The organism is Micromonospora sp. NPDC005252, assembly GCF_042872475.1.
Classification (GTDB): Bacteria; Actinomycetota; Actinomycetes; order Mycobacteriales; family Micromonosporaceae; genus Micromonospora.
The window spans coordinates 629,068-684,649 of sequence record NZ_JBIAKN010000002.1 but is presented as its reverse complement, the minus strand read 5'-3'; the positions used below and the strand labels follow the sequence as shown (position 1 = coordinate 684,649).

Genomic DNA, 55,582 nt, shown 5'->3' with positions numbered 1-55,582 from the left:
TGTTGCGCGATCTTGTGGCGCGTTGCGTGCCGGGCTCGCGGCGGCGGAGGTATGGCGTGCGCCGGTGGGTCGGGCGGGTCGGCGGCCCCAGGGCTTGTACGTGGAGAGCACGGTCGCGATGATCATGAGGCTGGTCGACACCGCGGGCGCGATCACCAGGTCGGCGCGATCCCGGGCGGGGAGGGCGGCGCCCAGCGCGCTCGCGTGCCGCAGGTTCGGGGTGAGCAGGAACAGCACCAGCCCGACCATCACCGTGGTGATCACGAGCTTGACCAGCACCCACCGGTGGCGCACCAGGCCCCAGGGGGTGAGCAGCGCGCTGGCGACGCCGACGAGCCAGACGAGCACGCTCAGCGGCGCGAACAGCACCGTGCCGACGAGCCCGGCGACCGGATAGACCACGGCCGGGTCGGCGCCGCGCTGTGCCGCGATGCCGAGGGTGAGCAGCACCAGGTCGGCCCCGAGCCAACCGAGCGAGGTGATGAGGTGCAGGGTGAGCAGCGCCTTGCGGGTGGCGGGTGGGATTCGCGGCATACCCGACATGCTGCCGGCCCGGCCCGGCCGGGTCGTCCGATCACCGGCGGCGTCCGGGGTACGTCCGCTGACGTACCCGGGGCCGGCGCACCCGCTCGACGGTGCGCCGGCCACCGGTGGGGTCAGTACACCGACAGGTGTACGTGGTTGGTGTGTTCGCTGGAGGGGTCGCCGTTCCCCCCGCTGTACGACTTCCACCCGCTGCTGGGCAGCCAGATCTGCCTGTACCAGATCACGTAGAGCACGGCGAGCCGGTCGGAGTTGCGGATGAAGTACGCGGCCAGGTTGTTGCCGTACGTCTTGTCGCCGCCGGTGGCGTCCCCGCCGAAGCCGCCCTTCTGGGCGGCGAAGTCGCAGGCCCGGCCCTTCGGGTGTTCGCCGGAGCCGCCCGAGCGGTGACAGGAGACGTACCGGGTGAAGCCGGCGGCCTTCGCCTGGTTGAGGGCGTGCAGGGTGCGGGGGGTGATGCAGCCGCTGGCCGGGGTGGGGTCGTTGACGCTGCACGACTCGGACGGCCAGGAGCCGTCGGAGTTGCGCGGCGCGGGCTGGGCGTTGGCGGTGGAGGTGCCCCGGTTGGAACTGGTGTCGGCAGCGGTGGTGCGCGGCTTGCTGGTGGCGACCGCCAGGGCCCGTTCGGCCTGTTCCTTGCGCTTGGCCATCACCTCGACCTGCTTGCGCTGCTCGCGGATCTCGCCGTCCAGGGCGGTGCGGGTGCGGTTGGCCTCGTCCCGGGTGGCGTGCAGGTCGCGCAGCACCCGGTCCTCGTTGGCGGCCACCACGTCCAGCGCGGCCGCACGGTCCATGAAGCCCTCGGGGGTGTTGGTGTTGAGCAACGCCGAGACGGTGCTGAGCCGGCCGGTGCGGTACGCCACGCCGGCGATCTCGCCGACCTTGCCGTTGCGCACGGTCATCTCGGCCTCGGTGGTCTTCAGCTTGGCCGCGAGTTGCTGCTGGCGCTGGACGGAGGTGTCCAGGGCGCGCTTCGCGTCCAGGTAGCCCTTGCTGGCGGCCTCCAGTTGGGCCCGCAGCGCGGGGGTGCCGCCCTCCTCGTCGCCGTCGGGCGCCGCGGCGGCCCGCAGGCCGCCGGGGGGAGCGGCGGTGGCGGCGCCCACCGGTAGGGCGACGCCGAGGGTGACCATCATGACGATCAGTGCCGCGAGTCGGGCGGCGGGTGGTCGTGCTGGTGCCACTACGCATGTCCTTCCGTCAGCCGCCGACCGGGTTAGCTGACGGGTTCGGGACGGAAGATCCCTACCGCTGACGCGGATGCACCCCAGGAACGTGGTTCCCCGGTTCGCCCTCTCGGGTGATTAGGCGGCGGCCGCCACCGGCGCCGGGAGGGCGCCGCCGGGTGGTGGCCGGGGACGAGCCTACCGGGGCAGGTGGGACGTGTGCAGTCGATGTGACGGAAGGTGTCTACGCCGCCACCGAAGATGACCGCAAAACGGTCTTTTCGTCAGATAGGTGCTCACCACTCGATCGAACCGCAGGCGCCCGTGGCGGACCCGGGCTCGATCTGCAGCGTGGCGTGCTCGATGCGGAAGTCCTCCCGCAGGGCGGTACGCGCCGCGGTGAGCACCGTGCCGACCTCCCCGCCGGGCGCCATGATCAGGTGTGCGGAGGCCACCTCCATGCCCGAGGTGAGCGTCCAGACGTGCAGGTCGTGTACCTCCACCACGCCGGGCACCGCGGCCAGTCGGTCGTGCACGGCGGTGACCTGGAGGTGTTCCGGGGCGGCCTGCACCAGGATGCGGACGGCCGCGCGCCCCAGCCGCCAGGTGCGCGGCAGGATGAACACGCCGATGGCGACCGCGACCAACGGGTCGGCCCACCACCACTCGGTGACCGCGATGAGCAGCGCCGCGCCGATCACGCCGAGCGAGCCGAGCAGGTCGCCGAGCACCTCCAGGTAGGCGCCCTGGAGGTTGATGCTCTCCCGGGCGCCGGCGCGCAGCAGCGCGAACGCGATCACGTTCGCGAGCAGGCCGAGGACGGCCACCGCGAGCATCGGGCCGGTCAGCACCTCATGCGGGTCGCCGAACCGGCCGATCGCCTCGATCACCACGTAGACCGCCACGCCGGAGAGCAGGACGGCGTTGGCCAGGGCGGCGAGCACCTCGAGGCGGTAGAGCCCGAAGGTGCGCTGCGGGTCGCCGGTGGCCCGCCGGGTGGCGGTGATCGCGGCGAGCGCCATCCCGATGCCCAGCACGTCGGTGAACATGTGCCCGGCGTCGGAGAGCAGGGCGAGCGAGCCGGTGTGGAAGGCGGCCACACCCTCGACCACCATCAGGGTCGCGAGCAGCCCGAACGCGGCCCAGAGTCGGCCCCGGTGCTGGTGGGCGGCGTTGGTGACCGACCCGTGGTGGTGGTCATGACCTGCTCCCACGAAATCCACCCTCCGTCGCCACCCGGGACCCGGTCAAATGTATGCTCACATCGCTATGTATGCAAGTGTACGGACCGGCCCACCCTTCGACACGGCAACCCGCAGGTCAGCCGGTCGGGTCGATGGTGGTGAGCCGCTGGGTGGCCCGGGAGAGCGCCACGTAGAGCGTTCGTACGCCGGAGCCCGGATCGGCCCGGATCTCGCTCGGGGCGACCAGCACCACCCCGTCGTACTCCATGCCCTTCGCCTCCAGGCTGGTCACCACCTGCAGCCGCGCCGCGCCGAGTGAGCCGAGCCAACCGGCGACCTCGTCGCGGCGGGTGACCGGCGTGATCACCCCGACCGTGCCGTCCACCTCGGCCAGCAGGCCGGTGGCCGCCTCCACGACCGCGGTCTCCAGCCCGGCGGGCGGCACCACCAGCTCGACGGGGTCGATCCCGGTGGAGCGGACGGCGGTCGGCAGCGACAGGTCTGGGTAGAGCCGGCGGATCTCCGCCGCCGCCACCGCGAAGATCTCCGCCGAGTTGCGGTAGTTGGTGGTGAGCGTGAAATCGTGCCGCTTGCGACGGCCCAGCGCCTGGTCCCGGGCGTGGGTCAGCTCCTGGGGATCACCGGTCCACGCGGTCTGCGCCGGGTCGCCCACGACGGTCCAGGAGGCCAGGCGGCCGCGCCGCCCGACCATCCGCCACTGCATCGGCGAGACGTCCTGCGCCTCGTCCACCACCACATGCGCGTACTCCCGGTAGTCCTCCGGACGCTCCCGGGCCGCCGCGCGGGCGGCCCGCTGCCGGTCGCTGGCGGTGCTCAGCTCGCGCACGCCGCCGGCGAGTTGGAACGGGTCACGGCGGGCCCGCGCCGGCTGCATGGGCTTGCCGAGCAGCGCGTCCAACTCGTCCAATAACGCCACGTCCGCGATGGTCAGGCCCGCGGTGTCCAGATTCTGGTACGCGGCGGTGAGCAGCCTGATCTCCGCGCCGGAGAGGATGCCGCCGGCGTACCGACGCAGCCGATCCGGGCGAGCCAGCCAGCCGAGCACGTGTCGGGGGTGCAGGCGCGGCCACCACGCCTTGAGGAACTCCCGGAACTCCGGCCGCTCGGCGATCTCGCCCTCGAAGGCCCGGTGCTCGGGCAGCCGGGTGATGCCCACCGCCCGGGCCTGCGCCCAGAGCGCGGCGAACACCCCGTCGAAGCCGGCCCGGCGTGCCTCGTTGCGCCGGGCGCCACGGTGCAGCGCGCGGTCCCGGATCCGGTCCAGCTCGGCCCGGTCCAGCCGCAGCAGCGTGCCCCGGTAGAGCAGCCGCAGCTCACCCGGGCCGCCCGGCACCGCGTCGCGGGCTGCGCGCTCCAGCACCCGGCGCATCCGCAGCGAGCCCTTCACCGCCGCCACCTCGGGCGGGTCGGCGCGGGTGGCGGTCATTCCCGGAAAGAGGCTGCCCAGCGAGTGCAGGGTCGCCGTGTCTTCACCGAGCGAGGGCAGCACCGAGGCGATGTACTCGACGAAGACGGTGGACGGCCCGACCACCAGGATGCCCCCGCCGGCGTACCGGCTGCGGTCGGAGTAGAGCAGGAAGGCCGCCCGGTGCAGGGCGACCGCCGTCTTGCCGGTGCCCGGACCGCCCGCCACGATCGTCACCCCGGAACCGGGCGACCGGATGGCCTCGTCCTGCTCCCGCTGGATCGTCGCCACGATGTCGCGCATGCCCCGACCGGTGGCGCGGGACAGGGTGGCCAGCAACGCGCCGTCACCGACCACAGTCATCCCCTCCGGCGCGGCGGTCGGGTCCAGCAGGTCGTCCTCGATCCGGGTGACCCGCTCGGCGCGCGAGGAGATGGTGCGGCGACGCACCACGCCCAGCGGCTGCGCCGGGGTGGCCTGGTAGAACGCGGAGGCGGCCGGCGCGCGCCAGTCGACGACCAGCGTGGTGGCGTCCTCGTCGCGGATGCCGAGCCGCCCGACGTGCAGCACCTGCCGGTCGCGCAGGTCCAGACGGCCGAAGACCAGCCCCTCGTGCTCGGCGTCGAGGGTGTGCCGTCGCTGCGCGGCGTGGAAGACCATCGCGTCGCGCTCGACCAGCGCGCCGAACGTGCCGACCCGGGCCATCCGGTAGCCGTCCCGTTCGGCCCGAACCGCGGACTGGCGCAGCTCGGCCAGTCGGGCGTACACCCGGTCGAGGTGCCGTTGCTCGACGGCGATCTCCTGCTCCAGGGCGGTCTGGTCGGTCAACGCACGCTCCTTCGATGTCGCCGGCAGACGGCGCGAACCGCGCGGGCCAACCGCAGAAGGGTACGGCCCCGGGCCCGGGGCTTCGCGCCCGAGGTGCGGGAACGTGCTCAGCGACCCGTCCCGGTCGCGCTCGCGTCGTGCCCGTCGCGCGCCGGCGCGGCGAGCACCCGACGCAGTACGCCGGTCAGCGCGGCGTTCACCTCGTCCGGGCGCTCCATCATCAGCATGTGTCCGGCACCCGGACAGACGGTCAGCTCGGTGGCCGGCAGGGCGGCGGCGATCGACTCGGCGCACGGCGGTGGGGTCAGCCGGTCCCGGTCACCGACCAGGGCGGCGGCCGGCAGGTGGGCCAGCGCGGTGAGGGTGTCCAGCCGGCGCTGGGCGCCGATCGAGGCGCGGAAGCCGCCGATCGAGCGCAGCGAGGCGCGGGCCACCGCCGAGGTCACCAGCCGAATGTCGGAGGGATCACAGCGGTCGCCGAAGAGCATCCACCGGATGCTCGGTTGCAACGCGTTCAGCAGCGCCCGGGGCGCGCGCCACGAACCGCACCGGGCCAGGACACCGGCGCCCGTCGTCTCGGCGAGCCGGATCAGCCGGGCGATGCGCGGCGAGAGCCCGTAGACGGTGTGCGTGTGCCCCTCGGCGGTGGTCGAGACGAAGACCAGGCCGGCCGTACGGGCGGCGAAGTGGCCGGGGTGGCGGTGCGCGTACTCCATGATCGTCATTCCGCCCATCGAGTGCCCGACCAGGACCACCCGACCGGTCGGCGCGACCGCGTCGAGGACGGCGGCCAGATCGTCGCCGAGCTGGGCCAGGGTGGCCGTGGGCAACGCCATGCAGCTGGACCGACCGTGGCCGCGCGCGTCGTAGGTGACCACCCGCACCGCGTCGCCGGCCGAGGCGGTCAGCGCGTCCACCTGCCGGTGCCAGCTGCGCCCGTCCAGCGTCCAGCCGTGCAGCAGGACGGCCGTGACCGGGGCGTCCGCAGGCCCCGTGACCTCCACGTGCAGTCGTACGTCGTCGGGCATCCCGACCTCGAACCGCTCCGGCATCGCCACCTCCCCGGGCCGCCCCGGCCTCATCAGCACCGGGATACCCGGCGGTAACACCGGCTACCCGCCGGGACGCCACGCCAATCGCGCCGGGCGAACATTCCCGACCCCGCCCGTGACCGTCGGCGGCGAGCCAAGCTGAACGGCATGGAGGTAGCGGGACAGGGGCGGCAGGCCGGGGGTACGCCCCGCGCCGCGCTCGCCGAGCTGCTCGCCGGCAACCGGCGGTTCGTCAGCGGCCAACCCGTGCACGGCCACGACGTCACCGCCGCGGCGGCGGCCGCCTCCGGGGACCAGCAGCCGTACGCGGTGGTGCTCGGCTGCATCGACTCGCGGGTGCCGCTGGAGGCGATCTTCGACCAGACCTTCGGTGCGATCTGCGTGATCCGTACCGGTGGGCACGTGCTCGACCGCGCCGTGTGCGGCTCCATCGAGTACGTGGTCGGTCAGCTCGGCGTGCCGCTGGTGCTGGTGCTCGGACACGAGCGGTGCGGGGCGGTGGGAGCGACGGTGGACGCGCTGCGATCGGGGGAGCGGCCGGGCGGCTCGCTCGCTTACCTGATCGACGAGATCGCCCCGGCGGTCACCGAGGCCGGGCTCGACGACCCGGCGGTGCATCCCCAGGCGATCCGCCGGCACGTCCGGCGTACGGTCCACGCGCTGCGCGCGGACGACCTGCTGGCCGGGCCGGTCGCGGCTGGTCGGGTGGCGGTGGTGGGCGGCCTCTACGACCTGAGCACCGGCGAGGTCGCCCTGCTCGACCCGACCTGAACACGCCGGACGCGAAACCGCCCGCCGGGAACTCCCGGCGGGCGGTCTGCTGGTGCTGCGGTGGGGGAGGGCTCAGCCCTCGAAGACGCCGGCCGCGACCAGGCGCTTCTCGGTGGCCTCCCAGCCGTCGTTCGGGTGAACGGCAGCCAGGTTGTTGATCTCCGCCCGGATCTTGGCGGCGTGGCCGGCGGCGGCCAGCACCCGGATCTCCTCGACGAAGGCGTCGGAGTCGGTGCGCAGGTGCGCGGTCTTGCCGTTGGTCAGGTTGCGCACGTAGGCGTGCTTGCCGCCGTTGAGCGGGATGAGGTACTTGAACTCGCCCAGCACGCTGAGGGCGCCACCCTGGCCAGCCTGGCCGGCCCGGACGGACGCGCGCGCGGTCTTAGAGGTGTTGCTCGCCACGGAGGTACTCCTTGCAAGACGTACGGGAGGACTGGACGTCCGGGGGCTGTGTGCGGGTGACACTGAGTCGGCCCGCGAAGGTGTAACGCGGCAGAAGCCGCCGATGGAACTGTACAGGACCACGACATCAGGCTGGTCGTCGCGGTGTCCTGAGAGGCAACGGAGACCACCCGTCCGGCTATTCCGGCAGGCGTTTTTTCCGATTCCCTGGCGCACCATCCGTCACAGGAGTCATCATGTGTTGCAGCAACCACTCCGGTGGACGAGGTCGTAGGGGAAGACGCACCTCGCTCTCCGGGAGGTCACCGTGCCAACGCGTGGCGTCGTATACGTCCACTCGACCCCGCTCGCCGTGTGCTCGCACGTCGAGTGGGCGATCGCGCGCGTCCTAGCCGCGCCGGTCAACCTGCAGTGGACGGCTCAGCCCGTCGATCCCGGCGCCCGCCGGGCCGAGTGCGGGTGGACCGGCCGTCCGGGGACGGGCGCCGAGCTGGCTGCTGCCCTCCGGCAGTGGCCCATGATCCGTTTCGAGGTCACCGAGGAGCCGAGTCCCGGCGCCGACGGTGAGCGCTTCATGTACGTGCCCGCCCGAGGCCTCTTCCGGGCCACGGTCGGGGCGGCCGGCGACATCCAACTCGGCGAGGACCGGCTGCGGGCGCTGATGGCCTCCGCCCGGGCCCCCGAGGCGCTGTCGCACGCCCTCGACAAGGCGCTCGGCACCGCGTGGGACGCTGACCTGGAGCCCTACCGGTACGCCGGGGACGGGGCGCCGGTGACGTTGCTCACCCGGGTCGGCTGACCTCCGCCACCGCCCCGCTGGCCAGACGCTCCCGGGCGCTGCGACCGGTAAGGTCAAGTTGCCCCGATAAAGGGGAACCTGGTGGGATGGGCGGGTGCCGATTCGCCCGCGACACGCCGGTGTCGCCGTCGCCGCCCTGACCGCCCTGCTCGTCTCCGGCTGCTCCGGCGCCCCGGACCGGCCCGACCCGACGCCCGGTCCGACCGGCGTCTCGGCGGCCCCGAGCGCTCCCGCCGCGACCCCGGCCGACGACCCGGCCGCGCGGGCCGCCGCCCTCGTCGCGACGCTCTCCGACGAGGACCTGGTCGGGCAGGTGCTGATGCCGTACGCGTACGGCGACTCGGCCACGAAGGTCTCGCCCGGCTCCGCGGCCGGCAACCAGGCCCTCGCCGGCGTCGACACCCCCGCCGAGATGATCGCCAAGTACCGGCTCGGCGGGCTGATCCTGGTCGGCTTCAGCGCCGACGACCCGACCAAGGGCAACCAGGAGACCACCAACGTCGACAACCCCAAGCAGGTCCACGAGCTGACCACCGGGCTGCGGGGCGCCGCCGGACGGCTGGCCGCCGGCCCGGCGCCCTTCCTGATCGGCACCGACCAGGAGTACGGCGTCGTCACCCGGGTCACCGACGGGGTCACCATCCTGCCCACCGCGCTCGCCGCCGGTGCGGCCGGCGACCCGAAGCTGACCGAGGCCGCCTGGCGGGCCGCCGGCGCCGAACTCGCCGCGCTGGGCATCAACGTCGACTTCGCCCCGGTGGCCGACGTGCTGGCCACCCGCAGCACGGTCATCGGCTCGCGGTCGTTCGGCGCCGACCCCCAGCAGGCCGCCGCGCAGGTCGGCGGCGCGGTCCGGGGCCTGCAGGCCAGCGGCGTCGCGGCCACCCTGAAGCACTTCCCGGGGCACGGCCACACCGCTGACGACTCGCACAAGGACCTGCCGGTGCTCACCCAGTCCGCGGCGGAGCTGCAGAGCGGCGCGTGGCCGCCGTTCACCGCCGGGTTCGAGGCCGGCGCGATGGCCGTGATGTCCGGCCACCTGGACGCGCAGGCCATCGACCCGGGCACCCCGGCGACCTTCTCCCACAAGCTGCTCACCGACGTACTGCGCGGCCAGCTCGGCTTCCAGGGCGTGGTGATCACCGACGGGATGAACATGCCGCCGGCGAAGCGCTGGGCGCCCGGCGAGGCCGCCGTCCGGGCGCTGAACGCCGGCAACGACCTGATCCTCATGACCCCGAACGTCGGCCAGGCGTACGACGGGCTGCTCGCCGCCCTGCGCGGAGGCTCGCTGCCCCGGGCCCGGCTGGTCGACGCGGTCACCCGGGTGCTGACCATGAAGTTCCGGCTGGCGACGGCCCCCACCGAGCCGATGTCCACGCTCAACAGCCCGGCGCACCGGGCGGCGGCGGACGCGCTGGCCGCCGGCGCGGTCACCGTGCTGCGGGGCGCCTGCGGCAAAGCGGTGCACGGGCCCGTCACCGTCACCTCCTCCGACGGCCGCGACGGCACCCGGGCGGCGCTCACCGCCGCGTTGACCAAGGCCGGCGTGACCGTGAAGCCGAGCGGCGGGACCGTGGTGCACCTGGTCGGCTACGGCGACGGCGACAGCGACCTGCGCGCCGACGCGGCGGTCACCGTCGCCATGGACACCCCGTACGTGCTGGCCAAGGCCACGTCGCCGACGCTGCTGGCGACGTACTCCTCCAGTCGGTCGTCGATGACCGCCCTGGCCGCCGTGCTGGCCGGCAAGGCCCGCCCGGGTGGTCGGTCCCCGGTGGCTGTGCCCGGCCTGCCCGCCACCACCTGCGGCGCCTGATTCCGCCGGGGCCCGCAGGTCGGAAATCGCGTCGCCGGCGAGGGCGTCGACCTGGCAGCCTCGCTGTCATGGCAACCGCACAGGGCTTCCGCTACGACCAGCGCGCCGACGGCACGGTGGTGATCACGCATCACGGCCGGGTGGCGGGCACGCTGCGCGGCGCCCGGGCGGCGGAGTTCCTCGCCGAGGTCGACGACGACCCGCAACTGGTGATGGCCCGCTGGACCGGCAACTACCGCCACGGCAACGAACGCACCGCCAAGCAGCATCCCCGCAACCGGGGCTGAACGTGCCGAAGGGCCCCCTTGCTCAGGGGGCCCTTCGGTAAACCCGCAGATCGGCCGTCGTACGGCCGCTGTCTCACGGTCGTGCGAAGACCAGCGCCACGTTGTGGCCGCCGAAGCCGAACGCGTTGTTCAGCGCGGCGGGGATCTCCATGTGGCGTGCCTTGTGCGCGGCGACCTCCAGGCTGAGGCCCGGCTCCGGGTCGTCGAGGTTGATCGTCGGAGGGACGACGCCGTCGCGGATGGCCAGGATCGTGGCGATCGACTCCAGCGCTCCGGCCGCACCGAGCAGGTGACCGGTCATCGACTTCGTCGCGGCCAGCACCGGGTGGTCGCCGAGCGCCTTGTGCAGCGCGCCGATCTCCAGCATGTCGCCGACCGGGGTCGACGTGGCGTGCGCGTTGACGTGCACGATGTCCCGCTTGGCGATGTCCGCGTCCGCGATCGCCCGGGCGATGGCCCGGATGGCGCCCTCACCCTCGGCGTGCGGCTGCACGATGTCGTACGCGTCGGAGGTGATGCCGGCGCCGGCGAGGCGCGCGTACACCCGAGCGCCGCGGGCTGCGGCGTGGTCGGCGCGCTCCAGCACCACGATGCCCGCGCCCTCACCGAGGACGAAGCCGTCGCGGCCGGTGTCCCACGGGCGGGAGGCCCGCTCCGGGTCGTCGTTGCGGGTCGACATGGCCCGCATCGAGCTGAAGCCGGCGATCGGCAGCGGGTGGATGACCGCCTCGGTGCCGCCGGCCACCACCACGTCGGCCCGGCCGGCGCGAATGATGTCCAGACCGAGCGCGATCGCCTCCGCGCCGGTGGCGCAGGCGCTGGCCACGGTGTGCACGCCGGCCTTGGCGCCCAGCTCCAACCCGACCCAGGCGGCCGGACCGTTCGGCATCAGCATCGGGATCGTGTGTGGGGAAACCCGCCGCGGCCCGGACGCCTCCAGGATGTCGTCCTGGGCGAGCAGGGTGGTGGCACCGCCGATGCCGGAGCCGACGCTGACGGCCAGCCGCTCTCCGTCGAGGCCGGAGTCGGCGAGGCCGGCGTCCGCCCAGGCCTGCTGCGCCGCGATGATCGCGATCGCCTCGGAGCGGTCGAGCCGGCGCAGTCGGACCCGGTCCAGCACCTCGGACGGCTCAACGGCCAGCTGGGCGGCGATCCGGACCGGCAGTTGCGCGGCCCACTCCTGGGTGAGGGCACTCACCCCGGAGCGGCCGGCGAGCATGGCGTCCCAGGTCGACGCGACGTCCCCGCCAAGCGGGGTCGTCGCGCCGAGCCCGGTGACGACGACGTCAGGACGACTCATGATCAGGACTGCGCCTCGATGAAGCTGACGGCGTCCCCGACGGTCTTGAGGTTCTGCACCTCGTTGTCCGGGATCTTGACGCCGAACTTCTCCTCGGCGGCCACCACGACCTCCACCATGGAGAGCGAGTCGACATCGAGGTCGTCGGTGAAGGACTTCCCCTCGGCCACGTCGTCCGGGTTCACCCCGGCAACCTCTTCGAGGATCTCGGCGAGGCCGGTGGTGATCTCGTCACGGGTCATTGCGGTTGGTTCCTCTCATAGGGGGTCTCCGGCGGCCGGCGTCGCCGACCGCCACTCCTCGACGCGTATGCGCCCGAGGGGGTTTCAGGGGCAGCGGACGACCTGACCGGCGTAGGTCAGGCCACCGCCGAAGCCGAACAGCAGCACCGGGGCGCCCGACGGCACCTCCCGGCGCTCGACCAGCTTCGACAGGGCCAGCGGCACGCTCGCCGCCGAGGTGTTGCCGGACTCGACGATGTCCTTCGCGATGATCGCGTTGGGGATGTTGAGCCGCTTGGCGATGCCGTCGATGATCCGGGCGTTGGCCTGGTGCGGCACGAAGGCGGCCAGCTCCGACGGGTCGACCCCGGCACGCTCGCACGCCTGCAGGGCCAGCGGCGCGAGCGCGGTGGTGGCCCAGCGGAACACCGCCTGCCCCTCCTGCTGGATGTACGGGCGCCAGCCCTCGATGCGGACCGCGTCGCTCTTCTCCGGCACGGAGCCCCAGACGACCGGGCCGATGCCGGCCGGCTCGTCCTCGGCCGTGGCGGTGACCACCGCGGCGCCCGCGCCGTCACCGAAGATGATGCAGGTGGAGCGGTCGGTCCAGTCGGTGAAGTCGGACAGCTTCTCGGCGCCGATGACTATCGCGTTGCGCGACGCCCCGGCCCGGATGGCGTGATCCACGGTGCCCAGGGCGTACGCGAAGCCCGAGCAGGCGGTGTTGACGTCGAACGCGCCCGGCGCGGCGATGCCCAGCTTGGCGGCGACCCGGCAGGCCACGTTGGGGCTGCGGTCGATCGAGGAGCAGGTGGCGACCACGACCAGGTCGATGTCGGCGGCGGTGAGCCCCGAGTTGGCCAGCGCCTTGCCGGCGGCCGCGGCGGCCATGTCGGCCACCGTCTCACCGTCGGCGATCCGCCGGGTGACGATGCCCACCCGGTCGCGGATCCACTCGTCGTTGGTGTCCACGAGCTGGGCGATGTCGTCGTTGGTCACCACCCGGGAGGGCTGGTAGTGCCCCATCGAGACGATGCGACTGCCGGTCATGAGTGTCCTCCGATGGGGGCGAGCGGTTGGCCCGGCGTGCCGTGGCGGGCGATCAGGTCCCGTGCGGCCGGCAGGTCGTCCGGGGTGTTCAGGGTGACGATCTCCGGGGCGCCCGCGCCCTTGAGCTCCCGCTTGACCAGACCGGCGAGGGTGCCGGCCGGGGGCAGCTCGATCACGCCGGTCACCCCGCGCTCGGCCAGCGTGCGCATGCACAGGTCCCAGCGCACCGGGGCGGTGACCTGGCGGACCAGCCGGCGCACCAGCTCCTGGCCGTCGGTGACGGCGGTGCCGTCGAGGTTCGACAACAGGATCCGGGCCGGGTCGGCGGGGGCGATCCCGGCGGCGACCGCGGCCAGCGCGGTCTCGGCCGGGGCCATGTACGGGGTGTGGAACGCGCCGGCCACCTGGAGTCGGATGACGCGGGTCTTCGCCGGCGGGTCGGCGGCGAACTTGTCCAGCCCGTCCAGCGCGCCGGCGGCGACGATCTGGCCGGCGCCGTTGCGGTTGGCCGGGTGCAGCCCGTGCGCGGCGATCGCGGCGAGCACCTCGTCCGGGTCGCCACCGAGCACGGCCGCCATTCCGGTCGGCTCCAGCGCGCACGCGGCCGCCATCTCCCGGCCCCGGATCCCGGCGAGGGTGAGCGCGGCTTCGGCCGAGAGCACCCCGGCCACCGCCGCGGCGCCCAGCTCGCCGACGCTGTGGCCGGCGGTGAGCGTCACGCCGTCCAGCGGCAGGTGCTCGGCGGCGAGCAGCGCCGCCGCGACGAGCAGCGGCTGGGTGCGGGCGGTGTCCTTGATCTCGTCGGCGTCCGCGGCGGTGCCCAGATGCACCAGGTCCACCCCGGCCAGCGCCGACCACCAGCGCAGTCGCGCCTCGGTGCCGGTCAGGTCGAGCCAGGGGGTCAGGAAGCCGGGTTTCTGGGAACCCTGGCCGGGACTAAGTACGGCGAGCACGCCTATGACTCTCCCGGATACGCGTGGGTAGCGCTGTGCCGAGGCCCACCAAACCGCACTAGAACCTTTGGAGGTTTCTCACAAAGATCGGCGAGGATCATCACTGCTTTGGGCGGATTTCCGGGCGGCCGGGGTCAATGTCTGGGTCGGGACCGCCGTGACCACCGGGACCACCGGATCCAGTCGACCGACGGTCAACGCCACCTGGAGGGCGAACGCGTCCCGGGGCGACAGCGGCGAGAAGCCGGTCACCTCGGCGATGCGGCGCAACCGGTAGCGCACCGTGTTCGGGTGCACGAACAGCGCCCGCGCCGCGCTCTCCAGCGTGCCACCGGCGGCCAGGAAGGCGTCCAGGGTCTCCAGCAGCTCGCCACCGGCGCGCACCAGCGTCGCGTACACGTCGTGGCGCAACCGGCGACGCGCCTCCGCGTCGCCGGCGAGGGCCCGCTCCGGCAACAGGTCCGCGGCCGGCACCGGCCGGGGGGCGGTCGGCCATGCCGGCGCCGCCCGGAAACCGGACAGCGCGGCCCGCGCCGACTCCGTCGCCTCATCCAGACTGGGTACGGCCGGACCGACCACCACCGGGCCGTCACCGAACGCGTCCAGCAGCTTGCCGGTGGCGCTCAGCGGATCCGCCGCGCCGCCCAGGACGATCACCAACCGGTCGCCGTGCACTCCGCCGATCACCTCGACGCCGATCCGCCGCGCCTGCCGGTACACCACGTGCAGCACGGCGGAGACCTCGCCGCCGGGGGAGCGGCCGACCGCCACCGCGACCGGCGGCGCGTCCGCCCAGCCCAGCGCGGCGGCCCGGCTCGCCAGGACGTCCGGCGAGTCACCGCGCAGCAGCGCGTCGACCAGCAGGGCCTGCAACCGGGCGTCCCACGCGCCGCGCGACTCGGCGGCCCGCGCGTACACCCGGGCGGCGGCGAACGCGATCTCCCGGGAGAAGCGCAGCACCGCCTCGCGCAGCAGCTGCTCCTCACCCTCGGCGGCCAGCTGCGACACCTGCTCCTCGACGACGTCGATGGTCACCTTGATCAGTGCCACCGTCTGCTGGAGGGTGATCGACCGGGCCAGCGCCTGCGGTGCCGCGGCGAACACCTCGTCGGAGACCTCCTGGGTGCTGTCCGCCGTGCCGCCGCCGTCGCGCAGCCACTGCACCAGCGACCGGGCGCCCGCCTGAGCCACCAGCATCACCCAGGAGCGCTGGTCGGCCGGCAGGGCGCGGAACCACGGCAGCGTCTCGTCCATCCGGGCCACGCTGGCGGTGGCCAGCGCTCCCGCCGATCGCTCGATCCGGCGCAGCGTGGCCGCCAACTCCCCACCGTCGGGCGTACTCACCGCCCTAGCCTGACACGTCGTGAGCAGGCCATCCACGCCGGCACCGGTCAGCGGGCCCGGGTCGGCCGGCCCCGGCGCAGGGTCACGGTGGCGCGAGCAGGCCCAGCTCCTGGGCCAGGATCGCGGCCTGCACCCGGCTGCGCAGGTCCAGCTTCGCCAGAATCCGGCTCACGTGTGTCTTGGTGGTGCTCTCCGCCAGCGCCAGCCGGTCGGCGATCTGCTGGTTGGACAGGCCCAGGCCGAGGCAGGCCAGCACGTCGCGTTCGCGCGGGGTCAGGGTGTCCAGCGCGGCCCGGGCGGCCGCCGACGCGCCGGGCGCGGTGGCCGCGAAGGCGGCGATCAGACGACGGGTCACCGTGGGGGCGATGAACCCCTCACCGCGCGCCACGGTGTGCACCGCCGCGACCAGTCCCGCCGCGTCGGTGTCCTTGAGCAGGAACCCGGACGCACCGGCGCGCAGCGCGCCGAAGACGTACTCGTCCAGGTCGAAGGTCGTCAGCACCAGCACGTCGGCGAGCCGGTCGGCGACGATCGCCCTGGTCGCGGCGATCCCGTCGAGGCGTGGCATCCGCACGTCCAGCACCGCCACATCGGGGCGCACCTGCCGGCACAGCCGGACCGCCTCGTCGCCGTCGGCCGCCTCGCCGACCACCTCGATGCCCGGCGAGCCGTTCAGGATCAGGGCCAGACCCGCCCGTACCGCCGGCTGGTCGTCCGCGAGCACCACCCGTACCGGCGCGGCGCCGGCGTCGCCCGAGCGCGGCGCGGTCACCCGCCCTCCCCGGTGGGCAGGGCGGCCCGGACCTGCCAGCGGCCGTCGTGCGGCCCGGCGGTGAACCGGCCGGCCAGCAGCGCGGCCCGCTCCCGCATCCCGATCAGCCCGGCCCCGGCGCCCGGCAGCCCCGACCCGTCCGGGCGCACCGGATTCTCCACCGTCAGCACCACCTCCGCCGGCCGGTACGTGATGGTCAGCTCCGCCTCGCCCGTGCCGTGCTTGAGCGCGTTGGTCAGCGACTCCTGCACGATCCGGTACGCGGCGAGGTCGACCCCCACCGGCAGCGGGCCCGGGGTGCCGTCGGTGTGCACCCGTACCGCGAGGCCGGCCGCCCGGATCCGCTCGACCAACCCGTCCGCCTCGGCGAGCCGCGCCGTGACCGCCTCCGGCACCGCGCCGACCACGCCCGCCGTGCCCCGCTCACCCGCGTCCGGCTCGCGCAGCAGCTCGATCATCTGCCGCATCTCGGCCAGGCCCTGCACGCTGCTCTCCCGGATCACCCGCAACGCCGACTCCACCTGGCCCCGCTCCAGCCCCGGTACGGACAGCACGGCGGTAGCGTGGATGGCCACCGCGCTCAGGTGGTTGGCGACCACGTCGTGCAGTTCCCGGGCCATCCGCGCCCGTTCGGCGCTGACCGCCTGCCGGCGGTCCAGCTCGACCAGCCGGGCGGTCTGCTCGGCCCGGGCCCGCTCGGCGGCGGCCTGGTCCCGGTACTGCCGCACGCTGATCCCGGTCAGCACCGGCAGCAGCCCGGCGAGCACCACCGGCACCCCGACGGCGGCCCCGCGCCACTGCCCGAAGCCGAGCACGCCGGCCACCACCGCGATCGCGCTCAACGTCGCGGTGATCCCGAGCAGCCACCGCCACAGCCGGGGCGGGCCGTACACGCAGGCGTCGTAGAGCACCTGCGTGTAGATCACGACGGTGCCCAGCGAGTTGCCCAGCGCCGTGTCCACCACGAGCGCCCCGGTCCCCACCGCCAGGCTGGCGCGTGGCGCGACCCGACGCAGACCGACGGCCACGCACACCGCCAGCAGCGGCGCCAGGAACAGCTCGGGCGGCACGTCCGGGTGCGGGACGATCTGCGGCTGCATGCCCAGGCCGTACAGCACCAGGCCACCGATCAGCGACGCGCCGGCCAGCGTGAGATCCCGGCCGGCCGTGCCGGAGCCGAGCCACGGTGGCGGTCGCATGCCCCGATCCCACCACAACCGTCGACCCTCCGACTCCGACCAGGGAAGGAGCCCGCCGGCTCCGACATGCGCCGAAAGGGGTACGTCGAGCGCGTCCCGGACGGTTGGTCCGTCGAAGGGAGGACCCCGATCTCGTCTCCGGCGTCGAGGCCCGGGCCCCGCCGATCGGCGACGCTGGGTGCCGACGACGGGGGGAGGTCGCCATGGTGGTCGCGGTGATCATCGGTTGTGAGATCGCGTTCTGGGTCCTGCTCGGCGCCGGGCTGGTGGCCCGCTATCCGCTGCGCCGGCCACGACTCGGCGCGGCGCTGCTGGTCTGCGTACCGCTGGTCGATCTGGCACTGCTCGCCGCGTCGGTGATCGACCTGCGCCGCGGCGCGACCGCAGGCGTCAGTCACGGTCTCGCCGCCGCCTACCTCGGCTTCTCGGTGGCCTTCGGGCACTCGATGGTGCGCTGGGCGGACCAGCGCTTCGCCCACCGGTTCGCCGGTGGTCCGCCGCCGGTGCGGCCTCCCCGCCACGGCTGGGCCCGCACCCGCCACGAGTGGCGGGAGTGGGCCAAGGCGCTCCTCGGCTGGGCTGTCGCGTGCGCCCTGCTCGGTGCGGCGATCCTCTGGGTCAACGACGCGGAACGAACCCGTGAACTGGGCAACTGGATCCGCAGCCTCACCGTCGTGATCCTGATCTGGCTGGTCGCCTTCCCGGTCTGGGAGACCCTGTTCCCTCGCCGCCCGAAGCGCTGACCCCGGGGTACGCCGTGCACAGGCCGTCGGTCCCGGCCAGTACGGTGACAGGGCACGTCGGGGGGAGCGCCCCCGCGCGTGAGTGCGAGCGTGAGGAGACCGGGGATGGCGCACGGGGAGGCCGAGCACGGCTGCGCCCAGGGCGAGCCCTGCCGGCTGGGGCACCACGACCCGCAGGCGGCCGGCAAGCCGCGCCGGCCGGTCGGCGGGGCGTCGGCGCACCCGGCGGAGTCGACCGGCGGCCGTCCGTCCGAGCGGGCCGACGACGACGTGGCCGTGCCACGCCAGCGGGCCACCGAGCCGGTGCCGGCCGAGCCGGACGACGTCACCGGCTGCCGCAGCGAACTGCCCGGGTGGGCGGGGGCGCACCGGCACGGCCCGGTCCGGCCGCGTCAGCGGGCCACCCGACGGGAGCGCCCGCCGCGCCGCTGGTGCTGACCGCGCGACGGCTGGTCTGACCCGCCGCCCGAGGTCAGCGGGTCCGGCGGCGGATCAGCAGGGCGATTCCGGCGAGACCGACCGTGATGGTCAGCATCACCGCGACGTTGAGCAGCAGCAGTCGCTGCAACTCGCCGAGCGCTTCGTCGATGTCCCGCGCCGGGTCCATCGTGTCCTCCGGGAGGACCCGCTCGCCGCCGCCCACGCCGCCGCTGACCGTGTCGAACTGCCGCTCCAGCGGCACCCCGGCCGTGCGCAGCGTCTCGGACATGCTGAGCCGGCCGAGGAACCAGCCGGCGCTGGTCTTGCGGCCGTCCGGCTGCTTGGCCGGTCGGTACACGCGCGGGCCGCCGGCCGCCTTGGGGTAGAGGTCGAACGTCTGCTTCGGCGTCTCACCGGCGAGCACCACGACCGTGTACTTCGGACCGAGGTTGGCTGCCTTCGGCCCGGTCGGCATGCCGGTACGACCGAAGAAGTTGACCTGGTCGATGACCGCCACCACGTGCGTGGGCTGGGTGTCCGACCGGAGCCGCAGCGGCTCGGTGAGCCCTTCGCCGGTGATGTCCACACCGGCGGGTGCCGGTTTGGGCGCCGCGCTGGCCGGGCCGGCGGTGCCGAGCGCCAGCAGTGCCGCCGCCAGCGTGCCCGCCAGCACGGCGACCCAGCGCCTCATCTGTCGGACCATCCCGCCTCCTCGCCCCGTTCGATGGATGGCTTCGTCATGACGTCCGGGTCGGTCGGTCGGTGACAACACCGACCGAGCGGTCGGGCCCACTCTCACAGACTCCGCAGAACGTCGATGAATTGCAGCTTGTGGAACAGTAATTGGAACTATCTGCGATCTCTGCTCGACTAATGAGGAGCTGTTTTGATCAGCGGGCGGATCGTACCCTTACGGAGGGGTTCATGGGGGGCAGGGTTACACGAATGGCGCGGGTCGTGCCAGTGGTGTTCGGCGTGGCGTTCGGTGTGTCGTTGCTGGCCCCGGCGACACCGGCCGCCGCGCACAACTCGCTGACCGGCAGCGATCCGCGCGACGGCGCCCGGGTGGCCACCGCGCCCGCCCGGGTCGAGCTTCGGTTCCTGGCCAAGCCGGCCCCCGCTACGACGAAGATCACAATAACCGGACCGGACAATGTGGTCGCCGGCGGGCAGCCGACCTTCGACGGCAGTCGGGTACGCGTGCCGTTCAAGCCCGGCGCGGCGGGGCTCTACATCGTCGGGTACCAGCTCGCGTCCAGCGACGGCCACCCGATCAAGGGCGAGGTGCGGTTCACCCTCACCACCGGCACGGCCGCCGACCCGTCCGCCAGCCCCTCGGCCGCCGGCACCGGCCCGGCGGCAGCGCCGACCGGCTCGCCCTCGGCCGGGCCCTCGGGAGTCAACCCGTCCTCGGGCGGGCCGCCATCGGCGCCGGCGGGCAGCTCAACGGCGTCCGCTGTGCCAGCGGCCTCGGAGCGGTCCGACTCTGGTGGCCGCTGGTGGCTCTGGGCGCTCGGCGGCCTGGTGTTGCTCGCTGCTCTCGCCGCCGGCCTGGTGTTCCGTCGCAGGAACCGGGCGCACTGATCACACGATCGCCGCAGGCCTGGTGAACGGGGTGTCCGCGTCCCCCTTTGCTCTGCTTCAGCGGAGGCAACACTTCGCGTCCGATATTCGGACACCGGGTGTTGCGTGGGTTGAAGCAGAGCAAAGGGGGCGACGCGTAGGTACGACGCCGGCCCGCTGCCGGTCGGACTGTCAGGGCAGGCGGAGCCGGGCGGCGCGCATCCGGGTCAGGGTGCGCTCGCGACCGAGCACCTCCAGCGACTCGAACAGCGGCAGGCCGACGGTGCGGCCGGTGACCGCGACCCGGACGGGCGCCTGCGTCTTGCCGAGCTTGAGGCCGCGCTCGGCGCCGACCGCCTCCAGCGTCGACTTCAGCGACTCGGCGTCCCAGGACTCCAGCGCCTCGAAGGCCGCGACGGCGGCGTCCAGCAGGTCACCCGAGCCGTCCTTCATGGTCTTGGTCCAGGCCGCCTCGTCGATCAGCGGCGAGGCCAGGAAGAGGAAGTCGACATTCGGCACGATCTCGCTGAGCACGGCGATCCGGGTCTGTGCCAGCGGTGCGACGGCGGCGAAGGCGTCGGCGTCGAACTCCTCCGGCTGCCACGGCGGCGGCGCGATGGTCCCGGTGCCGGTCAGCCACGGCTGGCAGGCGTCGATGAACTCGGGCACCGGCAGCGCGCGAATGTACTCGCCGTTGAAGGCGCGCAGCTTCTTCTCGTCGAAGAACGCGGGGGAGGGGTTGACCTCCTCCAGCCGGAACTCGTCCTCGATGACCGACCAGGGCACGATCTCCCGGTCGCCCGACGGCGCCCAGCCGAGCAGCATCAGGTAGTTGCGCATCGCGCCGGCGAGGTAGCCCTCGTCGCGGTACGCCTCCAGGGCGACCTTGTCGCGGCGCTTGGAGAGCTTCTGCCGCTTCTCGTTGACCACCACCGGCACGTGCGCCCAGACCGGCGGCTTGACTCCGAGGGCGTCCCAGAGCAGCTGCTGCTTGGGGGTGTTGGGCAGGTGCTCCTCGGCCCGGATCACGTGGGTGATCCCCATGGTCATGTCGTCGACGACGTTGGCGAGCAGGAAGACCGGCGAGCCGTCGCCGCGGGCGATGACGAAGTCCTCGATGAGCTTGTTCTCGAAGGTGGGCTCACCACGGATCAGGTCGACGACCACTGTCGTGCCCTCGTCCGGCGTACGGAAGCGCAGCGCGTGCCCAGGCCCCGGGCCGAGGCCGAGGTCGCGGTGGTAGCCGTCGTAGCCCTGGTACTGCGAGCCGGTACGGGCCTGCACGTCCTCGCGGGTGCAGTCGCAGTAGTAGGCCCGACCCGACTCGTAGAGCCGGGTGGCGGCGGCCCGGTGCTCGCCGGCGTTCGCCGACTGGAAGTAGGGCCCCTCGTAGCTGCCCCGGGAGATGCCGATCCAGTCCAGCGCGGAGAGGATGCCCTCGGTCCACTCGGGCTTGTTGCGGGCCGCGTCGGTGTCCTCGATGCGCAGCACGAACACCCCGCCCTGCTGCTTGGCGTAGATCCAGTTCTGCAGCGCAGAGCGGGCGCCGCCGACGTGGAACATACCGGTCGGGGAGGGGGCGAAGCGCACACGTACCGTCACGTCCTCCAGCCTACGGCGGCCGGCCACCGCTTTTGGCCACGGCCCCCCGACTCAGGGGACTGAGCGGATCTTGACGACCAGGGCGCTGCCCACCAGGGTGACCGCGGCGGTGACCGCGTAGAGCGTCGGGTACCCGCCCAGGTGGACGACGAGCGGGGCGGAGAGCGCCGGGCCGAGCACCTGCGGCGCGGAGTTGGCAATGTTGATCACGCCCAGGTCCTTGGCGCGGTCGGTGGCCCGGGGCAGCACCTGGGTGATCAGGGCGGCGTCCACCGAGAGGTAGACGCCGTAGCCGGCGCCGAGCAGCAGGGCGGCGACGATCGCCATCGGCCAGACCGGCGCGATGGCGAGCAGCAGCGCCGCGACCGCCATGATCAGGCCGGAGACGATCACGTAGACCTTGCGCCGCCCGGAGCGGTCCGACAGCCGGCCGGCGACCACCGCGGTCAGCATCATGCCGAGCGTGTAGAGCAGGATCAGCACCAACAGACCGCCCTCGGGGTCGGGGTAACGCACCCCGTCGGTGAGGAAGTACAGCAGGTAGAGGGTGCCCAGCGCGTTGCCGAGCTGGACCAGGAACCGGGTGATCCACGCCCAGGCGAAGTCCGGGTGCCGGCGCGGGCTGATCCACATCGAGGCGAACAGCGCCCGGGCCCGCAGCGCCGGGCGGTGCGCGCGGGGCAGCCGGTCGTCGGGAGTGAGCAGCGCGAACGGCAGCGACAGCACCAGGATGGCCACCGCGATGGCCAGGTAGCCGGCGGCGTTGCCGGTGACGACTGCGGTGACCAGCACCGCGCCGAGCACCAACCCGAGCGCCTGCGGGATACCCACCCAGCCGGAGACCGCGCCGCGCTGCGCCACCGGAACCCGGTCCGGGATGGCGGCCGTGAGGCTGGCCAGCATCGCGTTGAAGCAGACCTGGGCGGCGACCCAACCGACGGCGACCCCGAGGATGGTCCGCTGCTGGGCCAGCAGCACCAGCGCCGCCGCGCCGAGCACCGCGCCGCCGGCGGTCCAGACGTGCCGACGACCGAACTCCCGGCCGAGGATCCGCAGGCAGGTCCGGTCGGACAGCGCGCCCGCCAGGGGGTTGGCCAGCACCGCGGCCAACGCGCCCAGGCCGGTGACCACGGCCAGCATGGTCTCCTTGTCGGCGGGCGCGATCCGCTCGATCTGCTGCGGCAGCAGCACCTGGATCGGGGTGAAGAACGCCATCCACACGCCGAGGTTGGCCGCGAAGACCAGACCGATCCAGCCGCGTCGCACCGGCACGGTCGGTTCGGCGAGCGCCGCCGGCAGCGCCGCCGGTGCGGGGTCGAGGGTGGTCACCGCGCCGAACCGTCCCGGGAGGCCGCGATCACGTCCCGCAACCAGGCGTACGACGACTTCGGTGTACGCCTCTGGTCGGCGTAGTCGACGTGCACCAGCCCGAAGCGCTTGGTGAACCCCTCGGCCCACTCCCAGTTGTCCAGCAGCGACCAGACGAAGTACCCGCGTACGTCCACCCCGTCGTCGATGGCGGCCCGGACCGCCCGCAGGTGCCCGTCGAGGTACGCGATGCGCTCCGGGTCCGCCACCTGCCCGTCCGCGTCGGGTGCGTCGTCGTACGCGCAGCCGCTTTCGGTGATCTCGATGGGTGGCAGCGCGTCGCCGTACGTGTCACGCAGCCAGCCGAGCAGCTCGCGCAGCCCGTCGGGGGCGACCGGCCAGTCGAAGGCGGTACGCGGGTAGCCGTCCAGCGGCACCAGGTCGAACGGCAGCGGCGAGCCCTCCTCGGCGGCCCGTACGCCGGTGGGGTTGTAGTAGTTCACCCCCAGCACGTCGATGGGCGCGGCGATGATGTCCAGGTCGCCGGGGCGGACGACGCCCGGGTCGAAGCCGGGCAGCTCCGGGTAGCCGCGGCCGAGCAGCGGGTCGGTGAAGAGCCGGTTGTGCAGCGCCTCGTACGCGGCCCCGGCGGCCCGGTCGGCGTCGCGGTCGCCGAGCACCCGCACCGGGGAGTAGTTGTTGGCGATCGCCACCGGGCTGGCGCTGCTGGCGCGCAGCGCGGCGACCGCGAGCCCGTGCCCGAGCAGTTGGTGGTGGGCGACGGGGAAGGCGTCGAAGAGCAGCATCTCGCCGGGGGCGTGCACGCCCATGCCGTAGCCGAGGCTCATGTGGATGAACGGCTCGTTGAGGGTGATCCAGAGCCGGACGCGGTCGCCGAGACGGGCGGCGGTCCGCTCGGCGTAGTCGGCGAAGCGGGCGGCGGTGTCGCGGTTGAGCCAGCCACCGGCGTCCTGCAGGGGTTGGGGCAGGTCCCAGTGGTACAGGGTGGCCACCGGGTCGACGCCAGCGGCCAGCAACTCGTCGACCAGGCGGTCGTAGAAGTCCAGGCCGGCGGCGTTGGCCGCGCCGCTGCCGCTGGGCTGCACCCGGGGCCAGGCGATCGAGAACCGGTACGCGGAGACGCCCAGACCGGCCAGCAGCGCCACGTCCTCGGCGTACCGGTGGTAGTGGTCGCAGGCGATCTCGCCGCTGCTGCCGTCGCTGATCCGGCCGGGGGAGCGCGCGAAGGTGTCCCAGATGGACGCTCCGCGTCCGCCGGCCGTGGTGGCGCCCTCGATCTGGTGGGCGGACGTGGAGACGCCCCAGCGGAAGCCGGCGGGGAACTTGGGCATCGGTGCGGTCGACATGCGCCCTCCCGGTCAACGTGAAACGTGTTCGGGACTCTAGGGCGCTGTCGATGAATGCGCCATAGGCCGGGTTGGCGCAATCCGCAATGGTTGATCGGCGTGTCTTTTTCCTAACCCGTCCACGTAAGTCCGATTTAGCGCATAGAGTGCCGATATCGTGGGATGTCCTCACTGGAGGAAAGACGGAAATGATCCTCGTGGAACGCAGTGCGCACGTGGCGGCGCCGGTGGAAGTGGTCTGGGACGTCGTACAGCGGGCCGAGCAGTTGCCGGCCTGGCTGGCGGGGGTCCGCGCGGCCGAAGTGCTCTCTGGAGAGGGTTTCGGGCGGCGGCAGCTGGTCCAGGCGGGGCGCGGTTCGGCGCATGAGGCCGAGGTGATCGCCTATCAGGAGCCGACGCTGATCGGCTGGCGGGAACGGGCCAAGGGTGCCGGTGCTCGTGCGGAGGCGCGCACCGAGATCTACGTCCAGCTCACCGAGGACGAGGAGGAGGAGGGCGGGACGATCGTGCGACTCATCGTCGTCCGCTGGCCGGCCGGCCCGGTCAAGGCGGCCCTGCTGCGCCTGGGCCTGCGCCGGGTCGGCGCCGACCTGGAGGACTCGCTCGCCCGGCTCACCGACCTGGCCGCCGTCGGCTGACGGGCGCGTCTGCTCCCGGCGTCACCCGCCCCTGGCGGTGGCCCCGGGCCCCCGCCAGGGGCCCCCGGACCGCCGCCGCTCCCCACTCACCCGCCGTCCGCCCGGTCGGTCGGGGCCGGGAGCGAGGGTGCGGGTGCACCAAGAAGGGCCCGGCGCGGGTGCGCCGGGCCCTTTCTCGATCGTGCTGGATCAGCTGTCGCCGCCGGTCTCCCCGACCGGGGCGGCGTTGACGTCGTCGATCGCGTACTTCTTGGCGGCCTCGGCCGGCACGGTGGCCGGCACCGCGCCGCTGCGGGCGAGCTGCCGCAGCGTGGCGACCACGATCGACTCGGCGTCGACGTGGAAGTGCCGGCGCAGCGCGTGCCGGGTGTCCGACATCCCGAAGCCGTCGGTGCCCAGCGACGTGTAGTCACCGGGTACCCAGCGGGCGATCAGGTCCGGTACGGCGCGCATCCAGTCGCTGACCGCGACCTTCGGCCCGTCCGCGTCGGCCAGCTTCTGCGCGACGTACGGCACCTTGGCCTCGGCGCCCGGGTTGAGCAGGTTGTACTCCTCGGTCTCCACCGCGTCGCGACGCAGCTCGGTCCAGGAGGTCACCGACCAGACGTCGGCGGCCACCCCCCAGTCCTGGGCGAGCAGCTGCTGGGCCTTGAGCGCCCACTGCATGCCGGTGCCGGAGGCGAGGACGTTGGCCTTCGGGCCGTCGACCTGCGGTGCCGGGGAGTAGCGGTAGATGCCCTTGAGCAGGCCCTCCACGTCCACCCCGGCCGGCTCGGCCGGCTGGAGGATCGGCTCGTTGTAGACCGTCAGGTAGTAGAAGACGTTTTCCTGCGCGTCCCCGTACATCCGGTGCAGGCCGGCTTCCATGATGTGCGCGATCTCGAAGGAGAACGCCGGGTCGTACGCGACCACCGCCGGGTTGGTGGCGGCGATCAGCAGCGAGTGGCCGTCCTCGTGCTGCAGGCCCTCACCGTTGAGCGTCGTCCGACCGGCGGTCGCGCCGAGCAGGAAGCCCCGCGCCATCTGGTCGGCCGCCGCCCACAGTCCGTCGGCGGTCCGCTGGAACCCGAACATCGAGTAGAAGATGTACATCGGGATCATCGGCTCGTCGTGGGTGGCGTACGCCGAGCCCGCGGCGGTGAACGAGGCGACCGAACCGGCCTCGTTGATGCCCTCGTGCAGGATCTGCCCGGTCGTCGACTCCTTGTACGACAGGAACAGCTCCCGGTCGACCGAGGTGTAGCGCTGCCCGTGCGGCGAGTAGATCTTCGCGGTCGGGAAGATCGAGTCGAGGCCGAAGGTGCGGGCCTCGTCCGGGATGATCGGCACCCAGCGCTTGCCGAACTCCTTGTCCTTCATGATGTCCTTGAGCAGGCGGACGAAGGCCATCGTGGTGGCCACCTTCTGCTTGCCCGAGCCGCGCTTGACGTCGGCGAACCGCTCCGGACCGGGGATGGTCAGCCGCTTGGTGCTGGTGCGCCGCGACGGCAGGTAGCCGCCGAGCTGCTCGCGGCGCTCCTTCAGGTAGGCCAGCTCCTCGGACTTCTCACCGGGGTGGAAGTACGGCGGCAGGTAGGGGTTGTCCTCCAGCGCCTTGTCCGGGATGTCCAGGTAGAGCCGGTCGCGGAAGGTCTTCAAGTCCTCCAGCGTCAGCTTCTTCATCTGGTGGGTCGCGTTGCGGCCCTCGAAGTGTGAGCCGAGCGTCCAGCCCTTGATCGTCTTCGCCAGGATGACCGTCGGCTGACCGGTGTGCTCGGTGGCCGCCTTGTAGGCCGCGTAGAGCTTGCGGTAGTCGTGCCCACCCCGCTTGAGGTTCCAGATCTCGTCGTCGCTCAGCGGCTCGACCATCTTGCGGGTCCGTGCGTCCCGGCCGAAGAAGTGCTCCCGCACGTACGCGCCGGACTCGGCCTTGTAGGTCTGGTAGTCGCCGTCGGTCGTGGTGTTCATGAGGTTGACCAACGCGCCGTCGGTGTCCGCGGCGAGCAGCGGGTCCCACTCACGGCCCCAGACCACCTTGATCACGTTCCAGCCGGCGCCCCGGAAGAACGACTCCAGCTCCTGCATGACCTTGCCGTTGCCCCGGACCGGGCCGTCCAGCCGCTGGAGGTTGCAGTTGATCACGAAGGTGAGGTTGTCCAGCTCCTCGCGGGCGGCCACGCCGATCGCGCCCAGCGTCTCCGGCTCGTCCATCTCGCCGTCGCCGAGGAACGCCCACACGTGCTGCTGCGAGGTGTCCTTGATGCCGCGGTGCTGCAGGTACCGGTTGAACCGGGCCTGGTAGATCGCGTTCAGGCCGCCGAGGCCCATCGAGACGGTGGGGAACTCCCAGAAGTCCGGCATCAGCCGCGGGTGCGGGTACGACGGCAGCCCGCCGCCCGGATGCGACAGCTCCTGGCGGAACCCGTCGAGCTGGTGCTCGCTGAGCCGCCCCTCCAGGAACGCCCGCGCGTACATGCCGGGGGAGGCGTGACCCTGGTAGTAGATCTGGTCGCCGCCGCCCGGGTGGTTCTTGCCCCGGAAGAAGTGGTTGAAGCCCACCTCGTAGAGCGACGCCGAGCTGGCGAAGGTGGAGATGTGGCCGCCGACGCCGATCTCCGGGCGCTGCGCCCGGTGCACCAGCATGGCGGCGTTCCACCGGACGTACGCCCGGATGCGCCGCTCGACGTGCTCGTCACCCGGGAACCAGGGCTCCTGCTCCGGCGGGATGGTGTTGATGTAGTCGGTGGTGGTCAGGGGCGGAACCCCGACCTGGCGCTCACGGGCCCGCTCCAGCAGGCGCAGCATGACATAGCGGGCGCGTTTGGCGCCGCGCTCGTCGATGACACCGTCAAGCGACTCGACCCATTCGCTGGTCTCTTCAGGGTCGATGTCCGGAAGCTGGCTCGGTAGGCCGTCGCTGATCACCGGGCGCTTGCGTTCCGTAGCCACAGGCGTTCCCTCGGTTGTGTGTGGGATAGGTCTCTAGCGCCATCCTGCCCCCTGGTGGCACCCGTCGTCACGTCTAGGTGCCCCCGACGCGATGCTGAACACAGGTACCCGTCGGTAACTTAGCGCGACGACCCTTCCTTTCCCCATGCACCGGGGCTCCCGGCCCGCTGCGGCAGAATGCGACGTATGCGCAGTGACGTGATCACCGTCCAGACCGGGACCCGGCCGGCCGTCCGGGACATCACCGCCGAGGCCCAGAGCTTCGTCTCCGGCGAGGGAGACGGCCTGCTGCACGTCTTCGTGCCGCACGCCACCGCCGGGCTGGCGATCATCGAGACCGGATCGGGCTCCGACGACGACCTGCTCACCGCCCTCGACGCGCTGCTGCCCACCGACAACCGCTGGCGGCACCGGCACGGCTCGCCCGGCCACGGCCGGGACCACGTGCTGCCGGCCTTCGTTCCGCCGTACGCGACGCTGCCGGTGCTCGACGGACGCCTCGCCCTGGGCACCTGGCAGTCCATCTGCCTGGTCGACACCAACGGCGACAATCCCACCCGCCAGGTCCGCTTCTCCTTCCTCCCCGCCTGACCCGCTCCCGCCCGCGGGTCGGGCTCAGCCGGGCCTACCGGCGGGGGCGTCGTCGACGGCCACGCGGGCCGGTGCCGAGGCGGACGCGGTGAGTTCGGCGAGGAACGCCTCCATGGCCGGGCGCAGCGGTCCCGTGCCCCGGCCCCGGGTCACCGCGAAGATCCGCCGCTCGGTCACCGGGTCGGTAAGCGGCTCGACGTGCACGGCTGGCGGCACCCCGCGCAGCGCCATCTCCGGTACGAGTGCCGCGCCGAGACCCGCGCCGACGAGGTCGAGCGTCAGTGCGAAGTCGATGGCCTGGTGGCGGATGTCCGGCTCGAATCCGGCCAGCCGACAGGCGTGCAGCGTGGAGTGCAGGCAAGGAGTGCCCTCGGCGCTGGCCACCCATCGCGCCTCGCGCAGGTCGTCGAGCCGGCCCGACCGGCTGCCCCAGCCGGCCGGCGTGATCAGGTGCATCGGGTCACTGGCGATCGGGTGTCGATCCAGGTCGGGTGGGAGCGGCGTCGGGACGTGGTCGTACTCCTGGAGCACGATCACATCGAGCTTGCCCGAGCGGAGGTCGAGTTGGCTCTGCTGGTCCTCAGCCTCGAAGACGCGCACGTCCAGGTCCGGATGTCGGGCGATCGCCCGTGCGGCGGCCGGCGCGACCAGGGCTCCGGCCGCCGAGGGGAAGGCTCCCACCCGTACGGCCCCGCTGACGTCGCGCCGCAGCGCCGCGAGCCCCGCCCCGGCCTGCTCGACCGCGCTGATGATCTGCTTCGCATGGTCGGCGAGCACGTAGCCGGCCGGGGTGAGCACGACCCCTCGGCCGGAACGTTCGACCAGCTCGCAGCCGGCCTCGCGGGCGAGCTGACCGAGCTGCTGGGAGACCGCGGAGGGGGTCACGTGCAGGGCTGCGGCCGCTGCGGTGACCCCGCCGCGCAGGGCCACCTCGTACAGCACGCGGAGCCGTCGAACGTCGAGGTCCATTAAGCAAGGCTACAGAATCGCTGAAGAACTAGGAAATTGTGCTAATAGGTAACGTCTCGCAGAGTCGATCTCATGAGAATGTCGCACCGACTCCAGGCGGTCCTGGTCGCCGCCATCTGGGGCGTCAACTTCGTGGTCATCGACATCGGCCTGCGGGATCTGCCGCCGCTGGTGCTTACCGCGCTGCGGTTCGTCGTCGTCGCCGTACCGCTGGTCTTCCTCGTGCCGCGGCCGACCGCCCGGGCGATCTACGTCGTCGCCTACGGCCTGATCCTCGGGGTGCTGAAGTTCGGGGTGCTGTTCAGCGCGATGGCCCTGGGCATGGGCGCCGGCCTCGCCTCCCTGGTGCTGCAAGCGCAGGCCCTGGCGTCGGTGGTGCTCGCCGCGCTGCTGCTGCGGGAGCGCCCTGCCCGGCGGCAGATCGCCGGTGTGCTGGTCGGCTCGGTCGGCATCGGCGTGCTCGCGGTCTCCGGCGGTGGGCACACCACTGCGATCGGCTTCGCGTTCACCCTCTTCGCCGCCGGGAGTTGGGCCGTCGCGAACGTCGTGGTGCGCGCCAGCGGCGAAACCCGGCCGATCTCCCTGCTCGTCTGGTCCAGTCTGGTGCCGCCGCTGCCGCTGTTCGGGCTGGCCGCCGTCGTCAACGGCCCGCAGGTGGTGCTCGACTCGCTGCTCGGCCTCTCCTGGCGCGCCCTGGCGGCGGTCGGGTACGTCGCCTACGTCTCGACCCTGGTCGGGTTCGGCCTCTGGAACCATCTCATCGGCCGCTACTCGGTCGCCCGGGTCGCGCCGTTCAGCCTGCTCGTGCCCGTCTTCGGGCTCACCGCGTCGTGGCTCCTCCTGCACGAGCGGATGACCGGCGGCGAGGTGCTGGCGGCCCTGATCGTGCTGGTCGGGCTCGCGCTCGTGGTCAGCGGCTCACGCCCGTCGGCTGAGCCGGCCGACCAGGCGCGACCAGCCAGCACCATGATCCGCACAACGTCGGAGAAACCGCTGCCTCGACGCGCGTTCAAGCAGCAACAGCGCTGACGTCGCGCGGATCTTTGCGCGAAGGCGGCCGGCGCGGGTGCGTACGATACGGCTGTGGCACAGGAGGCCTTTTCCCCGATGGCGGGGCCGGTGGACCGGGCCGGCCTCGCGGCCGACGTGGTGCGCCGGATGGCACACCTGACCGCCTCGCTGCGACACCGGCAGGGCACCGCGTTCGCCGAGTTGGGGCTCACCCCGGCCACGGCCCGCGCGTTGCACGAGCTGGACCCGGACCGTCCACTGCCCGCCCGGGATCTCGCCGATCGGCTGGGCTGCGACCGGTCCAACGTGACGGCGCTTGTCGACCGGCTGGAGCAGGCCGGCCTGGTCGAGCGTCGTACCGACCCGACCGACCGCCGGCAGAAGACCCTCGTGGTGACCGGTGACGGCCGGGCCGTGCGGGACCGGGTGACCGAGGTGATGTCCGACTCCCGACTCCTGGCCGGGCTGAGTGACCAGGAGCTGTCCACCCTGCGTGACCTGGTGTGGAAGGTGTCCGACGGCGGCTGTCCGGAGCCGTGCGACCCGGCGTGAGTCGACCCGCGCCGGCCGTGTCCCACTGGGCGAGCATGGCCCGCGTCGGTAATGCTGTCGGACGTGACCACCCCGCAAGATCTCGACGACCGGTTCCGGGAGACGCTGGCGGCGCTGCCCGCCGCGCAGCGGAGGCGTGACCCCGCCGACCCGGTCACCGACGACGCCCCGCTGACCGGCGCGCAGCTGCTGGACCTGTTCGACGCGCAGGTGACCAGTCGCCAGCTCGACCTCGCCGGTCGTTGGCTGCGCAGTTTCGGGGAGGGTTTCTACACCATCGGCTCGGCCGGGCACGAGGGCAACGCGGCGGTCGCCGCCGCGCTGCGCCCCACCGACCCGGCGTTGCTGCACTACCGCTCCGGGGCGTTCTACTGCGTGCGGGCGGCCCAGGTCGCCGACGCCACGACGCCGACCGACACCGCCGACGCCGAACCGGCCACCGGCCGGGAGCCGGCCGCCGACCCGGAGCCGGCCGCCGACCCGGAGGCGGCCGCGGTGCCCGAGCCGGCCGGGTCCGAGCGGCCCACCGGCGGGTTCGCGGCGTACGCCGAGGCGGCCCGGGACGTGCTGCGCGGAATGGTCGCCTCCAGCGAGGAGCCGATCGCCGGTGGCCGGCACAAGGTGTTCGGCCGCGCCGACCTGGCGATCGTGCCGACCACCTCCACCATCGCCTCGCACCTGCCCCGCGCGGTCGGGATGGGGCTGGCCGTGGAGCGGCTGCGCCGGCTGGACACCGTCGGGCGCCGTGCCGGGGCCGGGGTACGGGTCGGCAGCGGGGCCGGCGCGGCGCACGTCCCCTGGCCGCCGGACGCCATCGTGGTCTGTTCGTTCGGCGACGCGTCGGTCAACCACGCCAGCGCCACCGCCGCCTTCAACACCGCCGGCTGGTACGACCACGCCGGACTGCGCATCCCGGTGCTCTTCGTCTGCGAGGACAACGGGCTGGGCATCAGCGTCCGCTCGCCGGAGGGCTGGGTGGAGGCGACGCTGCGCGCCAAACCGGGCATCCACTACTTCAGCGCCGACGGGGCCGACCCGGTACGGGCGTACGAGGTGGCGCAGAAGGCCGCGGCCTGGGTACGCCGGCACCGGCGGCCCGCCGTACTGCACCTGCGCACGGTCCGGCTGATGGGCCACGCCGGGGCGGACGCGGAGTCGGCGTACCGCAGCCCCGCCGAGCTGGCCGAGGACATTCAGCGGGATCCGGTGGCCGCCACCGCCCGGCTGCTCGTCGACGCCGGTGTGGCGACCGCCGACGAACTGCTGGCCCGGTACGACGAGACCGGCTGGCAGGTCCGCCGACTGGCCGAGGAGGTGCTGGGCGAGCCGAAGCTGGCCTCCGCCGCCGACGTGGTGTCGGCGCTGGCGCCCCGCCGCCCGGTGCGGGTGGCGCGGGCGGTGGCCGACGCGGCGGCACGGGCCAGCGGGTCGGGCTCGGCGGCGCGGGAGGAGGCGTTCGGGGGCAAACCGCCGGAGCTGGCCGGCCCGCTCACCCTGGCGCAGAGCATCAACGCGGCGCTCGCCGACGGGCTGCTCGACCACCCCCAGATGGCCGTCTTCGGCGAGGACGTGGCCGCCAAGGGTGGCGTGTACGGCGTGACGAAGGGCCTGCGGGACCGGTTCGGCGCGGCCCGGGTCTTCGACACCCTGCTCGACGAGACGTCGGTGCTCGGGCTGGGCCTCGGCGCCGGGCTGGCCGGGATGCTGCCGGTGCCGGAGATCCAGTACCTGGCGTACCTGCACAACGCCGAGGACCAGCTGCGCGGCGAGGCCGCGACCATGCAGTTCTTCTCGCGGGGCGCCTTCCGCAACCCGATGGTCGTGCGGGTGGCCGGGCTGGCGTACCAGGAGGGGTTCGGCGGGCACTTCCACAACGACAACTCGGTGGCCGTACTCCGGGATGTGCCGGGTCTGGTGATCGCGGTGCCGGCGCGGCCAGACGACGCCGCGCCCATGCTGCGGACCTGCCTGGCGAGCGCGGCGGTGGACGGCAGCGTCTGCGTGTTCCTGGAGCCCATCGCGCTCTACCACACCCGCGACCTGTACGCCGAGGGTGACGGGGAGTGGCTGGCCGGCTATCCGGAGCCCGGCTCGTGGGTGGCCGGGCACGTGCCGGTCGGCCGGGCCCGGGTCTACCGGGTCGGCTCGGCCGACGACCTGACCATCATCACCTTCGGTAACGGGGTACGGATGTCACTGCGGGCCGCCGCCGTCCTCGCCGAGGAGGGGGTGGGCACCCGCGTGGTGGATCTGCGCTGGCTGGCGCCCCTGCCGGTGGCCGACATCATCCGGGAGTCCTCGGCGACCGGCCGGGTGCTGGTGGTGGACGAGACACGCCGCTCCGGCGGGGTCGGCGAGGGGGTGATCGCCGCGCTGGTCGACGCCGGATACGTGGGTGCCGCGCGGCGGGTGGCCGGAGTTGACTCTTTTGTACCATTGGGTCCGGCAGCCCGTCATGTTCTGGTCTCCCCGGAAGCCATTACCGACGGTGCCCGTACGCTGCTGGCACGGTAAATTCCGTTCCACCCGGTGCGCCACTTGCGCGCAGAGGCACAACTGTGTGGACTTTGCCTGACGGCGTCGGTCCGACGCCGCGAGCAGGGACGAAATGAGGAGGCACGCGACAGTGAGCGCGACCGCTGGTCAGGCCGCCGACGGGGTACGCAGCCTGGCGGACCGGTTCGGCATCGAACCGGGGATGGTCGTCATGGAGATGGGGTACGACGACGACGTCGACCAGGATCTCCGCGACGCCCTGACCGACCGCTGTGGAGATCTGGTCGACGAGGACACCGACGAGGTGGTCGACGCGGTGCTGGTGTGGTACCGCGACGGCGACGGTGACCTCTTCGAGCTGCTCGTCGACGCCCTCGGCCCGCTGGCCGACAACGGGGTCGTGTGGCTGCTCACCCCGAAGGCGGGGCGCGAGGGGCACGTTGAGCCGAGTGAGGTCGCGGAGTCCGCGCCCACCGCCGGCCTCCAGCAGACCTCGACCGTCAACGCCGGCCGGGACTGGAGCGGCGCCCGCCTGGTGCTGCGCCGTGGGGCCAAGGCCAAGAAGTAGCCGTCATCGCTTTCTCGCGCCCGGCGGTCCGCACCGCCGGGTGTGGCAGGCTGGCGTCGTCCCCCGACTCGACCCCGAGGAGTGCTCATGCCGATCGAGGTTGGCGCCGAGGCGCCGGACTTCGTGCTGAAGGACCAGAACAACCAGGAGGTCCGCCTGTCGGACTTCCGGGGCCGGCGCACCGTGCTGCTGGTTTTCTACCCGCTGGCGTTCACCGGCACCTGCCAGGGCGAGCTGGCCGAGGTGCGGGACAACCTCGACGAGTACGTGAACGACGACGTCCAGGTGCTGACGGTCAGCGTCGACTCGGCCTACAGCCACAAGATCTGGGCCGACCGGGAGGGCTACCAGTTCCCGATGCTTGCCGACTTCTGGCCGCACGGCGCCGTCGCCCAGGCGTACGGGGTCTTCAACGAGGTGGCCGGCTTCGCCAACCGGGGCACCTTCGTCATCGACAAGGCCGGCGTGGTCCGCTTCGCCGAGATGAACGGCCCGGGCGAGGCCCGCGACCAGCAGGGCTGGCGCAAGGCCATCGCCGACGCGACCGCCGGATAGGGGTACGCCGTGCGGCCGGGCCGGCGGCGAGCAGGTAGGCTTGCCAGCCACCGGCCCGCCGCACACGGGCGATCCGGGCGCGTAGCTCAGTGGGAGAGCACCCGCCTTACAAGCGGGGGGTCGCAGGTTCGAAACCTGCCGCGCCCACCCTTCGCCACCAGCGGAAACCGCCCCGAGAAGATCAGTTCCCGGGGCGGTGACAGCAGCGAGGTCTACGAGAGCCGTTCGTCGAACGCCTGACGCATCGCGTCAAGGTTGGCAGCAGCCATCCCGTGGCCAGCGGCCCGGCTACTCCGCGACGAAGACTCCCACGCCGGGCAGGGTCTCGGTCATACCTTTGATCCGCAACACCTGCATGGCGCGGTCGATCACCGGCTCAGTAACCCCGTAGTGCTCGATCAACTCTCGCCGACTGGGCAGTTTGGAGCCCGGCTGGAACTCGCCTGACGCGATGCGTTCGGCGAGGTCGTCGGCGATCTGTTCGTAGCGGTAACGCGGTGGCACGTGGTTCTCCTCGGTTGGCAACACGAGTAGACCACCTACGTCAGCCCTTGACTACCCAACGGTACCTGTGGGGGGTTGCCGAGGAGGTCGATTCCCTCGGTTGGCGCTGTGGGCCGTCCTCGCCGGCGTGGATGTCCGGCGCGTCCCCCCGCCTCGGGCATCCACGCCTCCAGATTGCTGCGGCACGAGGAGGCGGCAGTGTGTCCTTTGGCTTGGGCAGCACGGCAGACCACGGCGCGAGCGGGAGTGGCGAGCTGGTGAAGCGAGTCTCGTACGACGAGTACGTCTTGGCGGTGGCGCTGACTTTGGCTCGCCGTCACCGGCCCGTCTGGTCCTGGCGGCATTGGCGGCGCATCTGCCGCTGCGGAGGCGAGCTGCCATGTCGAAGCCGCCACCGCATTCCGATCAACCGCGGCCACTGGCCCAGCCAGGATGGCCCGCAGTGACCACTCACCACCCGACCAAGCCGGCCTGGACGTGCGGCGCCTGTGCGGGGGAGTGGCCATGCGAGACCCGGCGCCGAGAGCTGCGGGCCGAATACGACCGAGCCCGAGTGTCGCTGGCCCTCTACCTGGCCGCCCATCTCGTCGACGCCGCGCAGGACCTGGTCCACGTTCCCGCCAGTCACCTGCACTACCGCTTCCTCGGCTGGACGCGATGAGCATCCTGCGGCCTGGCGACGAGAAGTTCCACTACAGCGACGGCTCGCACAAGTGGATCCCACCGAACCCGGACTACGACCAGGAAGTCTGGGATGAGCAGGTCCACCAACACAAGCAGGGCCACCTCAGGAACGAGCGCCCGAAGGTCCGCATCCAGCGCCTCGTCTGACGGCAGCGAAGTACAGCAACCGGCCAGCCGAACCGAGCCGAGAAGTGTTGCAGCAAGCCGTCCGACCTCGCACCAAGCCGTCCGTAGTTGCCTCAAGGCCGTCTCTACGTGACGGCGATGTCAGGACTGGGTGCGGGTCCACTGCTGGTTGGTGCCAGTTCCGCAGGTGTACTGAGTGATGTCGGTGCCGTCTGCGGTGCCGCTGCTCACCACGTCCAGGCACTTGCCGCTGTGTCGGGCGCGCAGCTGGTAGTAGTTGCCGGTGGCGACCCACTGCCACTGCTGATTGGTGCCCCCGCCACAGCTGTACTGGATGACGTTGGCGTTGTTGGCGGTGGAGGCGTCGGCGACGTCGAGGCATTTGCCGCTGTTCTGGTTGACGATCCGGAAGTAGCCGCTGCCGGCGTCGCGGAACTCCCACTTCTGGTTCGCGCCCCCGTTCCAGGACCATTGTTTGACTTCGGCGTTGTCGGTGACGGCCTGGTCCAGCACGTCGACCACCTTGCCGCTGTTGCGGTTGGTGATGCGGTAGTAGAGCGGCGCCTCCCCGGTGACGGTGCCCGCGGCGGCGTCGATGGTGATGGTGGGATACCAGGTCAGGCTCATGGTCGTGGCCGAAGGGAAGGCGATCGGCAACCACACGTACTGGGAGTCGTTGGCCGGCCCGCCCCAGGCGCCGGCCCAGCGGTCGCCGAGGTAGAGGTAGCTCGTCGACGACGTGCCCTGGATGGGGAGCACGAAGGCCGACTGGGAGCGGAAAGTGGTCGAGTCCCCGACGTTGGTCATGCCGGTCCACGGGCCGGAAATGCTGGACGCCGTGGCGTACCTGGCCTGGTTCGGGCTCCAACCGGTCAGGCCCGAGGTGAGCAGGAAGTAGGTGCTACCGCGCTTGAACAGAGCCGGTGCCTCACGGTTGCCGTCGTTCCAGAAGTTGCCGACCAGCGTGGCCACGGAGAGATAGTCGGCGGTGAGGCGATAGATGAGCAGGTCGCGGTTCTCGTCACCGGCGGAGGCCATGTAGGCGGTACCGCCGTCGTTGTAGAGCGTGATGTCTCGCGACATGTTTCCCAGCGGCCGGAAGCTGCCGTGGTACGTGTAGGTGCCGTCCACGGTGGCCGAGGAGGCGACGGCGGCCCTGGCCTCGCCGTAGTCGCTGCCGTTCTCCTTGTGCATCCACATCACGTACCGGTTGGTGCTGGCGTTGTAGATGACCTTCGGCCGCTCGATGTTGGCCGACTGCAGTTCCGCCGCCGACGACTGGGTCAGCACGTTGTTGCGGAACTCCCAGTCGCGCAGGTTGGTGGAGCGGTAGACGGAGACGGCCCGGAACGTGTTGTTGGCGTTGCGGTTCTCACCGAAGCAGTAGTAGTAGTCGCCGACCTTGAGTACCCCACCGCCGTGCGCGTGCAGCACGTTGCCGGCGGTGTCGGTGAACTGTGTGCCGTTGGAGATCGTGACCGGCGCGGCCTGGGCCGGGGCTGCGGCCATGGTGGTGACCGCCACGATCGCCGTTCCGACCAGGGTGAGCGCCGCCATCAGGGATGCAAGCCGTCTGTTGCGTCTCACTACGTTCGTCCTTCCGTGGGCGGGCGGCGACCCGCCGCCGACTGCGGACGACGGCGCCACCGTCCGAACCAATCCATTCATGAATGTACATCTGTCGTCGTCGACTACCTCATCCGCCGGCTGGTGCCGTTGTGGGAGCCAGTGAGTCCCACCGGGGTCAGGCGCGATCCGCGACCATCACCCGACTGTGGGCGAGTGACGCACGGCGGATCGGCAGGGCGAGTGCCCGCGCCGTGTCGAGCAGGTCGTGGTCGCCGGTGACGGTGAAGCCGTGTCGGGCGAGCAGGGCGGCCATGGCGGCGGGCGTCCAGGTCGAGCGCCACGGCTCGGTAGCCCAGACACTCCGCCGGCCGGTGGACGCCATCAGCAGCCGTGCGACGAGCCGGCCCAGCGTCAGGGATTTCCCGGGGAGCTGGAAGTTGACGATGAGGCGGCTCGTCGGCGCAGAGCACGCGGCGATCGCGGCAACCGTCGTGGACACCTCGGCAGCCGTCAGGTACGGCACGACCCCCTCCCAGATCCACGTCGTCGGCTCGCCGGGGCGATGCCCGGCGGCTGCCAACGCCTCGGCGAGGCGGTCGCGGCCGAAGTCCACCGGCACGAACGTCGGTGAAGTGCCGGGCAGGCCCTCGGCGCGTTCGCGTTTGTCGCGCTGGCTGCTCGGCTGGTCGACCTCGAAGACCGTCTTGTCGGCGAGTTCCGGCATCCGCCAGGCGCGACCGTCCAGCCCTGCCCCCAGGATCACCACCTGCGAGCTGCGATGGTCACGTACGGCGTCGTCGATCGCGACCGTCCGGGGCACCATCATCTCGGCGCAGGCCCGTACGGTCTCGTAGTCGACCCGTTGCCGCCACGGCTTGGGCGCGGAAGCGCCGCGTACCCAGTCGACGGCCTCCCGTTCGTCGGCGCGGAGCAGGCGCATGGCCGTCGGGTCCGCGAAACGGCCGGGAGCGATCAGGCCGTCCGCCGCCGCGCGGCCCTGGCAGACGAGCACCGCCGTACGGCTCGCGGATTGCGTCGTCGGCATAGCTCGCGCTCCTGTCCGTGTCGCGGCATGGGCTCTGGGTGCCGACGCTACCGTCGCGCGAAGCCGGTCGGCCCGTTGGTCTCGGTCTCCACGACCATCACTTGACCGCACCGGATAGCCTTCGCGGCTATGGGCGCGATCAAACCGTGGCACCTCGCGGTCCTCAGCATCTGTTGTCTGCTGCCAACGGCGGTGGCGATCGCCGGTGGAGTCTGGGCCGTACGCCGCAACCGCACCCGCCGCTGAGTCGAGGCGACACGCATGACCAACGCGGACCAGCACGGTCATCCCGAGCCGCCCGTCGCGGGCGACGAGACCGCCACACTCCTGGGCTCCCTGGACCGCCAGCGCGCCACCCTGGCCTGGAAGACCGGCGGGCTCGACGCGGCCGGCCTGCGGGCGACGCTCGGCCCGTCGTCGATCACCCTGGGTGGGCTGCTCAAGCACCTGGCGCTGGTCGAGGACCTCTACTTCTCGCTCAAGCTGGCCGGACGTTCACCCGGGCCACCGTGGGACACCGTCGACTGGGACGCCAACCCCGGCTGGGAGTGGCGCTCCGCCGCCGAGGACACCCCGGAACAGCTCTACACGCTGTGGCGGGAGGCCGTGGCGCGCTCCCGGGCCACGGTCACCGAGTTGCTGGCCGACGGCGGCCCGGAGCAGTTGGCCCGGGGCGAGTGGCCCGACGGTCGGGTGCCGAGCCTGCGCCGGGTCCTGGTCGACCTCATCGAGGAGTACGCGCGGCACGTCGGGCACGCCGACCTGATCCGGGAGTCGGTGGACGGGCTCACCGGCGAGGACCCGCCCCGCTGAACGTGGCCCACTGCGACAGGGCCGTGGGGCACCGCCAGAATGGGCGCGTGCAGGACACCGTCGCCGTCGCGCTGATCACCTCACTGTCCACGTTGGCCGCCGCAGCCCTGACCGGGCTGGTCGGCGCGTTCAGCACCCGTCGGCAACTCGCCCACCAGCTCACCGTCGCCCGGCAGGAGAGCGCCGACCGGTGGGCGACCCGGCGTGACGAGCTGCGACGCGACGCGTACGTCGGGTTCCTCAGCGCCTGCGACGCGGCGTACCGGCGGCTGGACCGGCGGTGGGTCGAGCCGGGCGTGGACAGGGCCACGCCCGGCTACGACGAGACGTACGCGGCGATGCGCGCCGTGGACGAGGCGTACAACCTGGTGTTGTTGGAAGGCCCGGCGGACGTCGCGGCGGCGGGCCGGTCGGTGCTGGCCAGCCTCACGACGGAGTACGCCGAGCAGCGCCGCCTCGCCGACGAGCCGGGCGACGCGGCGGTGCCGCTTCGCGACCGGCACCGGGAGCGCTGGCTCGTGGCCATCGAGGTACGGACCAACCGGCGCGTCGCGTTCGTCGACGTCGTGCGTTCCGTGTCGGGCCGGGAGGAGTGACGCAGCCGGGTGGGGTGTCTCAGCTGGTGAAACCCCCGTCAGGTGCGCGACGGTCGCCGCGATGTCGGCGGGTCATGCAAACGATCGCGATGTCGGCGGGTCATGCAAACGATCATGTCGACGGCTCGTCTTCGAGTCTGGCGGCCATCGGACCACTCGTTCCCAGCGCCGGGTCCGTTTACCGCCGCCGGCCAGGGACGCCCTATCCTCGTGACGGAGCGTACGGGGGGCATGATCGTGGAGCTGGCAGACGTCGACGCGGTGCTGTTCGACATGGACGGCACCCTGGTCGACTCCGACGCCGCCGTCGAGCGGGCCTGGGAGCGCTGGGCGTCCGAGTACGCCGTCGAGCCGGCGGCGGCGCTCGCGATCGCGCACGGCAGGCCCGCCGATCAGACGATCCGCCGGCTCCTTCCCTCGCTCGATGACGCGGCGGTCGCCGTGGCGGCGGCACGGCAGTTGGCGTTGCAGTACGACGACCTGTCCGACGTGACCGCCACCCCGGGCGCCCTCGAGCTGCTGTCGACGTTGGCCCGGTTGGGGTTGCCCTGGGCGGTGGTGACCAGCGCCGACGTCCGGCTGGCCGAGGCCCGGCTCGGTGCCGCCGGCATCACCGCGCCCGTGCTGGTCACCGTCGAGGACGTGCGCGCGGGCAAGCCGGCCCCGGAGGGCTACCTGCGGGCCGCCGCGCTGCTCGACGTGCCACCGGCGCGCTGCCTGGTCGTCGAGGACGCCGAGGTCGGGTTGCAGGCCGGGCGCGCGGCCGGCGCGATGACCGCCGCGCTCAAGGGACTCGACGGCGACCTGCGGCTGGTCGACCTGACGCAGCTGGCGTACGGGTTCACCTCGGCACCCACGGCACGCTGACCGGCAGGGTCGCGCATCCGCCGTGACGCTCGGCCAGACCTGGCAGCGCGACAGCGCCAACGGGTCGCATCAGGCGAGCCGCTCGGCCAGCCAGGGGAGCAGGGCGTCGGCCTGGGCCTGCTGGAACGCCCGTACGGTGGGGATGCCGGGCGGCGGCGGACGGCGGGCGCTGTCGGCGAAGAAGCCGGCCAGTCCGGCGTACACCCCGGTGAGCGCGGCCGGGTCGACACCGGCGGTGAGCGGCAGCCGGCGCAGCATCGCCTCCGTGTCGTGCCCGCCGTAGAGCCGGACGTTCACCAGCAGCAACGCGGTGTCCAGCCAGGCCGGCCCCCGGCAGGCCCACGGCCAGTCGACGACTGTCACCGTCCCGGCCGCGTCGAGCAGCAGGTTGTCGGCCCGCACGTCCAGGTGGCAGAGCGTGTCCCCGCTCAACGCGGCGACGCCCTCGTCGGCGGCGTGCCGCAGGTCGTCCAGGTGGGCCCGAACCCACGGATCGAGTCGTGGCGGCGGGTCGGCGGCGATCCGGTGCCAGCCGGCGAAGTCCCCGGCCAGCAGCTCGGCGGCGGCCGGCACGTGCGCGACGGGGTTCGGGGTGAGCGCGACGGCCATCGCCTCCAGGGCGCCCAGCACGCGGGTCAGCTCGTCCGCCCGCCACGGGGTTGTCGGGTGCCGTCCGTCCACGTCGGAGAAGACCAATGCCACCCACTCGCCGTCGTCGTGGCAGCCCAGCAGGCGGGGCGTCGGCGCTGTCGGCGGTAGCGCGCCGGCGGTGCGGGCCTCGGCGCGGTGCATGACCGGGCTGTCCGGGTTCTGTGCCGGGCTGACCGCCTTCACGAAAGCCCGCCGGCCGGTCGCGGTGCGGACCCGGTCGGCGGTGCCCGGCGAAAAGCCACCCGACTGGGACACCGCCTCGACCACCCGATCACCGATGATGCCTTCCACCGCGGATCGGACCGCCGCCGGCAGATCACCCCAGCCGATCCGCGTCGCTGTCCCCTGCATCCCGCCACGGTGCGCCCGCCCCGCCCCGATGAACAACCCATTTCCCGGGCTCGATGATCATGTGGTTGCCGGGCCTCTTTGGGAAATCGGCCGGGTCGCGGCCCCGTCGCGGGTATCACGGTGGCGGCGTCTGCGTGGTTCTGCGGCACCCGGCCCGACGCGGGCCTGGATTCAGAACATCGAGGTACATCCGGCGCACCGGGGGCGTGGCCACGCGCGGCGGATGATCCAGCTCGTCGAGGCCGAACTGGTCGGACTCGGGGTGCCCGAGCTGGGGTTGAACGTCTTCGGAACGAACACCGTGGCGATCGGGCTCTACCGGAGCCTGGGCTTCGAGGTCACCGCGCAGCAGATGGCCAAGCGCATCGACCCGGCGGGCTGAGCCACCCCGGCCCCGGTTCAGGACTGTTCGCCCGACCAGCGGGAAACCGCTGCGGACCGCACCCGGGGAGGAGCGACGGATGACGCATGGCGCCGGACTGACCATCGGTGTGCTCGGCTCGTACGGTGGCCGGAACCTCGGCGATGAGGCGATCCTCACCGGTCTCCTCATCGATCTACGCATGCAGGAACCCAACGCCCGGATCATCGTCTTCTCCCGCAACCCGGAACACACCCGCGCCGCCCACCCGGACGTCGAGGCGGTGCCCTGGGAAGGCGTCAGCCGTACCGACTCGGCGTTGGTACTGGCTCAACTCGACCTGCTCATCCTCGGTGGCGGCGGGATCCTCTACGACCGGGAGGCCCGCCGCTATCTGCGGGTCGTGCGGGTCGCCCAGGAACGGGGCCTGCCCCTCCTCACGTACGCGGTGGGGGTCGGGCCGCTCAGCGACGCGGTCGACACCGGCATGGTCCGGGAGACGCTCGCCAGCGCGACCCAGGTGACCGTCCGCGACCAGGAGTCCCGGATGGTCCTGGAAGAGGCGGGACTGCTCAACCCGATCACGGTCACCGCCGACCCGGCGTTTCTGTTGCAGCCGGCCGACTTTCCGGTGCACCTGCTCAGCGAGGAGGGGGTGCCGGCCGGTAAGAGGCTGGTCGGGATCAGCGTGCGGGAGCCGGGACGGGCCGCCGAACGCCTCGACGTCGACGGTTACCACCGGCTGCTGGCCCAGATCGGTGACTTCCTGGTGCACCGCATCGACGCGTACGTGCTGTTCGTGCCGATGGAACGCGACGACATCCGGCACTCGCACGGGGTGTTGTCGCACATGGTCGCCGCCGAGCGGGGGCGGATCCTGCACGGCACCTACTCACCGGAGCAGGTGCTCGGGCTGATGCGCCACTTCGACCTGGCCGTCGGCATGCGTCTGCACTTCCTGATCTTCGCGGCGATGGTGGGCACGCCGTTCCTGCCGCTGCCGTACGCCGGCAAGGTCTTCGACCTGGCCCAGCGGCTCGGTGTGCCGGCGCTGCGGGGCGTGGAGCGGGAGGTGGAGGGGCCGCTGCTGGCCGAGGTCGACCGGCTCTGGGACGAACGCGAGGAACGCGCCGCGGCCACGGCCCGTCGGGTCGCGGAGGTCTGCGAGCAGGCGCGGGGCACCTCGGAGGTCACCCGTGGCGTGTTGGACAGACTGCGCGCTCAGGCCCTCACCCGAGTCTGACCCGCGTCACACCGCCGGACCGGTCCACCGGTAGCGCCACTCGCGGCCTTCCTCGCGGGCGGACTCCAACTCGTAGATCTGCGCCTCCGCCAGCCCACCGGACCCGATGTGGTGGTGGGTGAGCGGCGGCCGGCCGTTGGTGTCCAGTTCGACGGTCACGGTCTGCCCGTCCGCCGCGCCGCCGACGAGGAGGATCTGCACGGATGAAGCCATGCGCCCATCCTGCCCGTCACGAGGGCGCCTCGCAGCGGGATACGGGGCAGCGCGAGGGGCCCGACGTGGTTACGGTCGGCGAATGACGGAGCAGACCATCGGCGCGCTCTGAGCCCGGCCGCCCGTCGTCATCCGGCGGGTAACAGGCCCGGCGGATACTCCATGCCGTCGTGGGCGCAGGCCGCCGCGGCGACCCGTGCCGCGTACCGGGCCGCCTCGGGCAGGGGCTCGCCCCGCAGCCGCCCGGCGATCAGCCCGGCCGCGAACGCGTCGCCGGCCCCGTTGCTGTCCACCACCGGCCCCGGCGCGGCGGCGGGCGGCACCGGCACCCGCGTGCCGTCGCCCGGGTACAGCTCCGCGCCGTCCGCGCCCCGGGTCACCACCACGGTCCGGGGCGCCAGCGTGCCGGCGAGGGCCGCGGCCCGCTCGCCCAGCCGCACCCCGCTGACCAGGACCAGGTCGGCGACCTCGGCGAACGGCCGGTGGTAGGGGTTCGTGCCGTCCCAGTCGTGCAGGTCGGTGGAGAGCGACACGCCCGCCGGGAGCGCGGCCCGCACGGCGGGCAGCAACGGCACCACCCAGTCCATGATCGAAAGGTGTACGTGCCGGGCGTCCGCGACCAGCTCGGCCACCTCCGCGGGCGAGAACGGCGGGTCGCCCCGCCACGGGCGCGGGTCGTACAGCGAGGTGCGCCGGCCGCCCGGGTCCACCAGGTTCACCGACCGTCGGGTCCCGCCGCTGTCCTGCGCCAGCACCGCCGGCACCGCGGCCCGGGTCAGCGCCGCCCGGATCAGATCGCCGGCCGGGTCGGCGCCGAGCGTGTCGACCACCCGTACCCGCAGCCCGAGCGCCCGGCCGGCCAGCGCCACCCCGGCGCCGGTGTTGCCGATCCGCAGCTCGATCGGTTCGACGGTGTGCGAGTCGGCGGCCGGCAGCGGCAGCGCGGGCACCCGAACCCGCACATCCACCCCGAGCCCGCCGACAACCAGGAGATCGACCATGGTGCCGACGCTAGCCCAGCCCGGCGTGGGCACCCCCACACCCCCGACCTGGAGTCGATCAACCCGTCGGCGGCGTGTGTCGTGCGGTGGGCGCTGACGCTCGTCGCCCCGGGCCGCCTATCCTGGGCGCGGGCGGCGGAGGGGGAGTAGGTGCTGGTCATCCATGGGCTGTGGAAGCCCTGCGACGACTCGACCGCTGGCCTCGCGGTCTGGGCCGAGGACAGCGCCGCGCCGCCGTCTCCGGTCCGCCCCGGCAGGCCGCCCCGGGAGCGCCCGCATCCCTTCGCCGCCGGGCACGCGGACCTGGTCGCGGCTCTCGCCGACGCCGCCGAGCCGGCCCGCCCGGCCACCGCGCTGCTCACCCTGCCCACCCGGGCGGGCGCGCCGACCGACTCACCCGAGCTGATCCGGACCACCGTCGCACCCCCGGCCCGCGGCCAGCTCACCCTCGCCGCGTGGCGGGTGCCCGTCCTGGTGTACGCCCCAGACGACGCCCTCGCACTGCTGCGCGCCCTGGACGACCTCCCGGCGGTGCCCGGGGCGACCCTGCGCCACCTCGCCGAGCTGGCCGACTTCGCCGCCGACCTCGTGGCCCGGGGCCGGGTCCTGCCCGGCGTCAGCACGCGGATCCCCACGGCCGGCTCGGTCGATGCCCCTGTCGGCTCGCCGGATGCCGGCGTGGCGTCGCAGGCCGGGTCGGCCGATGTCGACGTGACCGGGCTGGTGGCAGACCGGGCAGCCCAGGTGGCTGCGCGGGCCGTCTGGCGTCCGCTGCTGACCGGCACCGACGCCGCCTGGGCGCGCTCGCTGGCACTGGCGCTGCCGCCCGCAGCCCGCGCCGCCGCCCCCGTCCCGGTCGTCGTCCCCGCTGGGGCTGCCACCGCGCCGTCGGCCGTTGCCGCTACCGCTGCTGCGGTGCCGGCCGCCGAGCTGGTGGCGGACGCGCTCGACGCGCTCACCGACGCCGCCGCCCGAGCGGCCCTCGTGACCACCACGCTGGCCCGAGGAGTACGCCCTGGCGGGCCCGCGCCGGCCTGGTTGGCCGCGCTCGCCGGCCCCCGCCGCGACTTCACCGTCGACCGGGCCGCACTGGACATCCTGCGCGCCGAACTCGACGACTGGCAGCGCGACGCGGCCGGCGGCGCCGTCCGGGCCAGCTTCCGCCTGGTGGAGCCGGCCCCCGACGAGGTCACCGAGCCGATCCTGGCCACCCGCCCGCTGCCGGGCGACGCGCCGCCCGCGTCTGTTCGCACGGGCGGCGGTGAGCTGGCCGAGGGTGGCCCGACAGGCGGCGAGGACTCCCCGGCGGCGCGGTGGCGGCTGGAGTTCGGGTTGCAGGCGGCCGATGAGCCGGGGCTGCACATCGACGCCGGGGAGGTCTGGCGGGCGCACACGTTCGACGGTCTCGCCGACCGTACGGCCAGCCCGCAGGAGACCCTGCTCGCGGAGCTGGGCCGGGCCAGCCGGCTCTGGCCCGACCTGGACGCCGCGCTGCGCACCGCCGCGCCCGAGGCGATGGAGTTGGACGTCGAGGGCGCGCACCGGTTCCTCAGCGAGGGCGCCCCGGTGCTGCACGCCGCCGGCTTCGGGGTGCTGCTGCCCTCCTGGTGGCGGCGTCCGTCGGCGCGGCTCGGCGCTCGGCTGCGCGCCCGCAGCCGGACCGCGCCCGGCACGGTGGCCAGCACCGAGGCCGGCGTCGGGTTGGACGCGCTCGTCGACTACCGCTGGGAGGTCGCGCTCGGCGACCAGCCGCTGTCCGCCGACGAGCTGGCGGCGCTGGCCGAGCTGAAGACCCCGCTGGTACGGCTGCGGGGCCGATGGGTGGAGCTGGACCCGGGTCGGCTCGCGGCCGGTCTGCGTCTGCTGCGCTCGGCCGGCGAGCTGACCGTCGCCGACCTGTTGCGCCTCGGGCTCGCCGACGGCGACGACACCGAGGCGCTGCCGGTGCTGGAGGTGACCGCCGACGGGGCGCTGGGCGACCTGCTCGCCGGCGCGGTCGAGCGCCGGCTCACCCCGCTCGACCCGCCGCCGGGTTTCCAGGGGACGCTGCGGCCGTACCAGCGGCGGGGACTGGCCTGGCTGGCGTTCCTGCGGTCACTCGGCCTGGGCGGGGTGCTCGCCGACGACATGGGGCTGGGCAAGACCGTGCAGTTGCTGGCGCTGCTCGCCGGGGACCCGCCGGAGGCCGGACCGACCCTGCTGGTCTGTCCGATGTCGCTGGTCGGCAACTGGCAGCGGGAGGCGGCCCGGTTCACGCCGACGCTGCGGGTGCACGTACACCATGGGGCGGAGCGGGCGCGGGGGGCGGAGTTCACGGCGGCCGTGCACGGCGCGGACCTGGTCCTCACCACCTACTCGGTGGCCGCGCGCGACGCCGTCGACCTGGCCGGCATCGACTGGCACCGGGTGGTGGTGGACGAGGCGCAGGCGATCAAGAACGCGTCGACCCGGCAGGCCGAGGCGGTCCGCGCGCTGCCGGCCCGGCAGCGGGTGGCGGTGACCGGTACGCCGGTGGAGAACCGGCTCGCCGATCTCTGGTCGATCATGCAGTTCGCCAATCCGGGGCTGCTCGGCCCGGCCGCGACGTTCCGCAAGCGGTTCGCCGAGCCGATCGAGCGCCACGGCGACGTCGAGGCCGCCGAGCGGCTGCGCCGGATCACCGGCCCGTTCGTGCTGCGCCGGCTCAAGACCGACTCGTCGATCATCTCCGACCTGCCGGAGAAGCTGGAGATGGAGGTGCTCTGCAACCTCACGGCCGAGCAGGCCGCCCTGTACCGGGTGGTGGTCGACGACATGCTGGCCCGGATCGAGACCAGCGACGGCATCGAGCGACGCGGGCTGGTGCTGGCCACCATGACCCGGCTCAAGCAGGTCTGCAACCACCCCGCCCAGCTGCTGCGCGACGGCTCGGCGCTGGAGGGCCGCTCCGGAAAGCTGGCCCGGCTGACCGAGATCCTGGAGGAGGTGCTGGCGGCGGGGGAGCGGGCGCTGCTGTTCACCCAGTACGCGGAGTTCGGCGCGATGTTGCGCGGTCACCTGTCGGCGCGCTTCGGCCGCGAGGTGCTGTTCCTGCACGGTGGGCTCGGCAAGGCCGAGCGGGACGCCCTGGTGCAGCGCTTCCAGTCGGCCGACGGCCCGCCGCTGTTCGTCCTGTCCCTCAAGGCCGGTGGCACCGGGCTCACCCTGACCGCCGCCAACCACGTGGTGCACGTGGACCGGTGGTGGAACCCGGCGGTCGAGGACCAGGCCACCGACCGGGCGTTCCGGATCGGGCAGCGCCGGCGGGTGCAGGTCCGCAAGTTCGTCTGCGCCGGCACGGTGGAGGAGAAGGTCGCCGCGATGATCGCCGACAAGCGCGCCCTCGCCGAGCGGGTGGTGGGCACCGGCGAACAGTGGATCACCGAGCTGTCCACGGGTCAGCTGCGGGAGCTGTTCGCCCTGGAGGCCGGGGCGGTGGTGGAGTGATGAGCACGGACCGGTTCGCCGACTACGGCCGTCCCCGACGGGTCGACGGTGGGCTGCGGGCGCGCAGCGCCCGAGGCGCGATCGGGCGGTCCTGGTGGTCCCGGCGCTTCCTGGAGGTGCTGGAGTCGTTCGCGCTCGGCACCCGGCTGACCCGTGGCCGGTCGTACGCGCGGGCCGGTCAGGTGCTCCGGCTCGACATCGCGTCGGGCCGGGTCACCGCCCAGGTGCAGGGTTCCCGGCCCCGGCCGTACGAGGTCTCCATCGCGCTGGCGACGTTCCCGGCCGCGCTCTGGACCCGGATCGAGGACGAGTTGGCCGGGCAGGCGTTCTTCAGCGCCCGCCTGCTCGCCGGGGACCTGCCCGACGAGCTGGAGGAGCTGTTCGTGGCGGCGGGCGCCCCGCTCTTCCCGGCCGCCGTGGACGAGCTGACCCAACGCTGCAACTGCCCCGACTTCGCGGTGCCGTGCAAGCACCTCGCGGCCACGTTCTATCTGCTCGCCGAGGCGTTCGACGCGGACCCGTTCGAGCTGCTGCACTGGCGTGGCCGCTCGCGCGCGGACCTGCTCGACCGATTGCGCGCCCGCCGGGCCGAGGCCACCGGCACGGCGGTGTCGCCCGCGCCGGCTGCCGCCCCCGGCGACGCCGGGTCCACTTCGGACGTCAGTTCGTCCGCGGTGGACGCGCTGCCGCCGGTCGGTGCGGCCCGGGCGCTCGCCGGGCTGGCGACCACCCCCCTCGCGGAGGCGGTGGACCGCTTCTGGGCGTCGCCGGTGCCGCTGCCCGACCGGCCACCCCGACTGGCGACCGGGCCGGATCTCCTGCTGCGCCAGCTCGGCCCGCCGGCGCCGGCCATCGGAGGGCCGGGCCTGCTGGAGCGGCTGCGTCGTGCGTACCGGGCGTTCGGCCCGGGGTGAGCCCTCACGTCCAGCGGCGGCGGAACCGCCACATGATCGCCGCGTTGGCCACCAGCACCACCGCGCAGATCGCGCCGGCCAGCCGGCCGGCGAACACGGCCATCGCCGGGAGCGACGCCCACAGCACGATGGTCAACAACATCAGGTAGCGGCCCCTGCGGGCTCGGACCCGGTGGTCCAGCCGGGCGAAGAAGGCCGGGTCACTCTCCCGGAGCTGACGGGTGATCTGGTCGAACCTGCGCTGATCCTCTTTGCTGAGCATGGCGCTGCCTTCCCCTCACGCGTTCAGCGGTTCGGCGGCATACCCGCTGCGGCGGCGGCTCACGCTCGCCCGCTCCTCCTTTTCCCAGCGTGAGGACACTTCACGTCCGGCTTAGCCGAGCCTTAAGTTTGCCTGTGGTGGTGAACGACGCGGAACGTGTCGCGTACGGCGGCCAGGTCCGATCCGTACCCGGCTGCCGCACGTCCGCCCTGCTGGGAAGGTCGGAGCCCGGCCCGCGTCCCCGGCCTGCCACGAACGCGGTGGTGAGGGCTGTCTTAAGTGCCCTCACCGGCGCGTTCGGCTCACCTTGAAGGCACCTGAGCGCTTGGTTACCTTGCCGTAGCAACCCCCTCAGGCAACAGTCGCCGCACCTGCCGCACCTGCTCGGTCGCAGCTTCCGGCGCTCATCAGAAATCGGGATTGGTACATGGCCGACCAGAATGTGCCACCACGTCGACCGCGGGACGACCGCGGCTGGGACGGACGCCAGCACCACACCTCGGACAGTTACGGCGACCCCACCGCGTCCGCGTCGTACGGATACGACTCGCCCCACCCCTACCAGGGCGGCTACCCGGCGCAGGGGGACCCGCGCGAGCAGTACGGCGACGGGTACGCGCACGCCGGACAACCCGCCCCCGCCCCGCGTGGGCCGCAGTGGGTCGGCCCGGAGGGTCTGGGTCGTCCGGCCCCGGCGCGTCCGGCCGGTGCTGGACTGCCCACCCTGGACGATGACGACGAGCCGGGCCGCAAGGTCGGCCGGCGCAAGGCCATTGTCGCGCTCGGTGGCACCGCCGCCGTCGTGGCCGGTGGCGCGGCGCTCGCCATGACGCCGCAGTTCCGCAGCCTCTTCGGTGACGAGGCGGCCGCGGGCGACGCGACGGGCAACACGGTGACCGACGGGACCGCGGCGCGTCCCAGCGGCCAGCAGCCCAGCACGGTGCGTACCTACACCGAGCAGAACGAGAGCTACATGGGCTCCCGGGCCGGCGAGGCGCTGAAGAAGAACGCGCCGACCGGTGGCCGGACCTTCTCCGGCCCGGCGGCGGCCGCCGCGGAGACCACGGTGACCGTCAAGACGGTGCTCGCCAAGGACCCGATCCTGCACCTGGCCCGGCGGGCCACCTTCGGCGCGACGCCCGCCGTGGTCGCCGACATCAAGCGCCAGGGCATCGACGCGTGGATCCGCGGGCAGCTCGACCCGGACAAGATCGAGCCGAGCAAGGCCGAGCTGAAGCTCGCCGAGCTGCCCACCCAGACGCTCTCGGTGGAGCAGCTGCGGACCCAGCGCGACAAGCTCAACGAGCAGGGCGCCCAGCCGGAGCGTGAGGTGGTCGACGCCACCCTGGCCCGCCAGATCTGGTCGAAGCGCCAGCTGTTCGAGGTCATGGTCGACTTCTGGAACGACTTCCTGCACGTCGCCGCCGACTTCGACGGCGGCGAGGTGTACCGCACGTCGTTCGACAAGGACGTGGTACGCAAGCACGCGCTGGGCAGCTACCCCGAGATGCTGGTCGCGGCGAACAAGCACCCCGCGCTGCTGATCTACCTGAACCAGAAGGACTCCCGCAAGGACGCCATCAACGAGAACCTCGCCCGGGAGAACCTGGAGCTGTACTCGGTCGGCGTCGACGGCGGCTACAAGGAGGGCGACGTCCGGCAGGCCGCCATGCTGCAGACCGGCCGTGGCGTCGACGACAAGGGCCAGTACGTCCTGCGCGTCAACCAGCACTACATGGGCAAGGTGAAGATCCTCGGCTTCACCCACGCCAACACGTTCAGCATCAAGGACGTCAACAACCCGACGGCCAAGGAGATCGCCGCCGTGGACGCGGCGATCGACAAGTACATCACCTACATCGCGCTGCACCCCTCGACCGCGAAGTACGTGGCGCAGAGCCTCGCGACCCGGTTCGTCTCGGACACCCCGCCGAAGTCCCTCGTGGACCGGCTGGCCAAGTCGTACACCAGCAACAACGGCATGATCAAGCCGGTGCTGATGACGCTGTTCAGCTCGTCGGAGTTCTGGGCGGCGGTGGGTCAGAAGGTGCGCCGGCCGATGGAGTACCTGGTCGCCACGTACCGCACCCTGGGCGTCGCGCCGGAGGCGTCGGCGAAGAACGACAACGGCGACAACAAGCGCACCCCGTTCGCCCGGGGCCTGCGGCAGATCCAGGACAAGCTGCGTGAGCTGGGCCAGTACCCGATGGGTCAGCCCACCCCGGACGGCTACCCCGACGTCTACGTCGCGTGGACCTCGGCCGGCACGATGGTCAACGGCTGGAACGAGGCCGGCGAGATCGTGGCGGGCTACCGCACCGCCTTCACGTACACGGCGCCGGAGAAGCTGGTCGCCAAGCCGCCGGCCACCGCCGGGGCGTACGTGGACGCGCTCTCGATGCGACTGGTCAACCAGAAGCTGAGCACCCGGGAGAAGAACCTGATCCTCGGCGTGGCCGGCGTGCCGGCGACCGCCAAGGTCGATGCCACGTTCAACGGGGCCATCACCGCCGTCGCGCGGGCGATCCTCGCGTCCCCCCAGCACCACCTCCGGTGAGGCACCCGATGGAGAAGACTGTGTACAACTCTTTCCCCCTGCACCCCGAATGCCCGGACCTGCGGCGACTGGCCGACAACCCGGCCGAGGCTCTGTTGCGCGCGGAGGCCGACCTGGTCGCCGCCGAGAACGCGGCCGAGGCCGACCGCTACCGCACGCTGGAGGACCTGGAGGAGGCCCAGCAGGACGGGCGCGGCGTCACCCGACGGACGTTCGTCGCCGGTGCGGCGGCCACCGCCACCGCCCTGGCCACCGCGCAGTTCGTCACCACCTCGGCGTCGTTCGCGGCGACCAAGACCGGCACGCTGATCCACGTCTTCCTCTACGGCGGCCTGGACGGGCTGAGCCTGGTCGCGCCGGACAACGACCCGGTGCTCGCCAAGGCCCGGCCCGACCTGCTGCTCGGCAACGACTCGCTGGCCCTGAGCCGCGGCTTCAAGCTGACCAGCGCGTTCAAGCCGCTGGAGCAGTACCTCAAGGCCGGTCAGCTGGGCTTCATCCCGGCGGTCTCCGACGAGCGGCTGTCCCGCAGCCACTTCCAGGCCGCGGACGCCTGCAACCTGGGCGGGCTGCCCAACGAGACCGGCGGCCGGGGCTGGCTCGACGGCCTGGTCGACCACCTGGGCAAGGGCACCGCGTTCCGTAGCGTCGGCATCGGCAGCACGCTGCCCCGCTCGCTGGTCGGCAACAACGGCGCGCTCTCGCTCAACAGCGTCGGCTCGCTGCGGCTCAACGGCGACGACAAGTTCCGGGCCGCCACCGAGAAGGCCATCAAGGGGCTCTTCACCGGGATCAACCACCCGGTCGAGGAGGCCGTGCAGGAGGGCATGGGCGCGCTGGCCACGGCGCAGAAGCTCGCCGCCAAGCCGTACCAGCCCGCCGCGGGCGTCAAGTACGAGGGCGTCGGCAACGCGTTCCAGCAGCTCGCGCAGCTGATCAAGGGTGGTGCCAACGTCCGGGTCGCGACCGTCGGCATGGGCGGCTACGACACCCACGAGAACCAGGGCACCCGCGAGGGCGGCCAGCTGCACCGCCGGCTGAACGAGCTGGCCAGCGCGATGGCGGCGTTCTTCACCGACCTCGGCCCGCAGGCCGCCGACGTCACGATCATGGTGTCCAGCGAGTTCGGCCGCCGGGTCAGCTCGAACACCGGCGGCACCGACCACGGCCACGGCGGCGTGGTCACCGTCCTGTCCGGCAAGAAGCTGGCCGGATCGCTGCTCGGCACCTGGAACGGCCTGGACAAGCTGGACTCCGGTGACGTGCCGGAATACAACAACATGTTCAACGTGTACGGCTCCCTGGCGCAGGGCCGCTTCGGGCTCACCAACGCCGAGGTGCAGAAGGTGTTCCCCCGCATGAAGTACGCACCGATGAAGCTGTACGCGTGACGCATTCGCACACCCACGCCGCCGGCCGCCGCACCGGGACGACCTCGTCCTGGCACGGCGGCCGGTCGGCGGAACCCGTACCCCCGCAGATCCCGGCCCGGCGCGGACCCGGCGGCCGGCGGCTGCTGGCCGCGCTGCTCCTGGTCGGGCTGCTCGCCAGCGTGCTGCCCTGGTGGCTGGGCACCCCCGCCGGTTCGCTGCGGACCACCGCGGCCACCGTCACCGCGGCCGGCCGGATCACCGGCCTGATTGCCGGCTACCTGCTCCTGGTGCAGGTGCTCATGATGAGCCGGCTGCCGGTGCTGGAGCGGTGGATCGGCGGCGAGCAGCTCGGCCGCTGGCACCGCGACATCGGCGCGACGCTGCTGGTCGCCGTGCTGTCGCACCTGTCGCTGATCCTCGTCGGGTACGCCGACCTGCGAAACCACTCGGTCCTCGCCGAGGTGGGCACGCTGCTCGGCGGCTACGAGGACATGCTCTCGGCCTTCGTCGCCACCGGCATCATGCTGGTGGTCGGCTTCAGCAGCGTCCGGGCGATACGCCGGGCGCTGCCCTACGAGGCGTGGCACCTGCTGCACCGGTCGAGCTATCTGGTGCTGCTGCTCGGTTACGGGCACCAGTTCACCCACGGCGCGCAGCTCTACAAGCCGGGCCCGGTGCGGACCGGCTGGATCGCCCTGTACCTGCTGGTGGTCGCCGCCCTGCTCTGGGGTCGGGTGATCGCGCCACTGGCGTTCAACCTGCGTTACCGGCTGCGGGTGGCCGACGTGGTCGCGGAGAGCCCGGACACCATCTCCATCTACCTCACCGGGGAGCGGCTGGGCCGCCTGGAGATGCTCGGCGGGCAGTACTTCCGCTGGCGCTTCCTCACGCCCGGCTGCTGGTGGCAGTCGCACCCGTTCTCCGTCTCGGCCGCCGCCAACGGCCGGTGGCTGCGGCTCACCGTCAAGGTCGTCGGCCGGCACACCGCCGACCTGCGCGACCTGGACCCGGGGACCCGGGTCTGGGCCCACGGACCGTCGGGCACCTTCACCGCCGCGCACCGGGTGCGCGAGCGGGCGCTGCTGATCGCCGGTGGCAGCGGCATCACGCCCATCCGGGCCATGCTGGAGGAGCTGCCGCCGGGCGCGGCCCTGATCTACCGGGCCCGTACGCCGGCCGACGTGCTGCTCAGCCGGGAACTGGACTGGCTGGCCCAGGAACGCGACACCTCCATCTGGTACGTCATCGGCTCCCGCGACGACCCCGGCCCCCGCCAGCTCATGAGCCCGGACGGGCTGCGCCAACTGGTGCCCGACGTGGCCCGGCGCGACGTCTACCTCTGCGGGCCCTCCGGGCTGGTCGAGCAGTCGGTGCGCGCGCTGCGCCGTGCCGGCGTGCCCCGCCGGCAGATCCACCTGGCCACCTTCGAGCTGTAGGAAGGCATCGCATGCGTCGCGCGTTGTTCGCGATCACCGGTCTGGCCGCCAGCACCACCGCCCTGGTGGTGCTCAAGGGCTCGCCGGGCGCCACCCAGGTCGCCCAGAACCTGCCGACCGCGCAGCCGGTCAACCCCGCCGGGCCGGGCGTCGACCCGAGCGCCGACCCGGCCGCCGACCCGGCGGGCGGGACCCCGAAGCCGTCGGCGACCGCCGCCGCGCCGGTGTCGCCGAAGCCCGGCCGGACGACCGCCCGGCCGTCCGGCACGAAGACCACCGCGAAGGCCCCGACCGCGCCGAAGACCACCAAGGCGCCCCAGTCGACCACCCGCCGGGTCACCGGCCCTCCGGTGGACACGGCCAATGGCTACGGGTACGTGCAGGTGCAGATCGTGGTCTCCGGCAGCAAGATCATCGAAGCGACCACCCTGGCGTTGCCGAGCGGCGGCGAGTCCGACATCCACAGCGGCGACGTTCGCACCAAGTACAACGGCACCGGTGGCGAGGTGGTGAAGAAGCAGAGCGCCAACCTGAACACCGTCTCCGGCGCCACCGCCACCAGCAACGCCTACAAGAGCTCACTGCGGGCCGCGATCGAGCAGGCATTCTGACGTGCCGGCCGCGATGATCCGACCCGGGCTCTGCCGGGTCGAGCAGATCATGGGTACGACGATCACCCTGGACCTCGCCGACGACCTGCCACCGGGCCGCCTGCACGAACTGGCCGATGACGTCTTCGCCTGGATGCGTGAGGTCGACGGCCGCTTCAGCACGTACAAGGCCGACAGCGAGGTGTGCCGCTTCGACCGGGGCGAGGTGCTGCTCTCCGAGGCGTCGGCGGACCTGCGTTTCGTCCTGGAGGCGTGCGCCGACCTGTGGGGCGCCACCGACGGGTTCTTCGACGCGTACGCCACCGGGCGGTTCGACCCGTCCGGGTTCGTGAAGGGCTGGGCGGCGCAGGTCGCCTCCGACCGGCTGCTCGCCGCCGGCGCGGCGAACCACTGCGTCAACGCCGGCGGTGACGTGCGCGTCCGCGGCTTCTCGCCGACGGGGGAGCCGTGGCGGATCGGCATCCGGCACCCCTGGGACGCGATGGCGACGTGTCTGGTGCTCGCCGGCACCGATCT

Annotated in this window: 52 protein-coding genes, 1 tRNA gene, 2 pseudogenes and 1 riboswitch (2 of these 56 running past the window's edge); of the genes and pseudogenes, 29 read left to right on the top strand and 26 right to left on the bottom strand. The window is 72.8% G+C overall.

Translation table 11 applies throughout. The features are described 5' to 3' along the window. The 5 genes from ACFYPH_RS08945 to ACFYPH_RS08925 form a co-directional block, all read right to left on the bottom strand. Nucleotides 1-534, bottom strand: partial view of a hypothetical protein gene (locus tag ACFYPH_RS08945; protein WP_387180312.1) — the 5' portion only. Its footprint begins 27 nt before the window's first position; the window shows 534 of its 561 coding nt (coding positions 1-534); the start codon lies at nt 532-534; its stop codon lies off the left edge, out of view. Between the two features lie 122 nt (nt 535-656). Then, complete coding sequence (locus ACFYPH_RS08940) at nt 657-1,724, bottom strand: coiled-coil domain-containing protein (RefSeq protein ID WP_387180309.1); 1,068 nt, start codon at nt 1,722-1,724, stop codon at nt 657-659. Between the two features lie 5 nt (nt 1,725-1,729). Further along, a riboswitch (cyclic di-AMP (ydaO/yuaA leader) is annotated at nt 1,730-1,861 on the bottom strand. A gap of 141 nt (nt 1,862-2,002) precedes the next feature. Then, nucleotides 2,003-2,920 carry a cation diffusion facilitator family transporter gene (locus ACFYPH_RS08935; RefSeq protein ID WP_355135131.1) on the bottom strand — a complete coding sequence of 306 codons (918 nt, stop codon included), beginning with the start codon at nt 2,918-2,920 and terminating at the stop codon, nt 2,003-2,005. A 106-nt stretch (nt 2,921-3,026) separates the two neighbouring features. Beyond that, complete coding sequence (locus ACFYPH_RS08930) at nt 3,027-5,144, bottom strand: AAA family ATPase (RefSeq protein ID WP_354859449.1); 2,118 nt, start codon at nt 5,142-5,144, stop codon at nt 3,027-3,029. A 107-nt stretch (nt 5,145-5,251) separates the two neighbouring features. After that, a complete protein-coding gene (locus tag ACFYPH_RS08925; protein ID WP_387180306.1) occupies nt 5,252-6,196 on the bottom strand; it encodes an alpha/beta fold hydrolase in 945 nt (314 codons plus the stop codon). 147 nt (nt 6,197-6,343) lie between these two features. On the opposite strand from ACFYPH_RS08925, the gene ACFYPH_RS08920 reads away from it, so the two are divergent. Then, nucleotides 6,344-6,967 (top strand): carbonic anhydrase, encoded by a 624-nt coding sequence (locus ACFYPH_RS08920; protein WP_355135125.1) that lies wholly within the window; start codon nt 6,344-6,346, stop codon nt 6,965-6,967. A gap of 72 nt (nt 6,968-7,039) precedes the next feature. Here ACFYPH_RS08920 and ACFYPH_RS08915 read toward each other — a convergent pair whose 3' ends face one another. Next, the gene (locus ACFYPH_RS08915) at nt 7,040-7,369 is read right to left on the bottom strand and encodes a hypothetical protein (RefSeq protein WP_007463527.1); all 330 of its coding nucleotides are present in this window, start codon (nt 7,367-7,369) and stop codon (nt 7,040-7,042) included. Nucleotides 7,370-7,676: 307 nt separating this feature from the next. On the opposite strand from ACFYPH_RS08915, the gene ACFYPH_RS08910 reads away from it, so the two are divergent. The 3 genes from ACFYPH_RS08910 to ACFYPH_RS08900 all read left to right on the top strand — a co-directional run bounded on the left by ACFYPH_RS08910 (nt 7,677) and on the right by ACFYPH_RS08900 (nt 10,274). Beyond that, entirely contained in the window at nt 7,677-8,168 is a 492-nt protein-coding gene (locus ACFYPH_RS08910; RefSeq protein ID WP_007463525.1) for a DUF3145 domain-containing protein, read from the top strand. 94 nt (nt 8,169-8,262) lie between these two features. Continuing rightward, nucleotides 8,263-9,987 carry a glycoside hydrolase family 3 protein gene (locus ACFYPH_RS08905; RefSeq protein WP_387180301.1) on the top strand — a complete coding sequence of 575 codons (1,725 nt, stop codon included), beginning with the start codon at nt 8,263-8,265 and terminating at the stop codon, nt 9,985-9,987. A gap of 68 nt (nt 9,988-10,055) precedes the next feature. After that, the gene (locus tag ACFYPH_RS08900; protein ID WP_354859460.1) at nt 10,056-10,274 is read left to right on the top strand and encodes a hypothetical protein; all 219 of its coding nucleotides are present in this window, start codon (nt 10,056-10,058) and stop codon (nt 10,272-10,274) included. A gap of 73 nt (nt 10,275-10,347) precedes the next feature. On the opposite strand, the gene fabF is transcribed toward ACFYPH_RS08900, so the two are convergent. From fabF to ACFYPH_RS08865, 7 genes are all read right to left on the bottom strand, one after another. After that, complete coding sequence (gene fabF / locus ACFYPH_RS08895; RefSeq protein ID WP_387180298.1) at nt 10,348-11,574, bottom strand: beta-ketoacyl-ACP synthase II; 1,227 nt, start codon at nt 11,572-11,574, stop codon at nt 10,348-10,350. 2 nt (nt 11,575-11,576) lie between these two features. After that, complete coding sequence (locus tag ACFYPH_RS08890) at nt 11,577-11,816, bottom strand: acyl carrier protein (protein ID WP_007463517.1); 240 nt, start codon at nt 11,814-11,816, stop codon at nt 11,577-11,579. 84 nt (nt 11,817-11,900) lie between these two features. Next, nucleotides 11,901-12,845 carry a beta-ketoacyl-ACP synthase III gene (locus tag ACFYPH_RS08885; RefSeq protein ID WP_354859465.1) on the bottom strand — a complete coding sequence of 315 codons (945 nt, stop codon included), beginning with the start codon at nt 12,843-12,845 and terminating at the stop codon, nt 11,901-11,903. Further along, nucleotides 12,842-13,798 carry an ACP S-malonyltransferase gene (locus tag ACFYPH_RS08880; RefSeq protein WP_354859468.1) on the bottom strand — a complete coding sequence of 319 codons (957 nt, stop codon included), beginning with the start codon at nt 13,796-13,798 and terminating at the stop codon, nt 12,842-12,844. The genes ACFYPH_RS08885 and ACFYPH_RS08880 overlap by 4 nt, the downstream gene beginning before the upstream one ends. A gap of 78 nt (nt 13,799-13,876) precedes the next feature. Further along, complete coding sequence (locus ACFYPH_RS08875; RefSeq protein WP_354859469.1) at nt 13,877-15,178, bottom strand: helix-turn-helix domain-containing protein; 1,302 nt, start codon at nt 15,176-15,178, stop codon at nt 13,877-13,879. A gap of 46 nt (nt 15,179-15,224) precedes the next feature. Continuing rightward, nucleotides 15,225-15,914 (bottom strand): response regulator, encoded by a 690-nt coding sequence (locus ACFYPH_RS08870; RefSeq protein ID WP_387180293.1) that lies wholly within the window; start codon nt 15,912-15,914, stop codon nt 15,225-15,227. Further along, the gene (locus tag ACFYPH_RS08865; RefSeq protein ID WP_354859473.1) at nt 15,911-17,113 is read right to left on the bottom strand and encodes a histidine kinase; all 1,203 of its coding nucleotides are present in this window, start codon (nt 17,111-17,113) and stop codon (nt 15,911-15,913) included. Before ACFYPH_RS08865 ends, ACFYPH_RS08870 begins: the two co-directional genes overlap by 4 nt. 203 nt (nt 17,114-17,316) lie before the next feature. Between ACFYPH_RS08865 and ACFYPH_RS08860 the strand changes: the two genes are divergently transcribed. Both ACFYPH_RS08860 and ACFYPH_RS08855 read left to right on the top strand, forming a co-directional pair. Beyond that, a complete protein-coding gene (locus tag ACFYPH_RS08860) occupies nt 17,317-17,856 on the top strand; it encodes a hypothetical protein (RefSeq protein ID WP_355135113.1) in 540 nt (179 codons plus the stop codon). 105 nt (nt 17,857-17,961) lie between these two features. Then, a complete protein-coding gene (locus ACFYPH_RS08855; RefSeq protein ID WP_354859476.1) occupies nt 17,962-18,294 on the top strand; it encodes a hypothetical protein in 333 nt (110 codons plus the stop codon). 34 nt (nt 18,295-18,328) lie between these two features. Here ACFYPH_RS08855 and ACFYPH_RS08850 read toward each other — a convergent pair whose 3' ends face one another. Further along, the gene (locus ACFYPH_RS08850; RefSeq protein WP_354859478.1) at nt 18,329-18,979 is read right to left on the bottom strand and encodes a hypothetical protein; all 651 of its coding nucleotides are present in this window, start codon (nt 18,977-18,979) and stop codon (nt 18,329-18,331) included. Nucleotides 18,980-19,221: 242 nt separating this feature from the next. Between ACFYPH_RS08850 and ACFYPH_RS08845 the strand changes: the two genes are divergently transcribed. Next, nucleotides 19,222-19,860: a copper resistance CopC family protein gene (locus tag ACFYPH_RS08845; protein WP_354859479.1), complete on the top strand. Its 639-nt coding sequence runs from the start codon at nt 19,222-19,224 to the stop codon at nt 19,858-19,860. A 171-nt stretch (nt 19,861-20,031) separates the two neighbouring features. Here ACFYPH_RS08845 and gltX read toward each other — a convergent pair whose 3' ends face one another. Genes gltX through ACFYPH_RS08830 form a run of 3 tightly spaced genes read right to left on the bottom strand, consistent with a single transcriptional unit; the run spans nt 20,032 to nt 24,116 of the window. Beyond that, complete coding sequence (gene gltX, locus ACFYPH_RS08840; protein ID WP_387180288.1) at nt 20,032-21,441, bottom strand: glutamate--tRNA ligase; 1,410 nt, start codon at nt 21,439-21,441, stop codon at nt 20,032-20,034. A gap of 51 nt (nt 21,442-21,492) precedes the next feature. After that, nucleotides 21,493-22,770, bottom strand: a complete 1,278-nt coding sequence (locus ACFYPH_RS08835; RefSeq protein ID WP_354859485.1) for an MFS transporter — start codon at nt 22,768-22,770, stop codon at nt 21,493-21,495. After that, nucleotides 22,767-24,116 (bottom strand): GH1 family beta-glucosidase, encoded by a 1,350-nt coding sequence (locus tag ACFYPH_RS08830; protein WP_387180285.1) that lies wholly within the window; start codon nt 24,114-24,116, stop codon nt 22,767-22,769. Before ACFYPH_RS08830 ends, ACFYPH_RS08835 begins: the two co-directional genes overlap by 4 nt. Nucleotides 24,117-24,304: 188 nt before the next feature. On the opposite strand from ACFYPH_RS08830, the gene ACFYPH_RS08825 reads away from it, so the two are divergent. Then, nucleotides 24,305-24,754 carry an SRPBCC family protein gene (locus ACFYPH_RS08825; RefSeq protein ID WP_354859490.1) on the top strand — a complete coding sequence of 150 codons (450 nt, stop codon included), beginning with the start codon at nt 24,305-24,307 and terminating at the stop codon, nt 24,752-24,754. Nucleotides 24,755-24,943: 189 nt separating this feature from the next. Here the strand turns inward: ACFYPH_RS08825 and aceE are convergent, their stop codons facing one another. Further along, nucleotides 24,944-27,682, bottom strand: coding sequence for a pyruvate dehydrogenase (acetyl-transferring), homodimeric type (gene aceE, locus ACFYPH_RS08820; RefSeq protein WP_354859492.1), 2,739 nt, complete (start codon nt 27,680-27,682; stop codon nt 24,944-24,946). Nucleotides 27,683-27,868: 186 nt separating this feature from the next. Here aceE and ACFYPH_RS08815 point away from each other — a divergent pair, with 186 nt between their 5' ends. Beyond that, on the top strand, nt 27,869-28,273 hold the full coding sequence (locus tag ACFYPH_RS08815; RefSeq protein WP_354859494.1) for a YjbQ family protein: 405 nt from the start codon (nt 27,869-27,871) through the stop codon (nt 28,271-28,273). A 24-nt stretch (nt 28,274-28,297) separates the two neighbouring features. On the opposite strand, the gene ACFYPH_RS08810 is transcribed toward ACFYPH_RS08815, so the two are convergent. Next, a complete protein-coding gene (locus ACFYPH_RS08810; protein WP_387180281.1) occupies nt 28,298-29,242 on the bottom strand; it encodes a LysR family transcriptional regulator in 945 nt (314 codons plus the stop codon). Between the two features lie 72 nt (nt 29,243-29,314). On the opposite strand from ACFYPH_RS08810, the gene ACFYPH_RS08805 reads away from it, so the two are divergent. From ACFYPH_RS08805 to ACFYPH_RS08780, 6 genes are all read left to right on the top strand, one after another. Beyond that, nucleotides 29,315-30,271: an EamA family transporter gene (locus tag ACFYPH_RS08805; protein ID WP_355064229.1), complete on the top strand. Its 957-nt coding sequence runs from the start codon at nt 29,315-29,317 to the stop codon at nt 30,269-30,271. A gap of 78 nt (nt 30,272-30,349) precedes the next feature. Continuing rightward, entirely contained in the window at nt 30,350-30,805 is a 456-nt protein-coding gene (locus ACFYPH_RS08800) for a MarR family winged helix-turn-helix transcriptional regulator (protein WP_387180564.1), read from the top strand. A gap of 51 nt (nt 30,806-30,856) precedes the next feature. After that, entirely contained in the window at nt 30,857-33,319 is a 2,463-nt protein-coding gene (locus ACFYPH_RS08795) for a thiamine pyrophosphate-dependent enzyme (RefSeq protein WP_387180279.1), read from the top strand. Nucleotides 33,320-33,431: 112 nt separating this feature from the next. Then, nucleotides 33,432-33,869, top strand: a complete 438-nt coding sequence (locus tag ACFYPH_RS08790) for a DUF3052 domain-containing protein (protein ID WP_030330240.1) — start codon at nt 33,432-33,434, stop codon at nt 33,867-33,869. Between the two features lie 87 nt (nt 33,870-33,956). After that, on the top strand, nt 33,957-34,424 hold the full coding sequence (locus ACFYPH_RS08785) for a peroxiredoxin (protein ID WP_354856558.1): 468 nt from the start codon (nt 33,957-33,959) through the stop codon (nt 34,422-34,424). A 75-nt stretch (nt 34,425-34,499) separates the two neighbouring features. After that, nucleotides 34,500-34,571 (top strand) — tRNA-Val (locus tag ACFYPH_RS08780). A 141-nt stretch (nt 34,572-34,712) separates the two neighbouring features. On the opposite strand, the gene ACFYPH_RS08775 is transcribed toward ACFYPH_RS08780, so the two are convergent. Next, entirely contained in the window at nt 34,713-34,928 is a 216-nt protein-coding gene (locus ACFYPH_RS08775; protein WP_233578732.1) for a GntR family transcriptional regulator, read from the bottom strand. A 657-nt stretch (nt 34,929-35,585) separates the two neighbouring features. On the opposite strand from ACFYPH_RS08775, the gene ACFYPH_RS08770 reads away from it, so the two are divergent. Then, nucleotides 35,586-35,759 carry a hypothetical protein gene (locus ACFYPH_RS08770; RefSeq protein WP_354856562.1) on the top strand — a complete coding sequence of 58 codons (174 nt, stop codon included), beginning with the start codon at nt 35,586-35,588 and terminating at the stop codon, nt 35,757-35,759. 120 nt (nt 35,760-35,879) lie between these two features. Here the strand turns inward: ACFYPH_RS08770 and ACFYPH_RS08765 are convergent, their stop codons facing one another. Both ACFYPH_RS08765 and ACFYPH_RS08760 read right to left on the bottom strand, forming a co-directional pair. Next, nucleotides 35,880-37,325, bottom strand: coding sequence for an RICIN domain-containing protein (locus ACFYPH_RS08765; RefSeq protein ID WP_387180276.1), 1,446 nt, complete (start codon nt 37,323-37,325; stop codon nt 35,880-35,882). Between the two features lie 157 nt (nt 37,326-37,482). Next, nucleotides 37,483-38,352 (bottom strand): class I SAM-dependent methyltransferase, encoded by an 870-nt coding sequence (locus ACFYPH_RS08760; RefSeq protein ID WP_387180274.1) that lies wholly within the window; start codon nt 38,350-38,352, stop codon nt 37,483-37,485. A 261-nt stretch (nt 38,353-38,613) separates the two neighbouring features. Here ACFYPH_RS08760 and ACFYPH_RS08755 point away from each other — a divergent pair, with 261 nt between their 5' ends. The 3 genes from ACFYPH_RS08755 to ACFYPH_RS08745 all read left to right on the top strand — a co-directional run bounded on the left by ACFYPH_RS08755 (nt 38,614) and on the right by ACFYPH_RS08745 (nt 40,628). After that, complete coding sequence (locus ACFYPH_RS08755) at nt 38,614-39,165, top strand: DinB family protein (RefSeq protein WP_387180271.1); 552 nt, start codon at nt 38,614-38,616, stop codon at nt 39,163-39,165. A 47-nt stretch (nt 39,166-39,212) separates the two neighbouring features. Continuing rightward, the gene (locus tag ACFYPH_RS08750) at nt 39,213-39,761 is read left to right on the top strand and encodes a hypothetical protein (protein ID WP_387180268.1); all 549 of its coding nucleotides are present in this window, start codon (nt 39,213-39,215) and stop codon (nt 39,759-39,761) included. Nucleotides 39,762-39,971: 210 nt separating this feature from the next. Beyond that, entirely contained in the window at nt 39,972-40,628 is a 657-nt protein-coding gene (locus ACFYPH_RS08745; RefSeq protein ID WP_387180264.1) for an HAD-IA family hydrolase, read from the top strand. A 69-nt stretch (nt 40,629-40,697) separates the two neighbouring features. On the opposite strand, the gene ACFYPH_RS08740 is transcribed toward ACFYPH_RS08745, so the two are convergent. After that, the gene (locus ACFYPH_RS08740; RefSeq protein WP_387180262.1) at nt 40,698-41,630 is read right to left on the bottom strand and encodes a phosphotransferase; all 933 of its coding nucleotides are present in this window, start codon (nt 41,628-41,630) and stop codon (nt 40,698-40,700) included. On the opposite strand from ACFYPH_RS08740, the gene ACFYPH_RS08735 reads away from it, so the two are divergent. After that, nucleotides 41,557-42,012 (top strand): GNAT family N-acetyltransferase, encoded by a 456-nt coding sequence (locus ACFYPH_RS08735; protein WP_387180259.1) that lies wholly within the window; start codon nt 41,557-41,559, stop codon nt 42,010-42,012. The genes ACFYPH_RS08740 and ACFYPH_RS08735 overlap by 74 nt on opposite strands. Before the next feature lie 79 nt (nt 42,013-42,091). Next, nucleotides 42,092-43,234, top strand: a complete 1,143-nt coding sequence (locus tag ACFYPH_RS08730) for a polysaccharide pyruvyl transferase family protein (RefSeq protein ID WP_355064258.1) — start codon at nt 42,092-42,094, stop codon at nt 43,232-43,234. A 6-nt stretch (nt 43,235-43,240) separates the two neighbouring features. Here ACFYPH_RS08730 and ACFYPH_RS08725 read toward each other — a convergent pair whose 3' ends face one another. Both ACFYPH_RS08725 and ACFYPH_RS08720 read right to left on the bottom strand, forming a co-directional pair. Then, the gene (locus ACFYPH_RS08725) at nt 43,241-43,447 is read right to left on the bottom strand and encodes a hypothetical protein (RefSeq protein WP_354856579.1); all 207 of its coding nucleotides are present in this window, start codon (nt 43,445-43,447) and stop codon (nt 43,241-43,243) included. Between the two features lie 128 nt (nt 43,448-43,575). Continuing rightward, nucleotides 43,576-44,448 carry a PfkB family carbohydrate kinase gene (locus ACFYPH_RS08720; RefSeq protein WP_355064260.1) on the bottom strand — a complete coding sequence of 291 codons (873 nt, stop codon included), beginning with the start codon at nt 44,446-44,448 and terminating at the stop codon, nt 43,576-43,578. Between the two features lie 150 nt (nt 44,449-44,598). Between ACFYPH_RS08720 and ACFYPH_RS08715 the strand changes: the two are divergent. From ACFYPH_RS08715 to ACFYPH_RS08705, 3 genes and pseudogenes are all read left to right on the top strand, one after another. Further along, nucleotides 44,599-45,321: pseudogene (locus ACFYPH_RS08715) on the top strand (ATP-dependent helicase); the annotation flags it as partial. A gap of 441 nt (nt 45,322-45,762) precedes the next feature. Then, nucleotides 45,763-47,913 (top strand): annotated as a pseudogene (locus ACFYPH_RS08710) (DEAD/DEAH box helicase); the annotation flags it as partial. After that, the gene (locus ACFYPH_RS08705) at nt 47,913-48,827 is read left to right on the top strand and encodes an SWIM zinc finger family protein (RefSeq protein WP_387180254.1); all 915 of its coding nucleotides are present in this window, start codon (nt 47,913-47,915) and stop codon (nt 48,825-48,827) included. The pseudogene ACFYPH_RS08710 and the gene ACFYPH_RS08705, both read left to right, overlap by 1 nt. Before the next feature lie 4 nt (nt 48,828-48,831). Here the strand turns inward: ACFYPH_RS08705 and ACFYPH_RS08700 are convergent, their stop codons facing one another. After that, nucleotides 48,832-49,089 (bottom strand): DUF3040 domain-containing protein, encoded by a 258-nt coding sequence (locus ACFYPH_RS08700; protein WP_234586377.1) that lies wholly within the window; start codon nt 49,087-49,089, stop codon nt 48,832-48,834. A 427-nt stretch (nt 49,090-49,516) separates the two neighbouring features. Here ACFYPH_RS08700 and ACFYPH_RS08695 point away from each other — a divergent pair, with 427 nt between their 5' ends. The 5 genes in view from ACFYPH_RS08695 to ACFYPH_RS08675 are tightly spaced (at most 49 nt apart) and all read left to right on the top strand, a layout consistent with a single transcriptional unit that may run on beyond the window. Next, nucleotides 49,517-51,646: a DUF1800 family protein gene (locus tag ACFYPH_RS08695; protein ID WP_354856591.1), complete on the top strand. Its 2,130-nt coding sequence runs from the start codon at nt 49,517-49,519 to the stop codon at nt 51,644-51,646. A gap of 8 nt (nt 51,647-51,654) precedes the next feature. Beyond that, a complete protein-coding gene (locus ACFYPH_RS08690; protein WP_355064268.1) occupies nt 51,655-53,037 on the top strand; it encodes a DUF1501 domain-containing protein in 1,383 nt (460 codons plus the stop codon). Continuing rightward, nucleotides 53,034-54,455, top strand: a complete 1,422-nt coding sequence (locus ACFYPH_RS08685; protein ID WP_387180250.1) for a ferric reductase-like transmembrane domain-containing protein — start codon at nt 53,034-53,036, stop codon at nt 54,453-54,455. Before ACFYPH_RS08690 ends, ACFYPH_RS08685 begins: the two co-directional genes overlap by 4 nt. An 11-nt stretch (nt 54,456-54,466) precedes the next feature. Then, entirely contained in the window at nt 54,467-55,066 is a 600-nt protein-coding gene (locus ACFYPH_RS08680) for an FMN-binding protein (protein WP_387180247.1), read from the top strand. Between the two features lie 49 nt (nt 55,067-55,115). After that, on the top strand, nt 55,116-55,582 hold the 5' portion of the coding sequence (locus ACFYPH_RS08675) for an FAD:protein FMN transferase (RefSeq protein WP_387180561.1). The gene runs 256 nt beyond the window's last position; 467 of the gene's 723 nt are visible here — the first part of the coding sequence; it begins with the start codon at nt 55,116-55,118; its stop codon lies beyond the right edge, outside the window.

What these genes read in the sequence shown, in the direction of transcription:
- ACFYPH_RS08865 (WP_354859473.1), bottom strand. Translation starts at nt 17,113, where the DNA reads ATGCGACCGCCACCGTGGCTCGGCTCCGGCACGGCCGGCCGGGATCTC.
- ACFYPH_RS08885 (WP_354859465.1), bottom strand. Translation starts at nt 12,845, where the DNA reads ATGACCGGCAGTCGCATCGTCTCGATGGGGCACTACCAGCCCTCCCGG.
- ACFYPH_RS08805 (WP_355064229.1), top strand. Translation starts at nt 29,315, where the DNA reads ATGAGAATGTCGCACCGACTCCAGGCGGTCCTGGTCGCCGCCATCTGG.
- ACFYPH_RS08890 (WP_007463517.1), bottom strand. Translation starts at nt 11,816, where the DNA reads ATGACCCGTGACGAGATCACCACCGGCCTCGCCGAGATCCTCGAAGAG.
- ACFYPH_RS08810 (WP_387180281.1), bottom strand. Translation starts at nt 29,242, where the DNA reads ATGGACCTCGACGTTCGACGGCTCCGCGTGCTGTACGAGGTGGCCCTG.
- ACFYPH_RS08830 (WP_387180285.1), bottom strand. Translation starts at nt 24,116, where the DNA reads ATGTCGACCGCACCGATGCCCAAGTTCCCCGCCGGCTTCCGCTGGGGC.
- ACFYPH_RS08720 (WP_355064260.1), bottom strand. Translation starts at nt 44,448, where the DNA reads ATGGTCGATCTCCTGGTTGTCGGCGGGCTCGGGGTGGATGTGCGGGTT.
- ACFYPH_RS08825 (WP_354859490.1), top strand. Translation starts at nt 24,305, where the DNA reads ATGATCCTCGTGGAACGCAGTGCGCACGTGGCGGCGCCGGTGGAAGTG.
- ACFYPH_RS08695 (WP_354856591.1), top strand. Translation starts at nt 49,517, where the DNA reads ATGGCCGACCAGAATGTGCCACCACGTCGACCGCGGGACGACCGCGGC.
- ACFYPH_RS08770 (WP_354856562.1), top strand. Translation starts at nt 35,586, where the DNA reads ATGAGCATCCTGCGGCCTGGCGACGAGAAGTTCCACTACAGCGACGGC.
- ACFYPH_RS08860 (WP_355135113.1), top strand. Translation starts at nt 17,317, where the DNA reads ATGGTGGTCGCGGTGATCATCGGTTGTGAGATCGCGTTCTGGGTCCTG.
- ACFYPH_RS08785 (WP_354856558.1), top strand. Translation starts at nt 33,957, where the DNA reads ATGCCGATCGAGGTTGGCGCCGAGGCGCCGGACTTCGTGCTGAAGGAC.
- fabF (WP_387180298.1), bottom strand. Translation starts at nt 11,574, where the DNA reads ATGAGTCGTCCTGACGTCGTCGTCACCGGGCTCGGCGCGACGACCCCG.
- ACFYPH_RS08850 (WP_354859478.1), bottom strand. Translation starts at nt 18,979, where the DNA reads ATGGTCCGACAGATGAGGCGCTGGGTCGCCGTGCTGGCGGGCACGCTG.
- ACFYPH_RS08730 (WP_355064258.1), top strand. Translation starts at nt 42,092, where the DNA reads ATGACGCATGGCGCCGGACTGACCATCGGTGTGCTCGGCTCGTACGGT.
- ACFYPH_RS08700 (WP_234586377.1), bottom strand. Translation starts at nt 49,089, where the DNA reads ATGCTCAGCAAAGAGGATCAGCGCAGGTTCGACCAGATCACCCGTCAG.
- ACFYPH_RS08800 (WP_387180564.1), top strand. Translation starts at nt 30,350, where the DNA reads ATGGCGGGGCCGGTGGACCGGGCCGGCCTCGCGGCCGACGTGGTGCGC.
- ACFYPH_RS08735 (WP_387180259.1), top strand. Translation starts at nt 41,557, where the DNA reads ATGATGCCTTCCACCGCGGATCGGACCGCCGCCGGCAGATCACCCCAG.
- ACFYPH_RS08815 (WP_354859494.1), top strand. Translation starts at nt 27,869, where the DNA reads ATGCGCAGTGACGTGATCACCGTCCAGACCGGGACCCGGCCGGCCGTC.
- ACFYPH_RS08795 (WP_387180279.1), top strand. Translation starts at nt 30,857, where the DNA reads ATGCTGTCGGACGTGACCACCCCGCAAGATCTCGACGACCGGTTCCGG.
- ACFYPH_RS08740 (WP_387180262.1), bottom strand. Translation starts at nt 41,630, where the DNA reads ATGCAGGGGACAGCGACGCGGATCGGCTGGGGTGATCTGCCGGCGGCG.
- ACFYPH_RS08690 (WP_355064268.1), top strand. Translation starts at nt 51,655, where the DNA reads ATGGAGAAGACTGTGTACAACTCTTTCCCCCTGCACCCCGAATGCCCG.
- ACFYPH_RS08705 (WP_387180254.1), top strand. Translation starts at nt 47,913, where the DNA reads ATGAGCACGGACCGGTTCGCCGACTACGGCCGTCCCCGACGGGTCGAC.
- ACFYPH_RS08680 (WP_387180247.1), top strand. Translation starts at nt 54,467, where the DNA reads ATGCGTCGCGCGTTGTTCGCGATCACCGGTCTGGCCGCCAGCACCACC.
- ACFYPH_RS08855 (WP_354859476.1), top strand. Translation starts at nt 17,962, where the DNA reads ATGGCGCACGGGGAGGCCGAGCACGGCTGCGCCCAGGGCGAGCCCTGC.
- ACFYPH_RS08920 (WP_355135125.1), top strand. Translation starts at nt 6,344, where the DNA reads ATGGAGGTAGCGGGACAGGGGCGGCAGGCCGGGGGTACGCCCCGCGCC.
- ACFYPH_RS08760 (WP_387180274.1), bottom strand. Translation starts at nt 38,352, where the DNA reads ATGCCGACGACGCAATCCGCGAGCCGTACGGCGGTGCTCGTCTGCCAG.
- ACFYPH_RS08725 (WP_354856579.1), bottom strand. Translation starts at nt 43,447, where the DNA reads ATGGCTTCATCCGTGCAGATCCTCCTCGTCGGCGGCGCGGCGGACGGG.
- ACFYPH_RS08845 (WP_354859479.1), top strand. Translation starts at nt 19,222, where the DNA reads ATGGCGCGGGTCGTGCCAGTGGTGTTCGGCGTGGCGTTCGGTGTGTCG.
- ACFYPH_RS08755 (WP_387180271.1), top strand. Translation starts at nt 38,614, where the DNA reads ATGACCAACGCGGACCAGCACGGTCATCCCGAGCCGCCCGTCGCGGGC.
- ACFYPH_RS08925 (WP_387180306.1), bottom strand. Translation starts at nt 6,196, where the DNA reads ATGCCGGAGCGGTTCGAGGTCGGGATGCCCGACGACGTACGACTGCAC.
- ACFYPH_RS08900 (WP_354859460.1), top strand. Translation starts at nt 10,056, where the DNA reads ATGGCAACCGCACAGGGCTTCCGCTACGACCAGCGCGCCGACGGCACG.